Annotated in this window: 54 protein-coding genes, 1 tRNA gene and 5 pseudogenes (2 of these 60 cut by a window edge); 35 read left to right on the top strand and 25 right to left on the bottom strand. The window is 65.3% G+C overall.

Annotated features, from left to right (window positions below; genetic code table 11):
• From PIB19_RS19375 to PIB19_RS19405, 7 genes are all read left to right on the top strand, one after another.
• Nucleotides 1–146 carry the 3' end of a fimbrial biogenesis chaperone gene (locus PIB19_RS19375; protein ID WP_271238647.1) on the top strand. 571 nt of this gene lie to the left of the window's left edge, so only the last 146 of its 717 coding nucleotides appear in the window; the start codon falls outside the window, past its left edge; the stop codon is at nucleotides 144–146.
• 212 nt (nucleotides 147–358) lie between these two features.
• Complete coding sequence (locus PIB19_RS19380; protein ID WP_271238648.1) at nucleotides 359–943, top strand: hypothetical protein; 585 nt, start codon at nucleotides 359–361, stop codon at nucleotides 941–943.
• A gap of 63 nt (nucleotides 944–1,006) precedes the next feature.
• On the top strand, nucleotides 1,007–1,498 hold the full coding sequence (locus PIB19_RS19385; RefSeq protein WP_271238649.1) for a hypothetical protein: 492 nt from the start codon (nucleotides 1,007–1,009) through the stop codon (nucleotides 1,496–1,498).
• A gap of 20 nt (nucleotides 1,499–1,518) precedes the next feature.
• A complete protein-coding gene (locus tag PIB19_RS19390; RefSeq protein ID WP_271238650.1) occupies nucleotides 1,519–2,724 on the top strand; it encodes a TcfC E-set like domain-containing protein in 1,206 nt (401 codons plus the stop codon).
• Complete coding sequence (locus PIB19_RS19395) at nucleotides 2,721–3,521, top strand: hypothetical protein (RefSeq protein ID WP_271238651.1); 801 nt, start codon at nucleotides 2,721–2,723, stop codon at nucleotides 3,519–3,521. Before PIB19_RS19390 ends, PIB19_RS19395 begins: the two co-directional genes overlap by 4 nt.
• A complete protein-coding gene (locus tag PIB19_RS19400) occupies nucleotides 3,518–4,072 on the top strand; it encodes a CS1-pili formation C-terminal domain-containing protein (RefSeq protein WP_271238652.1) in 555 nt (184 codons plus the stop codon). The genes PIB19_RS19395 and PIB19_RS19400 overlap by 4 nt, the downstream gene beginning before the upstream one ends.
• A 521-nt stretch (nucleotides 4,073–4,593) precedes the next feature.
• A complete protein-coding gene (locus tag PIB19_RS19405) occupies nucleotides 4,594–5,385 on the top strand; it encodes a DUF2569 family protein (protein ID WP_271238653.1) in 792 nt (263 codons plus the stop codon).
• Here PIB19_RS19405 and PIB19_RS19410 read toward each other — a convergent pair.
• Genes PIB19_RS19410 through PIB19_RS19420 form a run of 3 tightly spaced genes read right to left on the bottom strand, consistent with a single transcriptional unit; the run spans nucleotide 5,306 to nucleotide 8,021 of the window.
• Entirely contained in the window at nucleotides 5,306–5,752 is a 447-nt protein-coding gene (locus PIB19_RS19410; RefSeq protein ID WP_271238654.1) for a hypothetical protein, read from the bottom strand. The genes PIB19_RS19405 and PIB19_RS19410 overlap by 80 nt on opposite strands.
• On the bottom strand, nucleotides 5,749–6,549 hold the full coding sequence (locus PIB19_RS19415; protein ID WP_271238655.1) for a hypothetical protein: 801 nt from the start codon (nucleotides 6,547–6,549) through the stop codon (nucleotides 5,749–5,751). Before PIB19_RS19415 ends, PIB19_RS19410 begins: the two co-directional genes overlap by 4 nt.
• Complete coding sequence (locus PIB19_RS19420) at nucleotides 6,546–8,021, bottom strand: hypothetical protein (protein WP_271238656.1); 1,476 nt, start codon at nucleotides 8,019–8,021, stop codon at nucleotides 6,546–6,548. The genes PIB19_RS19415 and PIB19_RS19420 overlap by 4 nt, the downstream gene beginning before the upstream one ends.
• 542 nt (nucleotides 8,022–8,563) lie before the next feature.
• On the opposite strand from PIB19_RS19420, the gene PIB19_RS19425 reads away from it, so the two are divergent.
• From PIB19_RS19425 to PIB19_RS19500, 17 genes and pseudogenes are all read left to right on the top strand, one after another.
• Nucleotides 8,564–8,749: a Flp family type IVb pilin gene (locus tag PIB19_RS19425; protein ID WP_271238657.1), complete on the top strand. Its 186-nt coding sequence runs from the start codon at nucleotides 8,564–8,566 to the stop codon at nucleotides 8,747–8,749.
• Between the two features lie 72 nt (nucleotides 8,750–8,821).
• Nucleotides 8,822–9,010 carry a Flp family type IVb pilin gene (locus PIB19_RS19430; protein WP_271238658.1) on the top strand — a complete coding sequence of 63 codons (189 nt, stop codon included), beginning with the start codon at nucleotides 8,822–8,824 and terminating at the stop codon, nucleotides 9,008–9,010.
• 71 nt (nucleotides 9,011–9,081) lie between these two features.
• Nucleotides 9,082–9,990 carry a Flp pilus assembly protein CpaB gene (gene cpaB, locus PIB19_RS19435; protein WP_271238659.1) on the top strand — a complete coding sequence of 303 codons (909 nt, stop codon included), beginning with the start codon at nucleotides 9,082–9,084 and terminating at the stop codon, nucleotides 9,988–9,990.
• Nucleotides 9,962–10,789, top strand: a complete 828-nt coding sequence (locus tag PIB19_RS23235; protein ID WP_336297194.1) for a pilus assembly protein N-terminal domain-containing protein — start codon at nucleotides 9,962–9,964, stop codon at nucleotides 10,787–10,789. The genes cpaB and PIB19_RS23235 overlap by 29 nt, the downstream gene beginning before the upstream one ends.
• A complete protein-coding gene (locus PIB19_RS23240; RefSeq protein WP_336297195.1) occupies nucleotides 10,786–11,481 on the top strand; it encodes a type II and III secretion system protein family protein in 696 nt (231 codons plus the stop codon). The genes PIB19_RS23235 and PIB19_RS23240 overlap by 4 nt, the downstream gene beginning before the upstream one ends.
• A 5-nt stretch (nucleotides 11,482–11,486) precedes the next feature.
• On the top strand, nucleotides 11,487–11,762 hold the full coding sequence (locus tag PIB19_RS19445) for a hypothetical protein (protein ID WP_271238660.1): 276 nt from the start codon (nucleotides 11,487–11,489) through the stop codon (nucleotides 11,760–11,762).
• A 1-nt stretch (nucleotide 11,763) separates the two neighbouring features.
• Nucleotides 11,764–13,320: a pilus assembly protein TadG-related protein gene (locus PIB19_RS19450; protein WP_271238661.1), complete on the top strand. Its 1,557-nt coding sequence runs from the start codon at nucleotides 11,764–11,766 to the stop codon at nucleotides 13,318–13,320.
• Between the two features lie 30 nt (nucleotides 13,321–13,350).
• Nucleotides 13,351–13,851 (top strand): TadE family protein, encoded by a 501-nt coding sequence (locus PIB19_RS19455; RefSeq protein ID WP_271238662.1) that lies wholly within the window; start codon nucleotides 13,351–13,353, stop codon nucleotides 13,849–13,851.
• Complete coding sequence (locus PIB19_RS19460; RefSeq protein WP_271238663.1) at nucleotides 13,848–14,471, top strand: TadE/TadG family type IV pilus assembly protein; 624 nt, start codon at nucleotides 13,848–13,850, stop codon at nucleotides 14,469–14,471. Before PIB19_RS19455 ends, PIB19_RS19460 begins: the two co-directional genes overlap by 4 nt.
• Nucleotides 14,472–14,494: 23 nt before the next feature.
• Nucleotides 14,495–15,685, top strand: a complete 1,191-nt coding sequence (locus tag PIB19_RS19465; RefSeq protein ID WP_271238664.1) for an AAA family ATPase — start codon at nucleotides 14,495–14,497, stop codon at nucleotides 15,683–15,685.
• Nucleotides 15,682–17,039: pseudogene (locus PIB19_RS19470) on the top strand (CpaF family protein). The gene PIB19_RS19465 and the pseudogene PIB19_RS19470 overlap by 4 nt, the downstream one beginning before the upstream one ends.
• A 5-nt stretch (nucleotides 17,040–17,044) precedes the next feature.
• Nucleotides 17,045–18,040 (top strand): type II secretion system F family protein, encoded by a 996-nt coding sequence (locus PIB19_RS19475; RefSeq protein WP_271238665.1) that lies wholly within the window; start codon nucleotides 17,045–17,047, stop codon nucleotides 18,038–18,040.
• A 4-nt stretch (nucleotides 18,041–18,044) separates the two neighbouring features.
• On the top strand, nucleotides 18,045–19,010 hold the full coding sequence (locus tag PIB19_RS19480; RefSeq protein ID WP_271238666.1) for a type II secretion system F family protein: 966 nt from the start codon (nucleotides 18,045–18,047) through the stop codon (nucleotides 19,008–19,010).
• On the top strand, nucleotides 19,010–19,708 hold the full coding sequence (locus PIB19_RS19485) for a tetratricopeptide repeat protein (protein WP_271238667.1): 699 nt from the start codon (nucleotides 19,010–19,012) through the stop codon (nucleotides 19,706–19,708). Before PIB19_RS19480 ends, PIB19_RS19485 begins: the two co-directional genes overlap by 1 nt.
• A complete protein-coding gene (locus PIB19_RS19490; RefSeq protein ID WP_271238668.1) occupies nucleotides 19,666–19,950 on the top strand; it encodes a LytR C-terminal domain-containing protein in 285 nt (94 codons plus the stop codon). The genes PIB19_RS19485 and PIB19_RS19490 overlap by 43 nt, the downstream gene beginning before the upstream one ends.
• Entirely contained in the window at nucleotides 19,947–20,765 is an 819-nt protein-coding gene (locus PIB19_RS19495; RefSeq protein ID WP_271238669.1) for a tetratricopeptide repeat protein, read from the top strand. Before PIB19_RS19490 ends, PIB19_RS19495 begins: the two co-directional genes overlap by 4 nt.
• Nucleotides 20,762–21,364, top strand: a complete 603-nt coding sequence (locus tag PIB19_RS19500) for an A24 family peptidase (protein WP_271238670.1) — start codon at nucleotides 20,762–20,764, stop codon at nucleotides 21,362–21,364. The genes PIB19_RS19495 and PIB19_RS19500 overlap by 4 nt, the downstream gene beginning before the upstream one ends.
• On the opposite strand, the gene PIB19_RS19505 is transcribed toward PIB19_RS19500, so the two are convergent.
• The 8 genes from PIB19_RS19505 to PIB19_RS19540 all read right to left on the bottom strand — a co-directional run bounded on the left by PIB19_RS19505 (nucleotide 21,298) and on the right by PIB19_RS19540 (nucleotide 26,379).
• Nucleotides 21,298–21,927: a response regulator gene (locus tag PIB19_RS19505; RefSeq protein WP_271238671.1), complete on the bottom strand. Its 630-nt coding sequence runs from the start codon at nucleotides 21,925–21,927 to the stop codon at nucleotides 21,298–21,300. The two genes, PIB19_RS19500 and PIB19_RS19505, sit on opposite strands and share 67 nt — an antisense overlap.
• Entirely contained in the window at nucleotides 21,905–22,966 is a 1,062-nt protein-coding gene (locus PIB19_RS19510) for a sensor histidine kinase (RefSeq protein ID WP_271238672.1), read from the bottom strand. Before PIB19_RS19510 ends, PIB19_RS19505 begins: the two co-directional genes overlap by 23 nt.
• Nucleotides 22,960–23,283, bottom strand: a complete 324-nt coding sequence (locus tag PIB19_RS19515; protein WP_271238673.1) for a hypothetical protein — start codon at nucleotides 23,281–23,283, stop codon at nucleotides 22,960–22,962. The genes PIB19_RS19510 and PIB19_RS19515 overlap by 7 nt, the downstream gene beginning before the upstream one ends.
• 82 nt (nucleotides 23,284–23,365) lie before the next feature.
• On the bottom strand, nucleotides 23,366–23,803 hold the full coding sequence (locus PIB19_RS19520) for a hypothetical protein (RefSeq protein ID WP_271238674.1): 438 nt from the start codon (nucleotides 23,801–23,803) through the stop codon (nucleotides 23,366–23,368).
• Nucleotides 23,804–23,927: 124 nt separating this feature from the next.
• Entirely contained in the window at nucleotides 23,928–24,509 is a 582-nt protein-coding gene (locus PIB19_RS19525) for a hypothetical protein (RefSeq protein WP_271238675.1), read from the bottom strand.
• 13 nt (nucleotides 24,510–24,522) lie between these two features.
• Nucleotides 24,523–25,086 (bottom strand): hypothetical protein, encoded by a 564-nt coding sequence (locus PIB19_RS19530; RefSeq protein WP_271238676.1) that lies wholly within the window; start codon nucleotides 25,084–25,086, stop codon nucleotides 24,523–24,525.
• A gap of 24 nt (nucleotides 25,087–25,110) precedes the next feature.
• Nucleotides 25,111–25,692 (bottom strand): hypothetical protein, encoded by a 582-nt coding sequence (locus PIB19_RS19535; protein WP_271238677.1) that lies wholly within the window; start codon nucleotides 25,690–25,692, stop codon nucleotides 25,111–25,113.
• Nucleotides 25,693–25,815: 123 nt separating this feature from the next.
• The gene (locus tag PIB19_RS19540; protein ID WP_271238678.1) at nucleotides 25,816–26,379 is read right to left on the bottom strand and encodes a hypothetical protein; all 564 of its coding nucleotides are present in this window, start codon (nucleotides 26,377–26,379) and stop codon (nucleotides 25,816–25,818) included.
• 673 nt (nucleotides 26,380–27,052) lie between these two features.
• Here PIB19_RS19540 and PIB19_RS19545 point away from each other — a divergent pair.
• Nucleotides 27,053–28,045 (top strand): glycosyltransferase family 87 protein, encoded by a 993-nt coding sequence (locus PIB19_RS19545; protein WP_271238679.1) that lies wholly within the window; start codon nucleotides 27,053–27,055, stop codon nucleotides 28,043–28,045.
• A gap of 315 nt (nucleotides 28,046–28,360) precedes the next feature.
• On the opposite strand, the gene PIB19_RS23245 is transcribed toward PIB19_RS19545, so the two are convergent.
• The 5 genes from PIB19_RS23245 to PIB19_RS19565 all read right to left on the bottom strand — a co-directional run bounded on the left by PIB19_RS23245 (nucleotide 28,361) and on the right by PIB19_RS19565 (nucleotide 35,956).
• Complete coding sequence (locus PIB19_RS23245; protein ID WP_336297197.1) at nucleotides 28,361–29,347, bottom strand: TonB-dependent receptor; 987 nt, start codon at nucleotides 29,345–29,347, stop codon at nucleotides 28,361–28,363.
• Nucleotides 29,293–30,579: a TonB-dependent receptor gene (locus PIB19_RS23250; protein WP_336297198.1), complete on the bottom strand. Its 1,287-nt coding sequence runs from the start codon at nucleotides 30,577–30,579 to the stop codon at nucleotides 29,293–29,295. The genes PIB19_RS23245 and PIB19_RS23250 overlap by 55 nt, the downstream gene beginning before the upstream one ends.
• Nucleotides 30,580–30,823: 244 nt before the next feature.
• Complete coding sequence (locus PIB19_RS23815; RefSeq protein ID WP_443018651.1) at nucleotides 30,824–31,078, bottom strand: hypothetical protein; 255 nt, start codon at nucleotides 31,076–31,078, stop codon at nucleotides 30,824–30,826.
• Between the two features lie 480 nt (nucleotides 31,079–31,558).
• Nucleotides 31,559–35,710: an RHS repeat-associated core domain-containing protein gene (locus PIB19_RS19560; RefSeq protein WP_271238681.1), complete on the bottom strand. Its 4,152-nt coding sequence runs from the start codon at nucleotides 35,708–35,710 to the stop codon at nucleotides 31,559–31,561.
• A gap of 63 nt (nucleotides 35,711–35,773) precedes the next feature.
• Entirely contained in the window at nucleotides 35,774–35,956 is a 183-nt protein-coding gene (locus PIB19_RS19565) for a hypothetical protein (protein WP_271238682.1), read from the bottom strand.
• Between the two features lie 352 nt (nucleotides 35,957–36,308).
• On the opposite strand from PIB19_RS19565, the gene PIB19_RS19570 reads away from it, so the two are divergent.
• Nucleotides 36,309–36,497: a hypothetical protein gene (locus tag PIB19_RS19570; RefSeq protein WP_271238683.1), complete on the top strand. Its 189-nt coding sequence runs from the start codon at nucleotides 36,309–36,311 to the stop codon at nucleotides 36,495–36,497.
• 396 nt (nucleotides 36,498–36,893) lie between these two features.
• Entirely contained in the window at nucleotides 36,894–37,337 is a 444-nt protein-coding gene (gene merB, locus PIB19_RS23820) for an organomercurial lyase (protein WP_443018757.1), read from the top strand.
• A gap of 247 nt (nucleotides 37,338–37,584) precedes the next feature.
• Here merB and PIB19_RS19575 read toward each other — a convergent pair.
• Nucleotides 37,585–37,660, bottom strand: a tRNA-Thr gene (locus PIB19_RS19575).
• A 201-nt stretch (nucleotides 37,661–37,861) separates the two neighbouring features.
• Here PIB19_RS19575 and PIB19_RS19580 point away from each other — a divergent pair.
• The 7 genes and pseudogenes from PIB19_RS19580 to PIB19_RS19610 all read left to right on the top strand — a co-directional run bounded on the left by PIB19_RS19580 (nucleotide 37,862) and on the right by PIB19_RS19610 (nucleotide 47,705).
• Nucleotides 37,862–39,116 (top strand): annotated as a pseudogene (locus PIB19_RS19580) (PAS domain-containing protein).
• Between the two features lie 84 nt (nucleotides 39,117–39,200).
• Nucleotides 39,201–43,823: pseudogene (locus PIB19_RS19585) on the top strand (NAD-glutamate dehydrogenase).
• 97 nt (nucleotides 43,824–43,920) lie between these two features.
• The gene (locus PIB19_RS19590; RefSeq protein ID WP_271238684.1) at nucleotides 43,921–44,565 is read left to right on the top strand and encodes a PepSY-associated TM helix domain-containing protein; all 645 of its coding nucleotides are present in this window, start codon (nucleotides 43,921–43,923) and stop codon (nucleotides 44,563–44,565) included.
• 11 nt (nucleotides 44,566–44,576) lie between these two features.
• Complete coding sequence (locus tag PIB19_RS19595) at nucleotides 44,577–45,101, top strand: DUF2271 domain-containing protein (RefSeq protein ID WP_271238685.1); 525 nt, start codon at nucleotides 44,577–44,579, stop codon at nucleotides 45,099–45,101.
• Nucleotides 45,102–45,113: 12 nt separating this feature from the next.
• Nucleotides 45,114–45,986 (top strand): annotated as a pseudogene (locus PIB19_RS19600) (DUF4198 domain-containing protein); the annotation flags it as partial.
• A gap of 97 nt (nucleotides 45,987–46,083) precedes the next feature.
• Nucleotides 46,084–46,959, top strand: a complete 876-nt coding sequence (locus tag PIB19_RS19605) for an FAD:protein FMN transferase (RefSeq protein ID WP_271238686.1) — start codon at nucleotides 46,084–46,086, stop codon at nucleotides 46,957–46,959.
• Nucleotides 46,960–47,223: 264 nt separating this feature from the next.
• Nucleotides 47,224–47,705, top strand: a pseudogene (locus PIB19_RS19610) (GNAT family N-acetyltransferase).
• Nucleotides 47,706–47,993: 288 nt separating this feature from the next.
• Here the strand turns inward: PIB19_RS19610 and PIB19_RS19615 are convergent.
• The 6 genes from PIB19_RS19615 to cobT all read right to left on the bottom strand — a co-directional run bounded on the left by PIB19_RS19615 (nucleotide 47,994) and on the right by cobT (nucleotide 54,143).
• Complete coding sequence (locus tag PIB19_RS19615) at nucleotides 47,994–48,677, bottom strand: Fe2+-dependent dioxygenase (RefSeq protein WP_271238687.1); 684 nt, start codon at nucleotides 48,675–48,677, stop codon at nucleotides 47,994–47,996.
• A complete protein-coding gene (locus PIB19_RS19620) occupies nucleotides 48,674–49,267 on the bottom strand; it encodes a tetratricopeptide repeat protein (protein ID WP_271238688.1) in 594 nt (197 codons plus the stop codon). The genes PIB19_RS19615 and PIB19_RS19620 overlap by 4 nt, the downstream gene beginning before the upstream one ends.
• A gap of 108 nt (nucleotides 49,268–49,375) precedes the next feature.
• On the bottom strand, nucleotides 49,376–50,788 hold the full coding sequence (locus PIB19_RS19625) for a TonB-dependent receptor (protein WP_271238689.1): 1,413 nt from the start codon (nucleotides 50,786–50,788) through the stop codon (nucleotides 49,376–49,378).
• Nucleotides 50,782–51,906 carry a TonB-dependent receptor gene (locus PIB19_RS19630; protein WP_271238690.1) on the bottom strand — a complete coding sequence of 375 codons (1,125 nt, stop codon included), beginning with the start codon at nucleotides 51,904–51,906 and terminating at the stop codon, nucleotides 50,782–50,784. The genes PIB19_RS19625 and PIB19_RS19630 overlap by 7 nt, the downstream gene beginning before the upstream one ends.
• 76 nt (nucleotides 51,907–51,982) lie before the next feature.
• Entirely contained in the window at nucleotides 51,983–52,210 is a 228-nt protein-coding gene (locus tag PIB19_RS19635) for a ribbon-helix-helix domain-containing protein (protein ID WP_271241036.1), read from the bottom strand.
• A 142-nt stretch (nucleotides 52,211–52,352) separates the two neighbouring features.
• Nucleotides 52,353–54,143 carry a cobaltochelatase subunit CobT gene (cobT, locus tag PIB19_RS19640; RefSeq protein ID WP_271238691.1) on the bottom strand — a complete coding sequence of 597 codons (1,791 nt, stop codon included), beginning with the start codon at nucleotides 54,141–54,143 and terminating at the stop codon, nucleotides 52,353–52,355.
• A 162-nt stretch (nucleotides 54,144–54,305) separates the two neighbouring features.
• Between cobT and PIB19_RS19645 the strand changes: the two genes are divergently transcribed.
• Nucleotides 54,306–55,100 carry a hypothetical protein gene (locus PIB19_RS19645; RefSeq protein ID WP_271238692.1) on the top strand — a complete coding sequence of 265 codons (795 nt, stop codon included), beginning with the start codon at nucleotides 54,306–54,308 and terminating at the stop codon, nucleotides 55,098–55,100.
• Here PIB19_RS19645 and cobS read toward each other — a convergent pair.
• Both cobS and PIB19_RS19655 read right to left on the bottom strand, forming a co-directional pair.
• Entirely contained in the window at nucleotides 55,097–56,104 is a 1,008-nt protein-coding gene (gene cobS, locus PIB19_RS19650) for a cobaltochelatase subunit CobS (RefSeq protein WP_271238693.1), read from the bottom strand. The two genes, PIB19_RS19645 and cobS, sit on opposite strands and share 4 nt — an antisense overlap.
• A gap of 82 nt (nucleotides 56,105–56,186) precedes the next feature.
• Nucleotides 56,187–56,294, bottom strand: partial view of a winged helix-turn-helix transcriptional regulator gene (locus tag PIB19_RS19655; RefSeq protein ID WP_271241037.1) — the 3' end only. Its footprint extends 615 nt past the window's final position; the window shows 108 of its 723 coding nt (coding positions 616–723); its start codon lies off the right edge, out of view — the gene reads right to left on this strand; the stop codon is at nucleotides 56,187–56,189.

Here is a 56,294-nt window from a genome sequence, read left to right on the forward strand (position 1 = left end):
GCGCGAGCTCAGATTGCGAGGATTTGGGTGCTCGCCGTGTCTACGCGGGTAACGAATGGATCATTCCGATGAAGGATCCATCTGCTCGCGTCTATTTCAAAGAGCGGCGTCTAGCTTCTTCGGAAGCTAGAGATGTGAGCTTCTAAAACAACTTTTGGCAGTCACGTTCTAATTACTTCCGAAATCTTTGGTTTCGGGATAGTAAATACGCGAGAGAATGTTAACCAATTTTGGTAAGAGCCGTAAGTTTAAGAGAAATTTATTAAACTTCCGTTGACTCTCATTAAATCTTTATTTACCTCCCGGCGCCGGGAAGGGGGCCATGGGGGTGCCTGTCCCTAATTGAAGGGATTTCTGAATGAAGAAGATTCTTACGCTGGCCGCTCTGGCGGCCACGATCGCGGTTTCGCCCGCATTCGCTCAGGACGGCGATCTCAGCCAGACTTCGAGCCAGGCGGAAGTCGACGTGACCGCCAACATCCCGCGCATGGTTCGCATTTCGGGTCTCGAGGACCTGACCCTGAACGTCACTGCCGCGGCTCTGTCGAACGCCGGCGGCGCCCAGAACCTCGGCCAGAAGTTCTGCGTCTACTCGAACGACACGCTGCAGGGCCTCTACAAGCTCGCAGTGCTCGGCCAGGCCGGCGCCGAGCTGAACACCGGCGAGGCGAAGTATTCGCTGAACGGTCCGGAGCAGCAGACGCTCTCGTTCGCGCTGTGGACCTCGGACAACGCCAACGACGTCTATGGCGGCGGCACGCGTGCGCCGGGCGTTGCCAAGAACGGCAAGACCACTGCGGGCAACCAGCCGCGCACCACGACCACCAACTGCAGCGGCAACGACAATGCGGCGATGAACATTCGCTTCACCAACGCGCGTCTCCTCGGAGCGGTTGCGGGTACCTATACCGGCACGCTGACCTTCGTCGTCTCGCCGCTGTAAGTGAAATCCTTGGCGGGGCCGCGCTCCCGCCAGGGCTGGCACGTCTGGGGAGGGGTGCGGCGCATGATCATGACCGTTCTGGCCATTATGGCCGCATTTGCGTCTGCACCCGGTGCGGACGCCCGACCTGATCCGACTCCGGCGACGCAAGCCGGAGACGCCGCGCCCGTCGCCCAGATCCGCATATTCGCGAGCGATGGCCGTCATGGCCGTCGCAACGATCTCGTGAACGGCAGCTCGGCCACATTGTGCGTCGCGAGCACGACCGGGCGCTACCGCCTGCACGTGCTCAGCAATTCGGGCGGCGTGATGCGCGGCAGCGATGTCCGCGCCGGGCTCGCCTTCCGCGTCCGGTTCCGCGACGCCAGCGGCAGCGAGCAGGTCAAGCAGATGGACGGCGGCGAGATCGTCTTCGAAGGGCGGTCGCCCAGCCAGGCCGATTGCCGCGGCGGCGTCAATGCCTTCCTCCTCGTCGACAGCCCCGAAAGCGATATTCTGAAGAACGTCGCCGGCGAGTATGCGGATCGGCTCACGCTGTCCGTCGAACCTCTTTGAGCAAAAGGCGGCTCGCGCAGATGCGCAATCTTCACCGGACCGCCTGCCGGGCCAGCAGCTGGGCGATCGCGATATCGCTCGCCACCTCGGCAACGGCGCAGGAAGCCGCGCCCGGATCTGTGCAGGAGGCACCTGTCCCGCAGTCCGGCACCGTATTGCGAACCGGCGTTCCTGCCGGGTTCGACGATATCGACACGTCGGTCCAGACACTGTTCGATCTGACCTTCCAGGATGCGCGTGTCGGATCCTTCTCGGCGACGCTGAAGGACGGGCTCTTTTCGTTCGATGATCCCGCTGCCGTCGCCGCGGCGCTCGGCGACGCCGTCGATCGCGCGGGGCTGATCGCCTTCCTGTCGAAGCCTTTGTCCGCCAACGAGCAATTCCGCTGTCGGCCGGGGCAGAACATCGCGGTTGGCTGCGGCATCCTGCCGGCCGGCACCGCGGGCGTGATCGTCAACCTGGATTCCTTCGGCGTCACGCTCTTCGTTCCGCGCGAACTGCTAAGCACCCGGATCGTGACGGCGCGCGAACTGGGCCCGCCGATGTCGGGGCCGTCGCTGATCCAGAATGTCCGCATGTCGGCAGCGTCGGTCGACGGCGATCTCAATTATGGCGGCACCTTCTCCACGCTGGCGAGCATCGGCCGCACGGCGCTGATCGGCCAGACCACGCTCACCGACGCGACCGGCCTGCGCAGCGAAGAACTCTACGTGCAGCACATCTGGGCCGAACGCCGCGCCGCGGCGGGCCTGATGCAGGATTATCGCGCGCTGACGCTGAACAGCTATCGCATGGTGGGCGCCGAGTTCGGTTCCTTCTTCGGTACGCGGATCGATCCCAGCAACGACAGCGCGACGCCGGTCGAAGTGCTGCTGCCCAAGCGCCTGCAGGTCGAAGTCTATCGCTACGGCGTGCTCGTCCAGAGCGCACAATATGATGCCGGGTTGCAGCTGATCGACACGCGCGCGCTTCCCGACGGCACCTACAGCATCCGCATCGTCGCGCGCGACGGCAATCAGGTGGTGATCGACGAGACGCGGACCTTCTCGCGCCTCAACACGTCGCTGCCCGCCGGCAAGATCGGGTTCCGCGTGCGCGCGGGCGAACGCGTGCGCGACGACATCTTCTCGACCGGGACCTTCGGCGAGAACGGGGATTCCTGCCGCGGACCACCGGGGAGGTCGTTGTTTCCGGCGCGCTTCAGCGGCGGCTCGGGCCATCGATGATCGGTGGCGTGACGGCTACCAGCTTCGGGTCGCAATTTTTCGGCGAAGGCTCGCTGGAGGTCAGCCAGGGGATCGTCAGCGGGCTGGTCGGCGTCGGGGGCGGGTCCGGAGGGGCCTATTCGGCGTTGGTCACCGGCACGGTCCAGTTTCCGCGCATCAGCATGTTCCTCTCGGCGCGGCGGATGCACGTCGATGACGACGCCATCGCGATCGACCGGCTGGATCGGTATCAGCCCTATTTCCGGACGCAGGACAATATCTTCGGGTCCGTGCAGATGCGCGCGTTGGGCGGCTCGGTGAACCTCAGCGGCAGCTATACCCGCTCGCCGAGGCTGCCCACGCGCCATACGCTCGGCCTCCAATATACGCGCTCGATGCAGATCGCCCGGCTCGGCACGGCGATGGTCACCGCGGGCGCCTCGAAGTCGGACATCGACACGCGGTTCGGCTTCTCGATCTCGCTCTTCCGCCGAGTCGACCGGAAGACGACCGCGAGCTTCACCGGCGGCGGACAATATGTCTCGGAGACGATGCCCGGGGAGGGCGTCGGGGCTTCTCGCCGGTCGCCGGGGCCTCGCTCTCGCGCGCCGAGCAGATGGGATCGACGGAAGTGCTCGGCGAAGTCGGCGTCTCCACCGACGCCGATTCCGATCAGGCGATCGCGCGCCTGCGGGCACTGTCGAACCTCGGCACGGCCGACGTCGCTGCGCAGTGGCGGTCGCGCGCCTTCGGCGACAGCGAGCTTTCCTATCAGTTCAACGGCGAGAGCGGCTTTGCCATCGGCGGCGGGGCAGTGAAGCTCGGTCTGCGCAACCCTGCGGAATCGATGGTGCTCGTCGATCTCGGCAAAGTGCGCGCCAGGCCGGTCGAACCCGAGCTCGACGATATTCCGCCGGCTACCGCTGCGGGTCCCGACACCGGCGTGGAAGCCGCGGGGATCGCCGCGACTTCCGAGGCGGCGCCGCCGCCGCGGGTCGCCGAGGGCGGATATCGCGTGACGATCGACGGCCGGGCCCAGAGCTATGTCGGCCCCGGCGCGCGCGTCGCGCTCGGCGTCCAGCCGCTCGGCGAATATGTGGTCGGGCTCAAGCCGGAGGGCGCGCCGCAGTTCGACCTCGATGCGACCCAGCGCTCGGTCACCGTCTATCCGGGCAATGTCGTGCGCGTGCGCTTCGAGGCGCAGAAGGTCATCAGCCTGTTCGGTCAGGTGCTCGATGCGGCAGGACGTCCGCTCCGCGCCGCGCGGGTCGAGGCGGGAGCAGACGTCGCATTGGCGGACGATCGCGGATATTTCACGATCACGGCACCGGTCGATTCTGACCCTGTCGATCCGCGCGCCCGGCGGTGAACTCTGTCTTCAGCGCCCGGTCGGGACGCTCGCCGACGTCAGCCAGCCCGCCTTGCTCTATCGCTTCGGCCAGATCCGCTGCCAGTCGGGCGTGAACGCGACGGAGCGCCGCGTGCCGACGGCGGTGTCTCGCCTTGCAGCCGCCGGCCAGCGACGCGACGGCAGCCCAATCCTCGCAACCGCCCGGTGCCGTCCCCGCAGCTGCGGCTCCCGATCGCGGGGCCACCGAAGCGAGTTCAGCGACCGGTGCGTCGACGGAGACGAGTTCGGTGATCATTCCGAAGCGGGAGATCCCGATGCTGCTTGCGGTGGCGCGCGCCGATCTCGACTATCTCGACATGGTGCTGGGACGCGCTGCTACGCGCTATCTTTGACGGCTGGACGAGCCCTTGTCGGTGGGTATCGGTAGTCCGAGTCGCAATATGAAACGTCCCCCGCACCGGCCAGGGGAACCTTTACGTGGCATCAACGCTTCCGACGGCATAATGCCGGCGATACGGGCGGTAGAGGAACACGCACGCATGGATCGCCTGAGCAGCCTGCCGATCAGCCGCCGCCTGGGTGCGCGCAGCCTCGCGCTGGTGGGCAAACTGGAAGTCGGTCTGCCGCGCCTGATGATCTTCTGGGTGGTTCTGGTGAGCTTCGCCGCGGGCTTGCGGCTGGCCTATGCCGCGACGCCGATCGCCACCCCGACCGACGCGATCCGGAATGCGCTGCCCTATCTGCTCGTGATCGTGACGCCGATCGCGACGATCTTCTTCGGCCTGCGCGCTTTCCCTTCGGGCGCGTTCGTCCCCCAGCCGACCGGACGGCTCGCCCAGTTCGGCCGCTGGCGGCGCATCGACGCAGTGACCGCACGAACGCTACCCCTGTTCGGCGCCGGCGGGTTCATGGCCTCTTTGCTGATCGGCATCCTGATCAACGTGCCCTTCCGCACGTTCGAGTTCCTCGCCGGCGTGCCGGCACTGGGCGGAATGGCGCCCGACTGGTTCCGCATGCTCTACGTGATGATGTTCGTCGACCTCGTCTTCCTGTCGGGCCTCTACGCCTTCGCGTTCGTCCTCGCCTTGCGCCATGTCCCGGTCTTTCCCCGCTTTCTCGCCGGCGTGTGGGTGATCGACGTCCTGATGCAGATCTGTATCGCACGCGCGATGGCGCAGGTCGCCGATCTGCCCGGCCCGGTCGGCGCGTCGCTGGCGGACATGCTCGAGGGCAATCTGAAGAAAGTGCTGATCAGCGTCGCGATCTGGCTGCCTTATCTGCTGCTGTCGCACCGCGTGAACCTGACCTATCGCTGGCGCGTGCCTGCCTGAGCCGGGTCCACGCGGAGCTGGAGCAGCAACAGCGCAATCGCCACGGTCGCCGGAACAGCAACAGCGCAATCGCCACGGTCGCCGGAACAGCGCTTGCCGCAACCACGTACAGGAAATCGAACATCGATCCGAAGATCGCGATCGTCGAGGCGAGTTCGCAGGCAAGGAAAACCTGCACCGAGCGGCGATCACGCGCGATGACTGCGATTGCGAACGACAACAGATCGGCGAGCAAGAGATAGCGTTCGTGCATCTTCGGCAGGAGATACGGGAACGTCATCGCCGAGAGCAAAGCGATGCGCATCGTCATCATCGGATCGAGGCGCCTGCGCGCGAAGACCGCGACATAGGCGACGACCGCGATCATAGCCGCAGTATAGCCCAGCGCGAATATCGCCATCGGTTCCCGCGCATGAAATGCCGCGACCACCGCCCAGGGCCGGGCGCGGTTCCGATCGTGTTGAAATAGGCACCTTGCCGTAGATAGATCGTCGCCAGATCGGCGGCGGGCCAGCCGGCGAGCCACGCCGGCAGCATCGCCAATGCGTAGATCGCCAGCGGCAGCGGCCATTCGATCAGGCGCGACCGATGCCGCAACAGCATGACGAGCACGAACGGCGCGAGGAAGATCGCCTGCAGCTTGAAGGCAAGGCCGAGGCCGAACCAGATGAGCATCGCACGGGGCCGCGCATCAGCCGCCGACACCGTCGCCATGACACAGGCGGCAACCCAATAGCCGTCACACTGGCCGTATATCGCAGCGTTGCCCAACACGCTCGGCAACAACACCGCCAGCAGCGCCGCCTCGTTGGCGAAGGGCCGCCGGCCGATCAGCCGGCGCACCGCGAAGGCGGCGGCGAGCACCGACAATAGCGCCAGCGACTTGACGATCGCTAGAGGATTGGTGGTCACCAGCGACGCCGCGGACAAGAGGTATAGATAGGGAGGCGTGTAGTTGCTGAACGGGACGGCGAAGGCCTTGATCCGGCCGGCCGACAGGATGTGATCGATCCACGGATACAGGAATGTGTGCAGGTCCGGCGCGACGATCGGCCAGCACAGGCCGTAGACCAGAAGCGTCGAGAGCCCGATCTGGAGCGCCGCGCGCGGATTGGCGCGCACCCATTCGCGCATCCCGATCGAACCCGGCGATGGCGTGTTCATCGGCGCGGAACGGTCGCGGGGCGGTCGCGGATGTGGATCACTGCCCATTTATCGGCATATAGCCGCCGCCAGCCCGGTTCCTTGTCGAGCACGGCGACCAGTGCGTTGTCGGGCGGCAGGATCGTCCAGCCGAACTTCCAGCGGGCATCGGCCTCACGCCAGCCACGAACATCGCCTTGGGTGATCTTGTAGTAACGGGCAGTGAAATCGTCGCCGTACATGTCCGAGCGGCCATCGATGAACGGTGCGATGCCATGGAAGATGAGCAGCCCGCCGAAGCTGTATTCGTTGAAGACCGGCTGGCGCCGCAGCTCGGGCGGGACATGCCGGAGCGCGGTGATCGGCACGCCGTAGCTATCGGCTCGCTCGAACGGCGCGATCATGCGCCAGGCCGCGGTTCCGGCGAACAGCAGCAGTCCGACGATCAGGATCGGCGCAAGCGCGCGCCGCGCGGTCCAGACCTGCGGGAGTATCGCCGGGCGGGGCCGCTCCGCGCCATCGGCCCATGCCCGGCCGAGCGGCTCGGCAAGCAGGATCACGGCAAGCGTGACCAGCACCATCTGGTTGCGGATATGATCCAGCGTCAGATGCAGCGCCACGAGCAGGATCAGCAATCGCAGGACCGGAACGCGCGTCGGGCGGAAGAACAGGAAGAACAGGCCCGAGAGCAACAGGACTTCGAGCGCCGACGCCCCGCCGAACCGCGCCGGCTGCCACTCGTCGATATAGGTGAGCAGGCTCAGGACGTTGACATAGAACGGGTATAGCAGGCCGCCGATCCCGCCCGGAGTCAGCAAGGCCGCGACCAGGCATGCCACGCCGAACAGCCCCCAGTCGCGGACCACCTTCATTCGGCTTCCGGCCGGTGCAGCGACGAGCGCCTCGAGGCCGAACCCGCCGGCGAGCGCCAGCCCGAACACGAAGCTGCCATGCGCATTGGCCCAGACGAGCATCAACAATGCGAGCGCGAGCGGAGGCGCGCGCTCGCGCTCGCGCGCACGAAGCAAGGCGACCAGCCAACCGGCGAGCATCGGCAGCGCGAGCAGATGCGGGCGGGCGAGCACGGACTGCGCGAGCCCGAGCGACAGATAGAGCAGCATCAGCGCCGCTCCGCCGGGCCGCTGCCAGCGAAGCAGGTGCAGCGCGAGGATCGCATAAAGTGCCGCGGCGGCAGCGCCGAACAGCAGGATCAGCCCGCTCCAGCCGCCCCAGCGCCAGGCTGCATACATCGCCACTTCGGACAGCCATTCATGCGCCACCCAGGGCTGGCCGCGCGCGGTGAACGAAAAGGGGTCGGCCTGCGGGACGACGCCGTGCGCGACGATCCACGCGCCAGTCGCGATGTGCCAGCCGGTATCCCCGTCGGCGAGCGCCGACGACAGCACGACGACGAGGGCGAAGGCGGCAAGGCTTGCCGCAAGTACGAAGGTGATTCCGGAAAGATCAGGCCCGGTGACCTGTGGCCGTTCCATTCCGGTTCCCCCAAGGTCCTCCTAAATGGAGCCCCTCCATCCACGAATCACTCTATCGCCCGAGTCGCTCCGGACAAAGCCGAATCTGGTTAATTGTGGAAAACGGACAGTAACTTGGGAGTTATCGGATAAAAAAGACCTAAGTATATGACCTGAGCGGTCCATGAATATGTATGTCAAAGGATATAACAATTATAACCCTTGTCTCGAATGGCACATTTTTTCAGCAATTCTGGATGGTTAACCGAATGTGTCTACTATGGACATAATACAGGCTATATAGTTGTTTTTACAGGATATATTTTATCATAGTTAATACGGATTAGCGTTAAACTACTGATAATAAACATTAAATAAACCCTTATTGACTTGGTTGTCGCTTGGGTTCCCTGTCGGACTGCAATCCAGGCGTATCGGGCCTTTCGGAGCTTTCGGATGCTCCGGCGCAGCTGGCGAAAAGACCAGCATCAATCGCTCCTGACGTCGCCTCGAGATGAGCAACAGGCCGGGGGCCTTCTTCCGGCGGGGTTTGGGGAATTGTGATGACGACGATCAAGAACCTTCTGATGGACACCAGCGGCGCCTCGGCGGCCGAATATGCACTTATCCTGGCGATCGTGGGCACCGGCATCGCCGTGGCCGCCTTCACGCTCGGCGGCTCGATCAGCAACGCCATGAACAAGGCGTCGAACTGCATCACCCGCACGCCGAGCGCCACGGCCTGCTGATCCCGACGGGGCGCCGTTTCGGCGTCCCGCCGTTCCGGCCGGGCGGGTTCCGGCACAGGAAAGGAAATCACCATGACGACGATCAAGAATCTTCTGATCGACACCAGCGGCGCCTCGGCAGCCGAATATGCGCTGATCCTGGCGATCGTGGGCACCGGCATCGCCGTGGCCGCCTTCACGCTCGGCGGCTCGATCAGCAACGCCATGACGAAGGCGTCGAACTGCATCAACGCCGCGCCGAGTGCCACGGGCTGCCCGTGATCTGACGGGGCCGCGCTCCGGCGCGGTCCCCGACGGCTAGTATTGCATTCGGCCAAGCGGGGGCGACGGTCATGCGTGGACAGGGACTTATCATTCTCGGCGTTGCGATCCTGGTGGGGCTCGCGGCGGTATTCCTCGCCAACAGCTATCTGGGGCGTGTCGAGGAACGACAGGCCACGACGCCGCGCGGCATGGCCAAGGTCGCCGTCGCGCGCGTGCCGCTCGAATTCGGCACGGTGATCACGCCCGACAAGATAACGCTGATCGACTTGCCGATGGACACCTTGCCCGTGGGTACCTTCTCGTCGGTCTCGCAGCTTCTGCCGATGAACCGCAACCGCGTCGCGCTGCGGCCGATGGCAGTCAACGAGCCGATCCTGCGCTCCAAGATTTCCGGCGAAGGCGGGCGCGCGGCAATTTCCGCGGTGCTCAAGCCGGACATGCGCGCCGCCGCGGTCCGGGTAGGCGACGTCGCCGGGGTCGGCGGATTCGTGCTGCCGGGAGACGTGGTCGACGTGCTCGTTACCCGTTCGCCGCCCAACGCCAATGGCGGCGGGCAGATCACCGACATCCTGCTGCAGAAAGTCCGCGTCATCGCGATCGATCAGGATGCCAGCGATTCCGCGGACAAGCCGGTGATCGGCAAGACCGCGACGCTCGAGGTTTTCCAGGTCGACGCACAGAAGCTCGCGCTCGCCCAGCAAGTCGGCCAGATCAGCCTGGTTCTCGCCAATCCTTCGGCGGTGACGAGTCCGACGGTCGAGACGGTGAGCGTCGAGGACCTGCGCGACGGCGCCTATGTCGGCGGCTATTCGGACAAGGCGCCGACCTACCAGCCGCCGATGCCCTATCTGGCCGCCGCTCCGCCACGCGTGGCGAGAAGCATTGTCCGGCCGCCATCTGCCGACAGCTCGACCGTTCTCATCGTCCGCGGGACCAAGGACAGCAGCTATGAGGTTCGTCATTATGGCGCGCACTAAGATAGCCTCGCGCCCGACGCTGGCGCGCGCACTCGCAGTCGCCGCCCTGCTGGCCGTGCCGGCCGCGGCGCAGGCACAGGGCCCGGTTTCGCTGCCGGGCTCCGATGTTCTCGCCGGCCAGCTCGATGTGCCGGTCAACAAGAGCCAGGTGCTGACCGCCGATCGGCCGTTCGCCAAGGCGCTGATCGGCAATGCCGACATCGCCGACGTGCTGCCGCTGACCAACCGGTCGCTCTACGTCCTCGGCAAGAAGATCGGCACGACCAGCCTGACTTTGTACGACCGCAACAACAATCTGATCTCGGTCGTCGACGTCGCGGTGGGTCCCGACGTGATAACGCTGCGGCGAACATTGCGCGATCTGATGCCCAACGAGACCATCGGCGCGCAGATCTCCGGCGATTCGGTCGTCCTCACCGGCGTCGTGTCGAGCGGCCCCGCGGTCGATCGCGCCAAGCAGATCGCGACCACCTATTCGGGCGAAAAGGTCGTCAATCTGCTGACGGTGGGCGCCTCGCAGCAGGTCATGCTCGAAGTGCGCTTCTCCGAAATGAACCGGACCGCCGCCAAGAATCTCGGCCTGAACACCGGCTTCACCAACGGCAACGGCCCGCGCACCTTCCAGGGCGGCTTCGGCAACACCGCGCCGACCACGACCTTGCTGACCAACAAGAACGGCTCGCCGACGATCGATCTCGCCGGCGTGCTGAGCAGCTTCGGCATCGTCGCCAAGGGCATCACGCTCGGCAATCTCAACATCTTCACCGCGCTCGATGCGCTCGAGCGCAAGGGGTGGTGACGACGCTTGCCGAACCGACTTTGGTGGCATTGTCGGGCGAGTCCGCATCGTTCCTGGCGGGCGGCGAATTTCCGGTGCCGGTCGCGCAGGGCGGCGGCGGAACCGGGAACGGCAACACCAGCATCACGGTCGAGTTCAAGCCCTTCGGCGTGAGCCTCGCCTTCACGCCCACCGTGCTCGACGACGGCGTGATCAATCTGGTGGTCGCGCCGGAAGTCAGCTCGATCGATCCCTCGGCATCGATCAACGTCAACGGCCTGACGATCCCGGGGCTGCAGACGCGCCGCGCCAAGACCACGCTCGAATTGCGCGACGGGCAATCCTTCGCGATCGCCGGGCTGCTGCGCAACGACTTCCAGAGCACCGTCCGGCAATTTCCGCTGCTCGGCTCGATTCCGATCATCGGCACGCTGTTCCGCTCGACCGGCTTCCAGAAGCAGGAGACCGAACTGGTCATCATCGTGACGCCGCGGCTGGTGCGCCCGGTCCCCGCGGGCCAGATGAAGCTGCCCACCGATCGCGTGCGGCCGCCCAGCGAGCTCGATCTGTTCCTGAACGGCAGGACGGACAGCGCGGTCGGCGCCAATCCGCTGGATCCGAAGGACGCGCCGAAGAACCCGTATCCGGCAGCGCCCGCTCCGGCGGTGCCGGAGGGCGGTTTCTCCGGTCCCAACGGCCATCAAGGGAGGTAGCGGACATGCGCGGCACCAAGATCCTCGTTCCGTTCGCACTGCTCGTGCTGGCTGGATGCACGCCGATCGACGCGACCTTCGGCGATGCGGTGAAGACCGACTATGCGCTGCAGGTCATCAACCCCGAGCCGAGGCCGGTCTCCGCCGAAACCGCGGTGATGGAAGGCGGCTCGGGCGATTTGGCGGGCGCCGCATCCGAACGCTATCGCAAGGGCACGGTCAGGCAGCCGCAGCCGGTCCAGACGACCACCAAATCGAGCGGCGGGGCGGGGCCGAACTGACATGGGCCAGGCTGGACGGCATCTCTGGCGTTCGGAAGAAGGCTCTGTCGCGCCATTGGTCGCCATCTCGCTGTTCGCGCTGATCGGTGCCGCGGGCATCGGCTTCGATTATGCCCGGATGGCGGGAATGGACAGCGAATTGCAAGGCGTCGCCGACCAGGCCGCGCTGGCCGCCGCGACCCAGCTCGACGGCAAGACGAACGCGATCGCCCGTGCCACGAGAGCCGCGCGCCAGCTGATCGCGAACGAGACCCGCTTCGCCAATGATGCCAAGACGGGCGCAGTCTCTGGAACCGATCTGACGCTGGTCTTCTACGACGGGTACGACCGCACCAACGATACCTATGGCACCGCCACGACGACCGACGCGGCGGCGGTGATCGTCAAGGTGACGACTGCCGGGCGCGAGACGTTCTTCGCGCTCACGCCGGTCGTCGCGGCGCTGCGTTCGGGCAGCATCACTGCATCGGCCACTGCCGGCCTGGGCCAGTCGATCTGCAAGGTCCCGCCGGTGATGATCTGCAATCCGGGCGAGCCGGTCAACAATGCCGACGAGAATCTTGCCTTCGCGCCGGTGGCGGGGCTCGGGCTGAAGCTGATCACCGGCAATGCCGATGCGCCCGGCAATTTCGGCTGGCTCGAGGCCGGGCTGGGCAATGGCGCGCCCGGCCTGTCCGCATTGCTCGGCAACGACACGCTGAAGGTCGATTGCCAGCCGGTCAGCGGCGTGACGACCAGCACGGGCATGAAGACCTCCGTCATGGATGCCTTCAACACGCGCTTCGACGTCTACAATAACGGCAATATCGGGTGCAGCGGACCCTGTTCGCCCTCCACCAATGTGCGCAAGGACATGGTGTGTAAGACTTCGGGTGCCAGCTGTGGCGGCAACAAATACGACATTCCCGCCAGTTTCTATCAGCCGCCTTATCCGCCCGTCGCGCTCGCCACCGACGGCAGCCAGGATCCGCCGATCATGGGCTATCCGGTGGATATCTGCCACGCGGTCGCCAAGAAGGATGCGGCCACCTGCGGGGTCATCGGCAACGGCACCTGGGATCGCGCCGCCTTTTTCCGAGTGAACTATGGCAGCGCCTTCGACTGGCAGACGGCGATGGCGAACGCCGGCTACACTGCGGCGACGGTCACCCGCTACCAGGTCTATCAATGGGAGCTCGCCCACCCCTCGGTCACTGTCGGCGGCGTGGCCAAGGGGATCAGCGTCGGCCAGCCGGTGGGCAACGACAAGGCGTTCGGCCAGCCGGCCAACGGCGTCGCGGGAATCAGCCCGGGTTCGGGGATCGACCGACGGCGATTGTCGGTCGCGGTCATCAACTGCAACGCCACCAACCTGCACGGCAAGACGACCAATGTGCCGGTGACGAAATGGCTCGACGTCTTCCTCGTCCAGCCGGTTGCTTCGCGCGGCAACGGCACCAACGCGCAAACCGACATGTCCGACATCTATGTCGAGGAAATCGGCGAGACCGGCTCGGGCACCGGCGGGGCCTCCACAGCGCAGGTCATCCAGCGCGCCGTGCCGTATCTGATCCGGTAGCGGCAGATGCGACACCCACGCCTCGCGCGAATGATCGCCTCCACCGCCGGTTCGGCCGCGGCGGAAATGGCGATGGTCGCGCCGATCTTCGTCGTGCTGATGTTCGGCGCGGTCGAACTGGGCAATTACTTCCTCAGCGAGCATGTCGTCGTGAAGGCAGTGCGCGACGGCGCCCGCTACGCATCGCGGCTGAACTTTTCCAACTATCCCTGCGCATCCGCGTCCACCGGCAATGTACCGGGCGGGTCGGTTGTCACCGACGTCGGCAACGTGGCGCGCAACCAATTGGTATCGGGCGGGTCGCCGCGTCTGGTCGGCTGGACCGACGCAACGACGATCACCGTCAGCTACGATTGCGTGACCACCAACGGCGGGGCCGATTATTCCGGGCTCTACAAGGGGATGACGCTGGCCCCGACGGTCAATGTCTCGGCCACCGTCCCCTATAATTCGCTGTTCAACAATCTCGGCTTCACCAGCACCAATTTGTCGCTGAGAGCGCGTTCGCAAGCTGCGGTGATGGGCCTGTGAGCGCGCTGGCGAAACTGCTCGGCGATCGCCGCGGATCGACCGCAGCCGAATTCGGCCTGGTCGCGCCGCTGCTGATCGCCTTCCTGATCGGCACGATCGACATGGGCCGGTTCCTCTGGGAATGTAACCGCGCGGAAAAAGCGACCCAGATGGGCGCCCGTTTCGCAGTCGCGACGAACATGATCCCGACCGGCCTTTCGAATTACAGCTTCGCGGTCAGCGGCAACCTTGTTCAGGGCGATCCGATCCCGGCGAGCGCCTTTGGCGGCGCAAGCTGCAAATCGACCGGCGAGACGGTAAGCTGCACCTGCGCTACCGGTCAGACCTGCCCGACACTGACACCCGTCGACACTGCCGCATTCACCAACATCGTGAACCGGATGCAGCTGTTCGATCCGGCAATCGCCGCGGCCAATGTCACGGTGGGATATGAATATTCCGGGCTTGGCTTTGCCGGGGATCCCAATGGAAGCGATGTCGCACCGTTGGTCACGGTAAAGCTGAACGGTGTCACCTTCACTCCGATGCTGTTCCGTTTCTTCGGCTCATCGAGCGTCACGCTGCCCAGTTTCAGCACGGCACTCACGCTGGAGGACGGAATCGGCAACGTTTCCGATTAGAGGTTAGTAACGTGGAAGTAGATTTGTCTGAACTCGCGTCTACCGGCTGGACCATCAAGCGCACCGACGCGATGGTCGAACTGATTCTGTCGCGCGAAGAGATCGTCGCGGCGGAGTTCGGCGAGAGCGTCGTCGCCGGCATGGCGTTCGACACCAGCGAACTCGATGCCGAAGCCGATATCCCCGCCGAGATCGTCAAGCGCGCGCGCGTCGTCATCGTCGAGGTTCGCACCGATCGGCCGGCATCGCTTCGCCGGCTGACGCGGCTGCACGGCGAGAACCGGGCGCTGGTGATCATCGCCGCGGTCCGGGATCCGTCGATCACTGCGATGCAGGCTTTGCTCCGCGCCGGAATCAACGACGTCGTCGCCTTGCCGCTGGCGCGGCGCGATCTGGAAGCCGCGCTCGAACGGATCCGCAGCGAGCTCGAACGCGGCACGAGCGAGGAGACCGCCAGGGGCAAGACGGTATCGATCATCAAAAGCGTGGGCGGTGTCGGCGCGACGGCGTTGCTGAGCCAGGTCGCGGCGCTCTATGCCCAGCGCGAGGGCGAGCGCGGACGATCGGTCTGCCTGCTGGACCTCGATCTGCAGGGCGGCAATGCGGCGACGCATCTGGGGGTCAATCCCGATCTGACGGTCAGCGACCTGCTCGACGCCGGCAAGCGGCTCGACCCCGCCGTCCTGACCTCGGTCGCCGCCACGCATTCCTCGGGCCTCAGCCTGTTCGGCGCGCCGAACGAACTGATGCCGACCGACGCCGTCGGCACCGATCAGGTGTGCGACATCGTCCATCTCGCGATGACGCAATATGGCACGGTCTTCCTCGATCTGCCGAGCGACTGGACCAACTGGTCGCTCTCGCTGGTCGCGCAATCCGACATCGTGTTCCTGGTCATCGAACTGTCGATCGCCAGCCTGCGTCAGGCGCAACGGCAGCTCTCGCTGCTGACCAAATTGGGAGTCACCCCCGACGCGGTTCAGGTCGTCGTCAATCGTGTCGAGAAGCAGATGTTCAAGCAGATCAACCTGCGCGACGCTTCCGAGACCCTGGGCAAGCCGATCGGGCTGAGCGTGACCAGCGATTTCGCGCTGATGAACACGGCGCTCAATCGCGGCACGATGATCCGCGACATCAAGTCGAAGAGCGCGATCGGGCGGGATCTGGGCAAGATGCTCGATGCCATCGACATGCTGCTCGAGCGCGGCGGATGAGCGTCTGGCAGATCAGGCGGGCAGGCGAGCTCGCGGCGGCCAAGGCTTCGGAGGCGCCTGCCGATCCGACATGCGAAGGGATCGACCGCAACACGGCGCTGAAAGTCGAACTCCACCAGCGCCTGCTCGACCTGATCAACCTCTCCGCACTCGACGGCATGACCCGCGAACAGGTCCAGGGCGAGATCGGAGAAATAGTCTACGAGCAATTGTCCCTGCAAAAGCACGCCCTGAACCTCGCCGAGCGGCAGCGGCTGGTCAGCGATATTCTCGACGAACTGCTGGGCCTGGGGCCGATCGAGCCGCTGCTCAAGGACGAGTCGATCACCGACATTCTCGTCAACGGCCATGATTCGGTCTTCGTGGAGCGGCGCGGACGGCTCGAACCCTCGCCGGTCCGCTTCAAGGACGAGCGGCATTTGCTGCGCATCATCCAGAAGATCGTCGCCGCGGTGGGCCGCCGGGTCGACGAGGCATCGCCTTATGTCGATGCCCGGCTTGCGGACGGATCCCGCGTCAATGCGATCATCCCGCCGCTCGCGGTCGACGGGTCGCTGCTCTCGATCCGCAAATTCGCGCGCACGCCGATCGACATGGCACGCCTGACCAGCCTCGGCAGTATTCCTGCGACGGTCGCGGAAGTGCTGCGGGCCGTGGTCGAGGCGCGGCGCAACATCCTGATCTCGGGGGAACCGGTTCGGGCAAGACGACGCTGCTCAACGCGATGTCGGCCTATATCGACGATGCCGAACGCATCGTGACGATCGAGGATTCGGCCGAACTCCAGCTGCAGCAGGCGCACATTGCGCGGCTCGAGACCCGCCCGCCCAATATCGAGGGGAATGGCGAGGTCACCCAGCGCGACCTGCTCAAGAATGCGCTGCGCATGCGCCCCGACCGCATCATCGTCGGCGAGGTCCGCGCCGGCGAGGCGTTCGACATGCTGCAGGCGATGAATACCGGCCATGACGGATCGATGACCACGGTCCACGCCAACACGCCGCGCGACGCATTGTCCCGGCTCGAGCAGATGATCGGGATGAGCGGCATCGACATCGCGCCGCGGTCCGCCCGCGCGCAGATCGCTTCCGCGATCAATGTCGTCATCCAGGTCGGCCGCCTCGCCGACGGCAAGCGGCGGTTGCTCAGCCTGTCCGAGCTCATCGGCATGGAGGGCGAGGTGGTCACCATGCAGGAGATCTTCCGTTTCCGGCTGACCGGCCGCGATGACGAAGGTGGCGTATTGGGCCGGTTCGAAGCGACTGGAATCAGGCCGCACTTCATGCGCGAGCTCGAGGATCGCGGGATCAGCCTGCCGGCCGATATCTTCAATCCCAACATGGTGCTCGACTGATGTCGATGACCTCGATCCGACTGATCGTCCTCGCGCTGATATTCGCTGCGGTGATCCTCGCGGTCGAGGGAACGGTGACCTGGGTCCGCGCCAATCGCGGCGGGGTGCGCGCGATCAACGAGCGCCTGCGCCTCATCGCGACGGGGCACCAGCGTCCCGAAGTTCTCGCGCGCCTCAGGCGCGATGCCTGGGGCGGCGGCATCTATCTGCCGGGGCCGCTCGCGGATACGGGGCGCAAGCTCGACAATCTGCTGCGCGGCGCCTCGTTCGGCATGTCGCCGGCGCGGCTGCTGTTCCTGATGGTGCTGGCGGTCGGCCTGCTCTTCGTCGCGACGGTCGTGTTCGCGCTCGCCGCCGGCCTGACCATCAGCTTCGGCACGATATTGATGGCGGCCTGCTTTGCCGGCGCGACCGGGCTGGGGCTGCCGCTGATGTTCATCGCGCGCCGCGCCGACCGCCGCCGCAAGCGGATGGCCGAGCAGTTCCCTGTGGCGCTCGATATCTTCGTTCGCGGCCTGCGCGCGGGCCATCCGGTCGCGGCCGCGCTCGACTTGCTCACGCACGAGATGAGCGACCCGATCGGCAGCGAGTTCGGCATCGTGACCGACGAGGTCGCCTATGGCGCGGACCTGCGCGACGCGCTGCACAACATGGCCAATCGCTGCGATCTGGACGATCTCAGGATGTTCGTCGTCTCGCTGTCGGTGCAGAGCGAGACCGGCGGCAACCTCGCCGAAATCCTCGAGAACCTCTCCAAGGTGATCCGCGACCGCGCGAGCATGGTCCTGATGGTCCGCGCTTTGAGCTCGGAAGGGCGGATGACCGCGACCATATTGACCGCATTGCCCGTGATGGCGTTCGTCGCCCTGTTCCTGCTCAATCCGCCATTCTACCTGCAGGTGGCCAACGATCCGGCATTCTCGGTCGGGTTCGGATGCCTGATCGCGCTCTATACGGTGGGATTCGTCATCATCCGCCGCCTCGTGAACCTGAAGGTCTAGGACGATGTGGGAAGCCGCTCTCAATCAATTTCCGCGCTTCGTCATTCTCGGCGGGCTGTTCGCGGTCGTCGTCCTGCTGGTGATCGGCGTCTCGACCGTCGCCACGAGCCGCGCCGCGATCCGCCGCCGGCTGGCGGAGACCGCGACCGCGCGGGGGCCGGGCGCAGCGGCTTCGTTGCGCGGACCCTCCGGGCCCGATGCCTGGTCGAGCCTGGTCGATGCGATCGAGAAGCGCGGAATCTCGCTGCTCGACACCAACAATGCCGGGCTGGTCGCGAAGCTCGCCGCCGCCGGTTACACCTCGCCTCAGGCGCCGCGCGTCTTCACGCTCATTCGCGTCGGCACGACCTTGTGCCTGCCGCTGCTGCTGGTCGCCGCGACCCTGATCAACGGCGCGCCGCCGTCGCTGTTCAAGCTCTATATGTTCGGATCGCTGCTCGCGGTGCTGGGTCTTTATCTGCCCAATCTATGGGTATCGGCGCGCGCCTCGCGCCGTCAGGACCAGATCACCCGCGGCTTTCCGGACGCGCTCGACCTGATGCTCGTCTGCGTCGAGGCCGGGCTCGGCATGGAGGCGGCTTTCGATCGGGTGGGTCGCGAGATGGCGACCACGCATCCGCTGGTCGCCGGCCTGCTGGCGAACACGGTTCTCGAGCTCCGCGCCGGCCGCGGGCGCGAGGATGCGCTGCGCCGGATGGGCGAGCGGGCAGGGGTGGATCAGATCAAATCCTTCGCCACATTGCTCATCCAGTCGAACAAATTGGGATCGAGCATCGGCCAGACACTGCGGATCTACGCGACCGAGATGCGGGAACGGCGCAAGATGCTCGCCCAGGAAAAGGCGCACCGGCTGCCGGTCCTGCTCTCGATTCCGCTGGTCGCCTGCATGCTGCCGGTGATGATCGGCGTGCTCATGCTGCCCGCTGCGATCCGCGTCGTGCGCCAGCTCATGCCGATGATGTCGGGCTGATGCGTCGGGGGACCGCTTCGCGCCTGGCGCTGTGCGGCATCCTGTTGGCCGCCAATGGCTGCATGGGTTCCGACGGCAGGCTCGCTCTGCCTGAGGGCACGCGATTCACGGGGAAGCCGGAGGTGTCGCTGGCGGCGGCGCAGCGCTTCGTGGCGAACGGCAATTACGGGCTCGGGATCGAAACCTACCGCCGCTATCTCTCCGCCAATCCGGAGGATGCGAGAGCGGTCGAGGGGCTCGCGATCGCCTATGACCGCCTGCAGCGCTTCGACCTCAGCGACCGCTATTTCCAGCAGGCGCTGGCGCTGGCGCCGCGCGACCCGGAAATCTACATGGCTTACGGCCGGTCGCTGCGCGCGCAGGGGAAGGATTTCGACGCCGATCTGCTCGATGTCGACATGCGCGCGATGCTTGCGCAGGATGCGCCGAATGCCGGAATTGCGGCGGCAACGCCCGCGATAGCGGCTCCCGTGATTGCCGCGAGCCAGGCGATCGTCCCGGTCGCTCCGGCCGGGCGGCAGCGCCAAGGACCCGGCTCGATCGCTCCTCGGCGGGCGAAGTCAGGCTGGTTTTGCCGCCTGAGGGCAATGCGGCCTCCTATGGCATTGCCGCGCGCACGCCTGTGCGTGCAACGCCGCCGGTGCCGCTCGCTTCGTTGCCGACACGGATCGTCAACGCCGCCGGGCGGCAGGGGATAGCGCGCAGGATTCAGGCCTTTCTGGGCAGCCGCGGCTGGTCGCGCCTCGACACCGGCGACAATGCGGTGCGGCTCGACGAAAGCAGGATCGTGTTTCCCGTCGGATCAGTCGACGCGGCACGCCGCCTTGCCCGGGCGCTGCCGTTCCGCACGCGGCTCTATCCGTCGTCGCGGGCCAATCGCGTGCAGTTGCTCGTCGGCGCCAATGCGGTGGGTTTCGATGCAAGGTTGAAGCGGAAATGATCGCGCTGCTGCGCCTGATCCTGCTCGGCGCCGTGGCGATTTCCACTGCCGCCCAGGCCAGCCCGGCCGACGATATGCCGCTGGTCGCGGCGGCGATCCGATCGGGCCGGTTGGTGCAGGCCGAGCTGATGCTTGCCCGGATGACGCCGTCACAGGCCGGCGAAGCGACGACCGAACTGGAGATATTGCACGGCCAGCTGGCACTTGCGCAGGGTCGCGATCAGGATGCCCGGCGCGATTTCGGCGCGCTCGCGCTGCGCGTGCCCGACGATTGTCGCGTGCTGCTGGGGCTCGGCATGGCCGAATCCGACCTGGGCGACGCCGATCGTGCGATCACGCATCTCGAAGGCGCGACCCGGACCTGCGCGGCGGACTGGAAAGCCTGGTCCGCGCTCGGCTTCGCTTATGATGCCAAGGCGCGCTGGGGCGACAGCGACGCCGCTTATGCCCGTGCAATGGCGAGCGGGGGCGAGCAGCCTGCATTGCTCAACAACGTCGCTGCGTCGCGCATCAGGCAGCGCCGTTTCGCCGAGGCGGAGCCGATCCTGGCGCGCGCGCGTGCCGGGGCTCCCGATGACCTGCGCATCGCGAACAATCTCGATATCGCCGCCGGCGCGCTCGGGCGGATGCCGGTACGCGGCTTGAGAGACAGCACGTCGCGCTGGGCCGAGCGGCTCAACAATGCGGGGTACGCCGCCATGCTCGCCGGGCGCGGCGACGATGCACGCAAATGGCTGACCATGGCCGTTGCCGCCGACCCGGTCTTTCAGACGATCGCGGCCGCCAACCTCGCGCGGCTGGACGCCCGGAAATGATCTCGCTCGGCGCCTTCGTGACGAGCGCGCTCTGCCTTCTGCTGTTGCTGGCGGCAGTGGTGGACATCTGGAAACTGAGAATCCCGAACCTGTTCCCGATCGCGATCCTCCTGCTGTTTCCGCTCTGGGTCTATCACGCGGGCTGGACCCCCACATTGTGGCAGAACGCCGTCCTGCTGCTCGCGACTTTCCTCGGCGGCGCATTGATCTTTTCGCGGGGCTGGCTGGGCGGCGGCGACGTCAAGCTGCTCGCGGCGACCGCCTTGTGGTTCGATTTCAAGGGCGCCGCCGCATTGTTCCTGTTCGTCGCGGTCGGCGGCGCGCTGCTGAGCATCGTGTTCATACTCCTGCGCCGGATCGTCCCCGCCCGCCTGACGCGCGAAGGCAACATTCCCAGCCTGAAGGCGCGCGGGCCCATCCCCTACGGCGTGGCAATCGCGGGCGGCGCGCTGCTGGCCGTCCTGAGCGGCCAGATCAGCCCGCAACCCATTCCCTGGTATTTGCGGCCGTTGCGGATCGGCGCGACGACAATTCAGAGCGATTCCGCGGCGAGCATCATGATCAGCTGGGCCCGCGACTGGATCCCCAGCGTCGAATAGATACGGTGCAAATGCAGCTTGACCGTTCCCTCGGTCAGGCCGCAGCGCTGGCCGATCTCCCGGTTGCGCAGCCCTTCGCCGACCAGCCGCACGATCTCCTCCTGCCGCCGCGTGAGATTGTATTTCGGCAGGACCGGCATGGTGTGCGCGGTCAGGCTGCGCCGGAGCGCGCTCTCGAGGATCGTCGGATCGATCCAGGTATCGCCGCGAGTCACTGCCTCGATGCAGGTCAGCAGGTTTTCCGGATCGCTGTGCTTCAGGACGATCCCGTTCACGCCGAGGTTGACCGCTTCCATCGTCTCGACCGGCTTCAGGCCGACCGTCAGGAAGATGACCGGCAGGCGGTTTCCGCCGGCGCGCATCGTCCGCAGCACGTGCAGCCCGCCGCCTTCGGACATGCAGACGTCGATGATCAGGATGTCGATCGTGCCCTGCTCGACGATCCGCAACGCCGCGCTCGGCGTTCGGGCCGTCGATTCGACGAAATGATCATTGGTCTCGAGGAACTGGTTCAGCCCCTCGAGAAAGATCGGGTGGTCGTCAACGATCAGCAGTCGGGACATCGACCATCGCCTCCAGTGGAATTCGGATGGACAAGAGAACGCCGCGCTCCATCGGGTCGGCGTACGCGCGGCCGTTGAGCGCGTTCAATCGACGGGTCAGCGACTGGGATTTCACGCCCTCGATACCCGACGCGCCGGTTTCCGATGCCAATACGGTGGCACCGTCGCTCTTCAGCGTGACGAACAAGGCATCGTCGCGCAGTGCAGCCACGACATTCACGCTCGACGATTTGGCGTGCTGAACGGCGTTGGACACTGCCTCGCGGACGAGGAACTCGACTTCGACGGCGACATCCGGAGACACCCAGAGCGAAGCGGGATCCGTCGTGAGCGTGCAGGTGATGGCCCATTGCCGCGACAGCAATTCCGCGCGCTGCGCCAGGTGGCTGGCGAGATCGATCTTTTCGCCGATCGGCAAATTGGCGTCGGTGACGAGCTCGCGCAGGCATGCCTGTTCGGCGGCGATGATCGATTGCAGCGATTCGAGCCGTTTGGTCCTCGCCGCGACGGGCAGGTCCTTGTCCTTGATGAGCGACGCCACCTGCATGCGAAGCCCGCCGAGCGTCTGCAGCACGCTGTCGTGCATGTCGCGGCTCAGGTCGAGCCGGGCATTGGCAAAGGCCCGTTCGCGCCACGCCTCGAACATCAGATAGCGATCGAGCGTCGCGCTCACCGCGCGCGAGGCGGCGACGATTTGGCTGAGCATCAGTTCCGAAATCCGGGGAAAATCCAGCAAATAGATATATCCGGTGAGCGCCCCGGTCCGGATCGGCAAAGCGGCGACGTTCCCGCCTGCCGCGGCCTCGGGCGCCGGCAGGAACCCCGCCGGGATCGTGCGCACCGCCGGGCCCAACCGGAGCTTCGCATCGACCAGCGCGCTTCCGCTTTCCGAATCCCGGATGAACCCTTCGCCGCTTCCGTCGGGTGCGAGCATCCGCTCGAGCAGGGCCGGATCGAGCTCGACGTTCGACAATTCACCATCGCTGAACCGGTAGCATTCGGGAATCCGGTCCACTTCGCGCTGCCAGCAGATCAGCATCTCGGATGTGCCGAACCGTTCGGACAGTTTCGTCGCGATGCCTGCGATGGGGAGCGTTCGTGCCCGAATGCTGGTGTCGAGCAATTCCTCGTTCCAACGGTCGCCGACCGGTGCGGATAGTTGCACACCGCGTCGAAGCGGACGTCCACCGAAGCCGCGCTGACCGCGAGAGTCGCCGGATCGACCATCCGGTCGATCTGCAGCGTGTTGCCGGAGAGACCGCGGAAATTGATCTGGTTGCCCGACCGCAGCCTGGGCTCGGCCACCGCACACACCGGAGGCGTGTTGCCGGTCACCGGCAGGGTCTTGGTCGCCACGGTCGACTGGGCAGATGTTGGGGGTGCACAGGGGAGACCGCAGACGACCAAGACCAATCCAAGGAGCGGCAGATGTTTCATGTCAGGAGGCCACTGCGAGAGTGACGGTGACATTGCCCTGATAGTTGGTGTCCGCGACGAGGCGTTGCGTCGCACCGCCCGCCGTCGAGAACCCGCCGATCGAGACCGTGATGTCCCCCGAAAATGCCGTGAGCCGCGACTGCACCGCTGCCGGATTGGTCGTCGCGCTCGTCGAGAAGCTCGCCGCCGTCGTCGTCCAGCCTGCCGCGGTCGCGGTATAGTTGACCGAACGCGAGAAGCCGGTGGGCGGCGTGGTGGTGAAGGTCTGCGCCGCCAGCGGCGTCGCATTGACCGTGATCGTGCTGCGCGAACTGCAGAACGATCCCGCCAGCACCTTGGGCGGCGCCGCCAGATCGGTGCGCAGCAGGCCGGTATTGACGTCGATGAGCACACCGAGCGCGAAGGTCGAGCCGGTACCGGAGACGATCCCCCGACGCACATCGAAGGCACGTTGCCGGTGACGATGAAATTCTTGGTGTCGGTCGCGCTCTGCGCCGATGCCGTGCCTGCCCAGGACAGAGCGGCGAGCGCCGTCAGTCCGAACAGTCGATGATACATGCTCATCACAAGCCTCCGCCTGAAGGTGCCGGGCCGAGCGTCACGATGACGAGGCCGCTATAGGAACCGGCGGTCAGCAATGCGTCCGACGGTGCAGTGAAATTGGAGAGGTTGACGGTCAGGTCGGCGATCTTCGGCGCGCCCTGCGTCGCCCCGACGCTCGATGCGCTCGGCGTTCCGCCGCCCGCTGTGGCGCCGGTAGTCGTGGTTGCCGCGCCCGGAGCCCAGTTGGTGACCGCCGCCGTGTAGTTCACCGCGCGGGCGAACCCGGTCGGAGCCGGCGTCGCGTCACTGTTGACCAGGGCAGTCGCGGTCACGGTGATCGCGGAACCGGCAAAGTTGCAGAACGAGCCGGCAAGCGTGACTGTGCGCGGCGTGATCGCGGCGATCCTGCCGACGCGCGTGCCCGACGTCGTCGCCAGCTGGCCGAGATCGACCGGTGCCGGCGTCGGCGTCCCCAGCATGCACAGCTGGGAGACGTTGCCTGCGACCGCGACGTCACCCGTCGCGGTGTCGGTCACCGTCTGGCCGTGCGCGATACCCGGCAGGGCGGCCGCGGCGAGCAATGGAAGGATAAGGCGCTTCACGGTCCCGGTTTCCTCAATTCAAGAGCGGCAGGCTGACGTTGGGCGTCAGCGTGACCAGGACCTGGCCCGAATAGCTGCCGGCAACGAGGATGCCGCCGGTCGGCGACGAGGAGCCCGCCAAAGTCACCACGACGTTGCCGGTGAACAGGCCGACCGGAACGGCCGTGCCGGCCCCGGCTGACAGGGACGTGTCGGTGGCGGTTGCGCTGTTGGCGAGAGCGCTCGCCGAATAATTGACTACGCTGTCGAAGCCCGTGGGGGCCGCGCCGACAAAGGTCGTGTCGACCAACGGCTGCGCCTCGACGCTCATCGATGCGGCAGTGCCGTTGCACCAGCCGACCAGCGTGCGGGCCTGGCCGTCGAGCTTGCTGGTATCCAGTTTGCCCGCGGTCGATCCCGATCCCTGCAGCGCCAGTTCGCCGGCATTGATGACGGCGGATGGCGTCGTGAACTGGCAACGGTCAGCGACCGAACCGTTCACCGTGACAGTGCCCGTTGCCGACGTCGACTGAGCGGCGGCGGGCAGGGCGGCAGTAGCGGCGACGACCGCGGCGACTGCAAGGATCGAGTTCTTCATGTCATTATGCTCCGATGAAGCCGATCACGCGCCGGGCGCGATGACGATCGAGATGTTTCCGGTGTACGAGCCCGCGACGAGCAGGTCGGTCGGCAGGGCCGTGCCGAACGTGTCCGCCGTGATGGTCACGTTCGCGCTGCCGTTATTGGCCAGGCGGCCACCGGCGGGTGTCGCTGCGGTCGGCAGGTTGCGGCTGTCGTTGCTCACCGTGGCCGTACCGGCCGGCGTGAGCGCGACGGCGACATTGGCGTTATAGTCGATCCGGGCCGCATAACCGGCCGGAGCGAGGCCCGCGGTGGTCAGCTGGGTCGAATCGACTGCAATGGTCGGGTTCGACGTGTTGCAGACGACGCGGAATGCGAGCGTGGCGGGCCCCGACGCGTTGAAGCGCGTGGCGAGGTCGGTCGCCATCGTGCCGTCTGCCTGGGCCAGTTCGCCGAGCGCCACCGTGCTGGTGAAGGTGCTGCCCGAACCGGGCAGGACGGCGCACTTGTTGGCGACGCTGCCGGTGATGTTGACGGTGCCCGTCACCGTCTGTGCCGATGCCGGCACGGCGATGGTGAGCATGGTGCCGGCGCCGAGCGCCGCGATCAGATACTTGTTCATTGTCTTGCCTTTTCCCATTCAGATTGAATCCGACGGTGCGCCCGGCCGATGACCCGGCACCCTCCCCTTCGACAATCGAACGGCCGCCCCGAGGCTGGGTGAGCCGCTCTGTGCGCGGCGCCGTCATGACGCCGCGCTCACCGTCACCGTTAAGGTGTCGGAATAGATGCCCCCGATCAGCGCGCTCGAGCCGTTGTAGGCGGGCGCGCTGACGCGGAGATACGTGCCGGGCTGATTGACCGACGTGGAATTGAGCAGAAGGCCTTGCGACATGCTCACGGGCCCGCGGAATGCGCAGGGTGCCGCCGCGGCTGCCGCCAGTGTCGCTACGGTGCAAGTGCCCGTCGCCGTGCTCGACGATCCGACCAGGTTGAGCGACACGTCATAGGGTGCCAGCACGGCATAGCCGGGCGAGACCGATCCGCCGGTCTGCAGGCCGCCATTGGCCGAGACCACCGCAACCCGCGAAGGGCCGGTGCAATCGAGCTGGAAGCTGAAATCGTGGCTGAAGCCGGTGACGTCGAAGTCGGGCTGATTGTAACTGCCCGAGGGTGCCGATCCCGTCGCGAAGCCGCAACGGCCGCCGACCGAAGCGGTCACCTGCACCGGCAGCTGGCGGTTGCCGCCCACGACACCGGGCTGGCCAGCGGCATATACCGTCTGTGCGGCGGCAGCATGCGGCAGCATGGCAACGCCAATCGCGAGCAGACATATGCCTATTGAACACCGGCCAATCACAGTTCCCGCCCCTCCCAAGGCAAATGAACGATTGGCTAATGATCAATTCATCCCGCTAAAACGCAAGAAGATTTTTTAAAGCTTTAATTAACCATTTGATGAGTCTAAAGAAAAACCTATATGGGCTAAGGATATATAAATATATCTTTGGATATAATGAGTCAGAAATACGTCGGTATTACTTGTGTATGAATGAGACAAATATTTTACTTCGCAGTATTGTACCTAAGTTTTTCGGAAAATAACCTCGCATCTTGAGCCGCAATGTCGAGGATGTTATCAGATATACTACTGTGTTCGGAGAGGTCAGCGTTGAACGATCGGCCACCGACAAGATGAATCGGCCTAAAACGCCGAACAGAAAAATGACGCCGGATTAGAATAAAGTCCCGATTCCTGGCACGTATGTGTCCTTCATCCAGTTCTCGAACCCAGCCGCGCCGAACGACTCGGAGTTCTGCCACTCGCTCTTGCCCGGGATTATCGCAGGAGGTCCCCCAACGCGCCGGGAGTGACGGGGCGCCGGAATGTCATTCCCGACATCTATGGAGCATGACGGTCACCGCCAGGGCAGGGGGCTGCTGCCGTTGCACTCGGGACGACGATACGGAATGAGGACTCTATGAAGCTCGACGACGTCGATGATCAAGGCACTGGCCCGAAACCAGCGAGGGGGCCGTTGTTCAGCGATGCGCGAGTGCGACCGGTCGCCTGGGGATGGTGCCTGGCCTGGCCCATCCTGCTCGCCATGCACCTCGCCGGGCAGCTCCGCGCCGGCTGGACCGACAATGTCGATCGCCCGTTTGGAGAGGATTTCATCAACTTCTGGTCCGCGGCGCGCCTGGCGATGACAGGCGCCTCAGGATCGATCTACGATATCGAGGCTTTCCACGCGTTCGAAGTCCGCGTGGTTGGCAACGCCATAGACCTCTATCACTATAGCTATCCTCCAACCCTGGCATTGCTGACCTTTCCGTTCGCGCTGCTGCCGTATCCCGTGGCCTGGGGAGCGTGGCAGCTGCTCGGCTGGCTTGCCTTCGCCCTGGCACTGCGGCGGTTCGCGCCAGGCGGCTGGCTGCTCGTTGCGTTTGCCTGGCCGGCGGTGTTCATCAACGCGATGGGCGGGCAGGCGGGTGCCTGGATCGCGGCGATCCTCGGCTGGGCGTTGATCCTGCTGCCCCGCCGGCCGTTGGTCGCCGGGCTACTCCTCGCGTTGCTGACCGTGAAACCGCAACTTTTCTGGCTGGTGCCGATCGCGTTGCTTGCCGGAAAGCAATGGCGCGCCCTGATCGGCCTGGCCGTCGGCGGGGCGCTGTTGCTCGCGCTCGCCACTTTGTGTTTCGGCGTCGAGATCTGGCCGGCCTATGCGCAGCAGGCCGCGATGCTGAAGCGCGTGATCCTCGAGGACGGCGCTGGCGTCTGGCACCGCATGATCTCGATCTTCGTGCTGGTGCGGCATCTGGGCGCTCCTCCCGCTGGCCTATTCGGCGCAAGCGCTGGTGAGCCTGGCGGTCGCGGCAATGGTCTTTTGGGCCTGGCACCGCGACACTCCGGCAAAGGTGCCGCTACTGGTCACCGGCATGGTTGTCGGTTCGCTCTATGTCAGCGACTATGATTGCGTCATGCTCGCCTTTCCGGCCGTATGGTTGTGGTCGCAAGCCACCGGGCCCCGCATATGGATTGTGCTCGCAGCGCTTCTCCCGCTGATCGCCGCGGTGCTGGCGGTATCCACCGGCGCGGCGATAGGCGCTCTGTTGCTGTGGCCGCTTATGCTGGCGCTCTGGCGGGCTAATTCGTTTCCTGCGTCGGGAGAATCAAATACGTGAGGCCGTAGCCCTGCATCTTTGACGCGAGCTATGACCTGACTTGCCTCGATGCGGCCGCGGCTCGCCCGCTTCCCGTCTCGGCAGCCGATGAAACAGGCAGGTCGTCAGCGCATCCGCGTCCTGAGCGACAGGCCGAAAATCCGCGGCTCGTTGACGAAGCCGGTATTGTTGTTGAAGTCGATGCCGCCTTTGACATTCTCCTCGTCGGTGATGTTTCGGACGAAGGCGGCGAGCTCGAAGCTGCCGTCGCGCCTGGCGTAGCCGATGCGAAGTCCACCTTCGAACTGGCCGTCGCTGTAGAATTCGCGCGACTGGTAGAGGAAGAAGTTGGTGTAGCCTTGATAGGCCCAGTCGGTGAAGGCGAAGATCTCGCCGCCGTCGCTGACGGGAATCGCATAGCGCGCGGTGGCGTCCACGATCCATTCCGGCGCTTGCGGGAACGGATTGCCGTCGACCAGCGCGCGTTGCGTGCCAGCGATCGTAACCAGCGGATCCGTGACGGTGCACTGCGCGCAGATGCCGACTGCAAGGTCGGGATCGTCGATCCTGGTATTGTTGTAGCTCACGCCGGCGGTGAAAGTGAGCGACGATGTCGGGCGGAATTCGGAATCGAGCTCGAATCCCCAGGCCTTGCCCTTGTCGGCATTGAGCAGCTGGACGAGGTTGCCGCTGCCGCCGACTGCAGTGAACTGCGGATCGTCGACCGTATAGGTGAAGGCGGTGGCATTGATGCGCACGCGGCGATCGAACAGCTCGCTCTTGAAGCCGGCCTCCCAGGACAGGATCTTCTCCGATGTCGCGACCGAGGGCGGATTGAAGAAGGCGACGTCGCGGCCCTGGATCGATGGGGCGCGGAAGCCGCTGGCGACGCGGCCGTAGATGCTGAACGTCGGCGTGAAATCGTACATCGCGCTGACGTCCCAGCTGACGCGCGCGTCCGAGACCGAGCGATCGTCGGCAGATGATCCGCCAATTACCTCGAATTGCTTGTCGTCCTCGGTATAGCGCAGTCCGCCGGTGAGCTTGAATGCGTCCGTCAGCTTGTAGCTCGCCTGGCCGAACACCGCCCAGCTCTGATTCTGGTGACGCACGGTGGTAGGCGGGGGAAGCTGAAGCCTTCGGTCAGCACGGTGAAGTCGCTATCGAAATAATAGGCACCGACCTGCCACCCGAACGGGCCGCCGCCAGTGCTGGCAAGCCGAACCTCCTGCGTCCATTGGTTGAGATCGAGCGAGTCCTGCGTATCGGACTGGAAGGGAATGAAACCCGGACCGTCCGTGGCGGTGCCGCCGTCGACATCGGCACGGCTGCTGCCTTGCGTGGTTTCATAGGCAGTGATCGAAGTGAGCACGGCACTCCCGAAATCATAATCGAGCTTCAGCGAGCTGCCCCAGCCCCGATACTGGGCGCGATTGTCGCCGCCTGCGTCCAGATACACCGTATCGCGCTTGAAATTGCCGTTGAGGTCATTGTTGCCGGGGCCGAGAATATTCGCGCGGAACACCGCCGCGGCGCCTTCGCCGTCGAAGCGGCGATAGTGGATATTGGCGAGCGCACTGAACGCTTCGGTCGGCGTGAACAGCAGCTGCCCGCGCGCGGCGACTTCGTCATACTGGCCATAGGCGTTTTTCTGGCCGGTGAAGCCGTTGTCGATCCAATTGTCGCGATGCTGGAAGAGCACCGAGACGCGCGCCGCGAGCCTGCCCGGAACGATCGGCCCGCCGGCGCCCGCATCGGCGCTGACCGTGCCGTAGGTTCCCGCCGAAACCGAGGCCTGCGCGCTGAACGTGTCGGACGGCTTGACCGTGTCGAACTTGATGATGCCCGCCGGCGTGTTGCGGCCGAACAGAGTGCCCTGCGGTCCGCGGAGCACCTCGACGCGTTCGATGTCGAACACCGGCGTGCTCTTCAGCGCGACATTCTCGAGCACGACATCGTCCATGATGACGGAGACGGGCTGCGAGGCGGCGAGATCGAAATCGGTGTTGCCGAGGCCGCGGATATAGAAGCGTGGCGCGACGCGGCCGTTCGAACTCTCCGCATAGAGTCCGGGCACGCGGGTCGCGAGCGCAGTGATGTCGTTGCCCGAATCGAAGATCGTCTGAAGCTGCTCGCCGTCCATCGTCGCGACCGATACCGGCACGTCCTGGATGTTCTCGGCGCGCCGCTGCGCGGTCACGACGATCTCCGGAATCGCGCTTTCCTGTTCGCTCTCGGTATCCTGCGCCTGGGCAGCGCCCGCTGCGGCCATGAGAGGAAGCGCTGCGGCCACGGTGACGAGCCAGCGGGTGCGGGAGCGAATGGTCGCGCGGTCTTGGTGCATCGGAACCCCTTGTCTGCCGCGGGCACACCCCAGTTGGCTGCGCTGCAATGCAGCGAATCCCGCTCGTCAAGAAACTGACACAGAAACGACGCTTTCGCGATAGGATTCGGGAACGGTGCGGCAACTCGAACGAATTTTTGCTGCGGCGCAAAGCGATTGCGGCCAGCCGCCTCGGCGGATTTTGAATGGCCGCATGGCCTGCAGTGTCGATAACATCGATTCAGGGCAGTCCCTGGGAGCAGATCTACCTTACGGCTGCCGCCCCGGCGGCATCGCGCGCCAGATGCGCGTCGTCCATCGGGGTAGCTCGCAAACCGCCACAGCCACAGCCGCTCCAGCGGTGGGCGAAGTTGATCCGGCGCGAATATCGACGATGCGCCTCGGCCGGCGCGCGCCGCAGGCCATCCGCATCCGCCGGAACCAGGATCAGGTGAACGTGATTGGGCATCAGGCACCAGGCCAGGCAATGCACGTCGCGCTGGCGGCAGGCTGCAGACACCAGTTCGATATATGCGGAATAATCCTCGTCCTCGAAGAATACCGGCTGCCGCCGGTTGCCCGCTGGGTCACGTGATGCGCAACCTGGGGAACCACAATGCGCGCCAGCCTTGCCATCTCCGCAATCTATCGGATCGCGCGCGTTTGGCAATTAGGTATAGTGTCGCCGGAATTTTCCGGAATTTTAGGTATAGTGTCCCCGGAATTTTATGTCTTCGCAATTCCTAGTGCCCCCGGAATCTTGGAATTCCCGATTACGGAGCAACGGCATCCGCACAGCTCGCCTTGTACGCAACTCTATAAAAACGAATACTGTAAAATATGTTTGCGCAGAGACCAGATGATATCATATATCCAAATACCATCGATAAAGAGTTTTCAGGAAAACTATAAGATACAAAACTTATGGCGCAATACAATAGTGGGATAACAGAGATCAAAGCCGTAAAATACAATAATTTATCCAACTTAGTTTCCATGGTTATTTCCCGGTGCATATGTTGTTTACAAGTTTATCAAATTTCTTCTGGAGATAAAGCCCTGCCACTCCGCCAGCTACCATCCCAACGATGCCGCCGATGCGGCCAGCCCTAGCTCCAGCAATCGCAGTTGAGCCGACTCTAGAGCCTATAACCTCACCGCTGTTCATCGCACGGAAAGCTGTAATTCCGGTCGCTCTTCCGATAGCGTTGCCAATAGCGCTTCCTGCAAGACCGGTAGCAAGTTGCACAGGGTCGGAGCCCACGTTGTTGAGCGCAAACACGCATACACGGTCGGGTTTCGGCGGCTCTACCTTTTTCGGCGGCTCTGCCTTTTTCGGCGCGTTAACCTCGAGCTCACAGCTCTTGTCGCCTTCTTTGCAATCGAAACCAACATCTCCGGTTCCTGGTTGCTCCAACACGTCCCCAGGGACAATGAAACCTCGTCCTCCTAGAGATTCAGTGAGCGGATCAAACACGTTTGTCCAACCACACCTCTCATACCCCTCAATTCCTAGACAGTTATAAACCATCTTCAATCCTGTCGGATCGACGAAATTGACCGGATCCCCGCCAACGTAGTTATACAGATTCGTTCCGTCGCCGTACCCGATCGGATCGGTTTGCATGAATCGCCCCAGCGTGGGCGAATACATCCGCGCCTTGTAGTAATACATCCCAAGCTCGGGCAGCCATGCCTGGCCGGTGTACTGGAAGCGGCCGATGTTGGTCGATGCCGGGATGCCGTACTCGTCATAAACGTTACCTGCGATAACGGTGCCCGAGGCATTGCTCACGGCAACCACCGAGCCACGCTCGTCGGCGTGCAGCCAGCGCCGGTCGCTCGTGCCTGCCCCTTCGTACCAGACGACGGGCTCATCTACGCCGGGACCCGGCACATAGCGTCGCAAAAAGGTCAGTGGCGTGGCAGGTAACGCGCGCATCTCGGCGATCATCTGACCGCCCGACCATGCAAAGCGCAAATCTCCGGTCGGCGTAGTTCCGTATTGAAGCAGCTGGCCTCCGGCTGGTTCATACACCATGGTCGCGTCCGGCGCCGACCACATCCGGTTCTCGGCGGTATAGCCGTAGCTCGAGCTGCCGGAACTGGTCAGGTTGCCGCGCCCGTCATAGCCGAGACTGGTCGCCCCCGCCGTGGTCATCTGGTTGAGGCCGTTCACGCCGTAGCTGCGGTCGACATTGTAGTGGCCGCCCCATGAATATGCGTCATTCGAACGGGTAGCCGAAGCGATCTGGCCGGCCGGATTGTAGCTGAAGGAATGGGTAAAGTCATGGGCGCTGCCCGCCATGTCCTGGCTGAACGAGGCAAGGCGCGACACTGCGTCGTAGCTGTAGTTCGTGGTCGTGCCGTTGCCACGCGTGACGCTCGCCCTTCGCCCGAGATCATCATAGAGGTAGATCGCCAGCACACCGGCGCCGGAGCTCGCCCCGTTTTCCCGGATGGCCGTCATCTCGCCGGTGACGTTGTACTCATAATTGACGTAGAAGCCGTCGTACCAAGTCAGCCGGGTCTGCCGCCCGGCCAGATCGTAGGCGTGGTACGTCGCGGCGTTATATTTCTGCTCGGTTAGCAGCCGACCAAGCGCGTCGTAGCTGAAGGCATTGGTAGCCCAACCGTTGCCGATCGCGCTGGTCAGGCGTCCCAGCAAATCATAGCCATAGCCCACGCTCCAGTCGAGATACGCACTCCCGGGCGTGTTCTTGACCGCCATCCGATTGAGATTGTCATAGCCATAGGTGATCGTCTGGCCGTCGCGCAGGCGACGGCTGGTGACATTGCTCGCGGCGTCGTAGCCGAGCTGCTCATAGTCGGTGGTCGAGCTCGTGGCCGCGGCGACCGTGGTTATCGGGTAACGCGTGATCGAGGGCCGATCGAAGCCGTCATATTCGTAAGTGGTCTTGTTGCCCTCGGCGTCGGTGACGCTCGCGAGTTTGCCGTTGCCGGTATAGCTGTTGATCACCTCATCCGACTGGTCGGCGGTTCCATAAGCCGTCTGCACCTTGGTGAGCTGGCGGGCGCTGTCGTAATTGTTGCGCGTGATGCGGTCCGGTCCGGCCGCTCCTGATGTCGTCAAAGTGCATGCATCAGGCAGCGAGCCCCAGGTCGCGCTGTTCATCCGGACAGCAGTGCAATCGTAAAGTCCGGCCGGATCATAGGCATACTGCACCACCTGATACGTCGAGCCGCCCGCACTCAAGGTCTGTTTTACCGCGCGGTCGGCAGCATCATAGTCGGTACCCACCTGCTGCAGGCTCGAAAAACCAGCCCAGTCACCGTCGCTCTGGCTGTTGACGTTGCCCGTTTCGGCAAGCGTCGGCCGCCCCTTCACATCATAGGTGATGCGCTGTGCGCGAGGCTTGAGCGATCCGCCCCCGTCGGGGTCGGGGCTGGTGACGCCCACCAGTTGCCGCGCGGCATCGTAGCGATAGCGCGTGGTATCGCCGCTTCCCACAAGCGGGCCATCGACCGTCATAGCGTTGCCGACGTCGTCGTAGACCACGCTCGTCGTGGCGGTCAGCGACCCGTTTCCGGCGCCTTTGCTGACGACGTTCGGCAGACCATTGGTGTCATAGCCGATGCTGGTCTTTACCTCGTCGGCCGTCCCGGCGCACGAAGCCGTGGTCTGGCAAGTCGAGACGCCGCTGACCTGCTGAACGCCGTTGATTGCCGAATAGCTGTAAGTGGTCGTCGGCCGGATTCCGCCGCTGGCTGCCGCGGGCAATGCGACGCTCACCAGCTCACCGGTGGTCGTGTTGTAGCTATAGTCGGTCTGATTGGTCTTCGGGTCCCGGGTCCAGTTCGGCTGGTTGCACTTGGCCGCATAGGTGCAGGACGCGTCGTAATCGGAGGCCGAGACGATGTCGGCAAGCCCGGAGCCGGATTTCGCGACGTCGCGCCGCTCGGTGACGTTGCCGCGGGCGTCATAGGTGATTTGGGTGTAGTTTCCCTCGTGATAGGTGATGCGAGTCACGCGCCCGTTCGAATCATATTGCCAGGAGGTCGTGTGGTTGAGGGGATCCTGCACCGACTTCATGCGCTGCGAAGCGATGTCGAAGACATAGTTGGTCGCGCCGGCAGTCGGCGGGGTGACCGTGACGAACCGCTCGCCGCCCGAATCATACGATGAATACGCGGTCGTACCGATCGGGGAGGTGACCGCCGACACTCTGCCGCCGGTATAGGCGATCGTCACGTCCTCGGCGCTGCTTCCGGGCCGCTTGATGCCGACCACGGCGCCATTGCTCGAACGAAAACCCGTGGTCGGGTTGATCTCGTCGGTGATGTTGTAGGTCGTGCCGTTCCATCCGAAGCTCTGCGTGCGCACACTCGCGCCGGACACACCTGTGTTGGTCATCGAAACGCCGGTGATGTCACCCCAGGCCGACCAATAGCTGCTGTCTGGAACTTCGTCCGGATCCCAACTCAGTCCATCCCAGTTCCCGTAGACAAAGATCAGGCGATATTTCGAGTTGTTGGTGACGTTGGCGATCCGATACGCCGTTCTTGTCTGTGTGCAGACATTGCCTGCGCCGCCCGGCTTGTTTGCCGCACAATAGGACACGGAGTCGTACGTGTAGGTAGTCACCTCGCCGTCGGGCCGCGTGATATCGGTCACGATGCCGGTCGAGCTTCCGTAAGGATAGGCCCCGACATAGGTCTTGGTGAAGTGCGCGACGCTGCCGTCGGCCATGGCGTAGGTGTACACATTGCCGCTCAGCGACAGGCTGGTCCCGTTGCCTTCGGTGCCGGCGTACGTGGTGCCCGAGACCGTGAAGCGGTCGGTCTTGCCGGCATAATAGATGTAGACTGTGGAGCCGCTCACGGTGAGCGAGGCCATGAGGTTATCGCCCCAGCCGGTGTTGCCGCGGTTGAGCTTGTAATAAGAGAGACCCTGCGCGCCGCCCTGTCCGGCCGAAAGCGCTGGCCCGTCGGTGTTCATCGTACCCAGGAAAAGATCAACGCCATTTGAGTCGATCGATTGCCGCACCGGCGCGGCGGCGGCGACCTGCGCCCTGGCCGCCGGTATCAGGCACAGGCCACCGATCGCGGGCACGGAGAGGATCGAGCAGGCAAGCAATCTGGCAATGGCGCGGCGCGCGCCCGGGCGCACGGCCCCGACGTTGTTCAGCATCTGTATCCCCTGTCGGAAGAGTGGAAGTGCCCCGGTGCCGCTGCGATGGCGGCGCGCCCGGCTCTACGGCGGCGGCGGGTTGGGCGAGCCGGTGACCTTGAGGTTGCGGCGGTTGTTCGCCTTGTCGTGCGTGTATTCGTACTTCACGCCGTTGTTCACTGCGCCCGATCGCTCGGCCTTGATGAGCCGGCCCTTGGCGTCATAGGTGTATGTGATCGTCTCGGAGGCGCCTGCTTGTGCGGTCACGAAGCCGCAGGACGCCAAAACAAAGCCCAGGCGCAAGACACGCATACCGACCCCCTCGATTAACCGCAAAGCCCGTAATCGCAATAATGGGAATGTTCGCCTGCGCCCCGGGGCGAATCGCTTTTGTTTCGATTATGATGAGAGCGCAACTTGGCATCGCGCGCAACGCCTAAGTCTGGTTCATGCGCGGTTAGTATCGAAGCTGGGCTTGCCCCACCGGAAGGCCCGGCGCACGATCGTCTTGTGCTGGACTATGCCTTCTCCGCGGCTCTTTCGCGGCTCCCGATGGCAAGCTGGGCCTACGGCACCTCTTTGGACGACCCGGCCAGGTCGACATCCGTCGGGGCTCACGGTGGTCCTGGGATGTTTCATCCTGTTCGGCTCCTCCAGCATCGTGGCCGGACTGCGGAACCTGATCCGTGAAGGTGGCGCGCGCCTCCCGGCGCCGGTCGCGCAGGCGGAGGTCTCGCCACTGGCAACGCCGCCGCAACGGCCTGCCGGTTACGACCCTTATGCCGGTGCTGCCGTGCCCACGCGGTAACTGGTTCGCTGATGTTGCGTACCGGAAGCAACGCGGGCATTTCGTCAGTAATGGAGGTTGTATCTGCCTTCTTCGTCCTGCCCTGGATGCCGGCGCGCTGCACTGCTATCGCCATCGCGCCGTGAGCTCGGGGTGATGGGACTCGCTACAGGACGAGGAGGACGGGATGGCAGCTTTGAGCTCGCAGGATCAGGATCTTCGGGGTGCTCTTACGAGATTGATCGCTCGGGAAGGGCACGCGCCGTCCATTGCGGATTTGGCCAAGGAGTGCCTGCTCACGCCAAGCGAGGCTCAAGCCGGCCTGCGGCGACTTGCCGACGCCCACGCATTGCTGCTTCATCCGGATTCAGATGAACCTTGGGCTGTGCATCCGTTCGCCTTGGCGCCTGGAAGCTGTTGGGTCGAAGCCGGGGGCAGGGGTATTGGGCGAACTGCCTATATTGCGCATTCGGAATTGCCGCAGCGCTCAAATGCGACGCGACCATCACCACCCGATATGGAGGAGAGGCCGATACGGTGCGCTACCGTGTCGAGCACAATTCGGTTGAACCCTGCTCTGACCTCTTCCACCTTTCAACGCCGCCTCGGAAATGGTGGGACAACGTCATATTCGCGTGCTCTTCTTTCCAGCCGTTTCGAAACAGGCGGGAGATAGAGGATTGGGTCGACCGGCACCGGCTCCCCCAAGGTGCCGTAATGACAATCCCCCAACTTTGGGCCTTCGCTCAGGAATGGTACGGAGAGTATCTGGCAACGCCGTGGCGGAAGCGAACGCCCGATGAAGCCTCCGACTTGTTTCGCCGGCATAACCTCACTGGCGCATTCTGGGCATTCGACTAGCTCTCGGGTAACAATCATCGGATCTTTCCCCAGCAAGGTGCCTTCACGCATCGCTACCGCTGCAAGCCGTCCCGCGGGATACCTGTCGGTCTGGCTTATGGAGGCACCTTGAACAGGTATCGAACCATACCCTTTCCCGAAGGGTTTTGCGTAGGTTGAGCTGGAAATCCTGCCCAACGTGCCCCAAGCGGCCACCCAGCCGAACGCACGTTCGCCGGCAAGGTTCGGAGTTTCCTACTGAAAGTGGTGGTGCCGCTTACAGGACTCGAACCTGTGACCCCCGCATTACGAATGCGATGCTCTACCAGCTGAGCTAAAGCGGCCCGTCCGAAGCGTGTCGCCCCGGAAGAGAGCGCGCGCTTACCAGCATGATTCGTAGCTGACAAGCGTTGCGATTTGCTTGCCGCGCCGCAGCCCGGCACTGCAACAATACGTACCCGGCGGGCTTTACGCGTCGTTTACCATGGAGGGTGCACAAGCTCTGGCTCAAGGATCGGGCGGGTTGCCCGCAACGGAGCACGCGCATGGACATGGCTCGCGGTATCAATGAGCCCTTTGACTCGACTCCCGAGGTGTCGAACGACGATGCCGTTTCGGATCGGCCGATGGAAATCGGCGCCGACGAGCGCCGCATGCACGTGCGTGCGTACAATTATTGGGTCTCGCTGCTCCATGGCCGCGCTTATCCCTCGATCGAGAATCTCGATCCCGAGAATATCGCCGATTTCGGCCCGCACAGCGTGCTGCTCGATTTCACGCGCGGCGTCTCGGATCCCTCGATTCGCTTCCTCGGCGAGTCGCTGCGCGAGGAATGCGGTTTCACGCCGTCGATCCAGACCGTCGGCGAAGTGCCGAGCCGCTCGCTGCTCTCGCGCCTGACCGACCATTATCTCCAGATCATCGCCAATCGCGCACCGATCGGCTTCGAGGCCGAATTCGTCGGCCAGCGCGGGCACAACACGCTGTATCGCGGCATCCTGATGCCCTTCTCGTCGGACGGCGAGACGATCGACTTCATCTATGGCGTGATCAACTGGAAGGAACTGGTCGACGCCGAGACCCAGGCGCGTCTCAATGCGGAGATCGAGGAATCGCGCCGTGCCGTTCCGCAGACTCCGGTTGCCGCCGCGGTCTGGGCCGACGGGCCAAGCGCCGGCTTCGATGCGGTGGGGGAGGCTGTCGAGGCGCTCGCCCATGATTCGAGCCTCGCCGACCAATTGATGCTGGCGCGCGAGATCTGCGGCCGCGGCGCGCGCATCCGACACGCGCAGCCGTTCGGCGCTCTACCGTGCACTCAGCCGCGCCTATGATTTCGCGCTCGCCGCCGAGGCGGAGCCCGAGGGTTACCAGCTATTGCTCCGCGACGCCGGCCTCAACATGCAGGCGCGCGCGCCGATGACGCCGCCGGTCAAGCTCGTCTTCGGTGTGGATTACGACAAGACCCGCCTCACCGAATTCGCTGCGGTGCTCAGCTATGCCCGCCGCCAGGATGTGCCGCAGAATGGGCTCGACGCCTTCCTCGAGGTCGCTCCGGGCGGAATCAAGGGCGTGGTGAAGGCCGAGCGTGATCATCGCCGCCCGGCACCGGCGCGCGATGTCTTCGCGCAGGCGGCCGAGGAGATGCGCAGCCGTCCGCCGCTCGGCCATGTCGCGATGCCGACGCACGGCGAGTTCGTCGTGCTGCTCGCGCGGGCGGGCCATGACGGCCTCGATATCGTCGCCAGCTTCGAAGACGACACGGCGCTCACCGAACGCGCGATCCGCAAGGCCGCCGCCTGAGTTTTTCGATAAACTAGTCGCAACCGTTACTTTCTTGCGCGCCGAGCCTTGAGGTCGGGCGCCGGGCAGAGCATAGCGGCGCCCATGAAAAGCATGATGACGTCGCTCACGCAGGCGTTCGAGGCGCAGCTGCTCGAAGGAGCGCTGCCGGGAGAGCTGGAAGGCCTTGACGAGGGCGAGCGCGCCGAAGCGGCCGGCTTCGTCGCCGAAGCCGCGGCGGTGCGCCCCCGGGCAGCCCGCAGATCCGGCTGGAGACCTATCTCGACGAGGAACGCCGCAGCATGCGGCTCGCGGTCGTCAACGACGACATGCCCTTCCTCGTCGATTCGATCTCGGGCGCGATCGCCGCGCACGACATCGCGATCTTCCGCCTCATCCATCCCGTGATCGCCGTCGAGCGCGACGGCGACGGCAAGCTCGTCTCGATCGGTCCGGCGGCGGCCGCCGCCCGCCGCGAATCGATGATCTATATCGAGATGGAGCGCAGCGACGCGCGCACGCGCCGCAGCCTCGTTTCCGAGATCGAAAGCACGCTCGCGCAGGTTCGCAGCGCAGTCGAGGACTGGCGCGCGCTCCAGGCCGCGATCGTCGCCGATGCCGATGCGTTGCCGACCGCCGAGGGCACGGCGCTGCTCCGCTGGTTCAACGACGGGGCGATGACTCTGCTCGCGCACGAGAAGTGGCGCACCGACGGCAAGGTCTCCGATCAGCTCGGTCTCGCACGCTACAAGCTCGACACGCCGATCCTCGCCGAGGCATCGCGCGAGGCCGCGGTCGAGCATTTCCGCAAGGGCGGCGAATCGCCCTTGCTGCTCAAGTCGAATTCGATCTCGACCGTGCATCGCCGCGTGCCGCTCGACATCGTCGTCGTGCCGATCCTCACCGGCGCGGAAGTGACCGGCCTGTCGATCCATGCCGGGCTGTGGACCAGCGCCGCCTTGTTCGCCGATCCGCAGGACGTGCCGTTGCTGCGCACGCGCCTCGCCGGGCTGGAGAAGAAATTCGGCTTCGATCCCAAAGGGCATACCGGCAAGGCGATGTCGCACGCGCTGACTGCGCTGCCGCATGACCTGACCACGGCGTTCGACGCGGCCTCGCTCGAAAATCTCGTGCTCACTGCGATGTCGGTCGCCGATCGGCCGCGTTCGAAGCTGGTGCTGGTCCGCAGCCTGCTCGGGCGGCACCTCTTCGCTTTCGTCTGGCTGCCGCGCGACGAAGTCTCGACCGGCCGCCGCGAGGCGATCGGCGACATGCTCGCCGATGCCGCCAGCGCGAAGCTGATCAACTGGTCGATCGCGCTCGAGGACGGTGTCGTCGCCTTGCTGCGCTACACGCTCGATCTGCGCGGCGGCGGCGTCATGCCCGATGCCGGCGAGCTCGACACGCGACTGGCGCGGATGCTGCGCGGCTGGGTGCCCGCGGTCGAGGCGGCCCTGGTCGAACAGGCCGGCGGCGCGTCGACGCGCCTCGCATTGCGTTTCGCCAATGCCTTCCCCGCGGTCTATCGCGCGACCAGCACGCCCGAGGAAGCCGCGCGCGACATCCTCCGCATCGCCACGCTCGACGGCGCCGGCGATCGCTCGGTCCGGATCACCCCGCATCCGACCCGGAAGGGCCAGTACCGGATCAAGCTCTACGCCCAGGGCGGCGCGCTCGCATTGTCCGACGCGGTCCCGGCATTCGAGAATTTCGGCTTCCGGGTGATCGAGGAAGTGCCGACCCAGCTCGCCAACGGCTGCTTCCTCCACGATTTCGAAGTCGCGCTGACCGGCACCGCCCCGGCGCTCGCCGACGATCCGACTCTCGTCGAGGATGCCATCGCCGCGGTGCTCGAAGGCCGCGCCGAGAACGACATCTTCAACCGGCTGATCGTCGAGGGCGGCATGCGGCCGACTTCGGTGGTGCTGTTCCGCGCCTGGTTCCGCTATCTCCGCCAGACCGGCATGAACTACGGCATGGGCACGGTGGTCGACGCGCTGCGCCGCGCGCCCAAGGTCGCCGCCGCGCTGATCGAGCGGTTCGAGGCCGCGCACGATCCCGCCCGCGCCGGCAAGGACGAAAGCGCCCTCAAGGCCGCAGCCAAGGCGATCGACGCCGGGCTCGATCAGGTCTCGGCGATCGACGACGATCGCATCCTGCGCACCTTGCGCGGCGTCGTCCTCGCCACGCTCCGTACCAACGCCTTCGCGCCCGCCGCGGCCGAAGCGCTCGCCTTCAAGATGGATTCGGCCAAGGTCCCCGGGCTTCCGGCGCCGCTCCCTGGCGCGAGATCTGGATATACAGCCCGCGCGTCGAGGGCATCCACCTGCGCGCCGGCCCGATCGCGCGCGGCGGGCTGCGCTGGTCCGATCGCCGCGACGACTTCCGCACCGAGATCCTCGGGCTGATGAAGGCGCAGCGCGTCAAGAACGCCGTGATCGTGCCGACCGGCGCCAAGGGCGGCTTCTATCCCAAGCTGCTGCCGTCGCCCGCAGTCGATCGCGACGCCTGGTTCGCCGAGGGCACCGAGAGCTACCGCGTCTTCATCCGCGCGCTTCTGTCGGTCACCGACAATATCGTCGCGGGCAAGGTCGTCCATCCCGATCAGGTCGCGATCCTCGACGGCGAGGATCCCTATTTCGTCGTCGCCGCCGACAAGGGCACCGCCACCTTCTCCGACGTCGCCAACGCACTCGCGGTCGAGCGCAACTTCTGGCTGGGCGACGCCTTCGCCTCGGGCGGGTCGCACGGCTATGACCACAAGGCGATGGGCATCACCGCCAAGGGCGCGTGGATATCGGTCCGCCGGCACTTCCTCGAAATGGGCGTCGACGTGCAGTCCGAACCCATCCGCGTCGCGGGCTGCGGCGACATGTCGGGCGACGTGTTCGGCAACGGCATGCTGCTGTCCAAAGCGCTGAAGCTGGTCGCGGCGTTCGACCATCGCCACATCTTCCTCGATCCCGATCCCGATCCGGCGAAGAGCTGGGACGAGCGCGCCCGCATGTTCGCGCTGCCGCGGTCGAGCTGGGCGGACTATAATCCGGACCTGATCTCGAAGGGCGGCGGCGTGTTCCCGCGCACCGAGAAATCGATCCCGCTCAGCGCCGAAGTGCAGGCGATGCTCGGCCTCGATGTTCCCGAGATCGATCCCAACAGCCTGGTCTCGGCGATCCTCAAGGCCCAGGTCGACCTGCTCTGGTTCGGCGGCATCGGCACCTATGTGAAGGCCGCGAGCGAGAACCATGTCGAAGTCGGCGATCCCGCCAATGACCGGCTCCGCGTCAATGCCGAGCAGGTCCGCGCCAGGGCGATCGGCGAGGGCGCCAATCTCGGCGTCACCCAGGCCGCGCGCATCGCCTTTGCCAGCCATGGCGGCCGGATCAACACCGACTTCATCGACAATTCGGCGGGCGTCGATTGCTCGGACAACGAGGTCAACATCAAGATCGCGCTCAACCGCGAAGTGATCGAGGGCCGGCTCGCTTTCGAGGACCGCAACACTTTGCTCGTCGAGATGACCGACGACGTCGCGCATCTCGTGCTCGAGGATAATCGTCTCCAGACGCTCGCACTCTCCTTCATGGAGAATGACGGCGCGGTGTCGCTGCCCAGCTATGTCCGGGTGATCGAGATCCTCGAAAGCACCGGCCGGCTGGATCGCGCAGTCGAGGGGCTTTCGTCGAACGAGGAGCTGCTCCGCCGCGCGCAGGAGGGCAGGGGCTCACCCGGCCCGAATTGTCAGTGCTGCTCGCTTCGACCAAGCTCGCGCTGCAGGACGCGATCGAGCACGGCCAGCTGGGTGCTGACCCCGAACTCGATGACGATCTGCGCGCGGCTTTCCCGCACGCGATGCAGCAACGCTTCGCCACGGCGATCGACGAGCATCGCCTGCGGGGCGAGATCGTCGCGACCAAGCTCGCCAACCGCATGGTCAATCGCCTCGGCGTGCTCCATCCGTTCGAGCTCGCCGAGGAGGAAGGCGCCTCGATGGCCGATATCGCGGCGATGTTCGTCGTCGCCGAGCGGTTGTTCTGCTTGCCCGCGGTCTGGGAAGCGGTCGAGAATGCGCAGATCGGCGAAGGCGCGCGCCTCGCCTTGCTCGACGAGATGGCAGTTGCGGTGCGCGGCCAGGTCGCCGATCTGCTCCGCGTCTGCCGGCCCGGCGCGGGCCCGGCCGAAGTGATCGCCCGGCTCAAGCCCGGCATCGACGCGCTCGACAAGCAGGCCAAGGCGCTGCTGCTCGACGAAGTGAAGAGCCAGAGCGGGCGCATCTCGGCCAAGCTCGAAGCGGCCGGCGCGCCGCCCGAGCTCGTCGCCAAGGTCGTCCGGCTGTTCGAGATGGACGGCGCGGTCGGCCTCGCCGAACTCGGCGTGCGCAAAGGGATCGACGAGACCGTGCTCACCCGCGCCTTCACCCATCTGGGGCAGGCGCTCGGGCTCGACTGGGCCCAGTCGACCGCGGCGCGGATCACCACCGGCGATCCGTGGGAGCGGCTGCTCATCGCGGGCCTCGCGCGCGACTTCCAGCAGCTCCGCCTCGAATTCCTCAGCCGCTCGGGCGGGAAGGACCCGCAGGCGGCCGTGGAAACCTGGCTCGAGGCGAACCGCGCCCGGGTCGATCAGTTCGCGAACCTCGTCCGCCGCGCGCGGCAGGTGGCGGTGCCCAACGCCGCAATGCTCGCGCAGATCGCGGGCCAGGCGCGCGTGCTGCTGGGGCGGGAATAGGAATTTACGGCAGTAGATTCCGCCACCCTCATGATTGCAATTGCGAATCGTTCGCGTTATCGGCGGAGCTCCTGATCGCTCGAGTCATCCCCACCTCATGCATGGTACCGCCGCCACTCCGGCCAAAGTGAAGCGCAGCCGGAAGAGCTTCTGGCTGAAGCAGCTCCATACCTGGCATTGGATGAGCTCGGCGGTGAGCCTGGTCGGGCTGCTGCTGTTCGCGATCACCGGCTTCACGCTCAATCACGCCGCCGATATCGAAGCCACGCCCCAATCGGTCGAGCGCGCAGCGCAATTGCCGCCGCCGCTGCGCGCTTTGGTGAAGCCCGACGACGCGCCCGACAGCAAGAAGCCGCTGCCCGCGGCGGTCGCCAAGTTCGTCGGCGAAAAGCTGGAAATGCCCACGACCGGCGACGCCGAATGGTCGATCGATACCGTGTATCTCGCCAAGCCGCGCCCCGGCGGCGACGGCTGGATCTCGATCGATCGCGAGACCGGTGCCGTCACCAGCGAAGTCAGCTCGCGCGGCTGGATCGCCTATCTCAACGATCTCCACAAGGGCCGCAACGCCGGCACCGTGTGGAAATGGTTCATCGATGTCTTCGTGTTCGCGTGCATCGTCTTCACGCTCACCGGGCTCGTGCTGCTGTGGATGCATTCGCGGCACCGCAGGAGCACCTGGCCGATCGTCGCGGCGGGGCTCGCCATCCCGGCTTTGCTCGCCATCTTCTTCATCCACTAAAGGGTTTCGCCATGCAGATCCGCCTGACCGGTCTCACTGCAACCGCCTTCGGCGCGGGCGCGCTCGTCGCCGGCCCGGCCGCGGCGCAGACGCTCGACCTGACGGTCACCATCCCCAAGCTCAGCGTCGCCGAATATCACCGCCCCTATGTCGCGATGTGGCTGGAGAAGGAGGGTGTCGCCCCGCGCACCATCCAGATCTGGTACGATGTCGACAAGAAAGGCGGCGAAGGCACCAAATGGCTGCGCGACGTCCGCCAATGGTGGCGCGCCTCGGGCCGGTCGACGTCTTTCCCGGCCGACGGCGTCAGCGGCGCCACCCGCGCGCCGGGACCGCAGAAGCTCCGTCTCGTCGGCGGCCGCGGCGGCATGCCGACGCTCAGCCCGGGCAATTACACCCTCATCGTAGAGGCGGCGCGCGAAGTCGGCGGGCGGGAGGTCGTCCGCCTGCCTTTCGCCTGGAACGGCACTTCGGCCACCGCCGCTGGCAAAGGCTCGACTGAGCTCGGTGGCGTGTCGCTCACGCTCAAGCGCTAAAGGGGGAACATCATGAACCTACGCATGCCACTCATCGCGATCGGCGCCGTCGCCGCGCTCGCCGCACCGGCGGCGCTCGCGCACCGCATGTGGATGATCGCCTCGTCCACCACCGTCTCGGGCGCCGATAACTGGGTAACCGTCGACGCCGCGGTGTCGAACGATCTGTTCTTCTTCGATCACCAGCCGATCCGCGTGGTACCGACGGTCCTCCAGCCCGATGGTACCGAAGGCGCGGTCGAGAACCATGCCGTCGGCAAGTTCCGCGCGACCTTCGACGTGCACCTGACGCAGCAGGGCACCTATCGCATCGGCGTGGTCAATCAGGGCGTGTTCGGCAGCTACAAGCTGAACGGCGAGAACAAGATGATCCCGCGCGGCACGACCGCGGACAAGCTCGCTTCGGTGATCCCGGCGGGCGCGACCGACGTCCAGACCACCGAGAGTCTCTCGCGCAACGAGATCTATGTGACGCAGGGTGCGCCGACCACCACGGTGTTCAAGCCCAGCGGCAAGGGCATCGAGCTCGTCCCCGTCACCCATCCGAACGATCTCGTCGCAGGGGAGGCCGCGACCTTCCAGTTCCTGCTCGACGGCAAGCCCGCGCCCGATCTGTTCGTGACCGTGATCCCCGGCGGCATCCGCTATCGCGATGCGCTCAAGCAGCAGGATCTCAAGACCGGCGCCGACGGCAAGGTCTCGATCAACTGGCCCGATCCCGGCCTCTATTGGGTCAACGTCACCCCCACTCGCCCGCGCGAGGAAGGCCAGGGCGGGCCGGGTGCAGGCGCTCCCGGCGCCGGTGGTCCGCAGGGCGCAGGCCGTCCGGCCGGCCCGCCGCAGCGCCGCGTGAGCTATGTCACCACGGTCGAGGTGCTCGCCCCTGACCGCAGCCCGGATCGCGATACCGGCGGGCCTCTCGCCGGGGGCGTTCCATCGCCGCCGCGCGGGCGCCCCGCTCGTCTGGTTGGGCGGCGAGACGATGGGCACGAGCTGGTCGGTCCGCGCTGTCGATCCGCCGGCGGAACTGCGCGCCGAGATCCATGGCGTCCTTGCGCGCATCGTCGCCGAGATGAGCCATTGGGAGCCGGGTTCGAACCTCAGCCGCTTCAATCGCGCCGAACCTGGCCGCTGGCAGCCGCTCCCGCCCGGCTTTGCCCAGGTCCTCGCTGCCGGCCTCGCGATCGCCGATGCGAGCGGCGGCGCCTTCGATCCCGCAATGGGCGCGCTCGCCGATCTCTGGGGCTTCGGCCCCACAGGCCCGCAACCTTTCCCTGCTGACGCGGCAGTTGCTTGGGCGCTTGCCCGCTCGGGCCATCGCCATATCGAGCAGGACGGTGCCCGTGCCCGCCGCACCGCGCCCGTCGCGCTCGATTTCTCGGGCATCGCCAAGGGCTATGCCGTCGACGCGGTCGCCGAGCGCCTGCGCGGGCTCGGCCTTTCCGACTTCCTCGTCGAGATAGGGGGCGAGCTGCGCGGCGAAGGCATCAAGCCCGATGGCCAGCCCTGGTGGGTCGATTGCGAAGCGGTTCCCGGCGTGGCCGCCGCGCCGCTGCGCGTGGCGCTCCACGGCCTGTCGATCGCCACTTCGGGCGATTATCGCCGCGGCTTCGACGCGAACGGCCGCCGCTACGCCCACACGATCGATCCGCGCTCCGGCAGGTCGCTCGAAAACCATGTCGCCTCGGTCAGCGTGCTCCACGCGAGTTGCCTGCACGCCGATGCCTGGGCGACTGCGCTCGGCGTGCTCGGGCCCGCCGGCATGGCATTGGCCGAGCGCGAGGGTCTCGCCGTCCGCTTGCTGGTCCGCGGCGTCGGCGAATATCTGTCGCCGATGCTGAAGGCGATGCTCGATTAGGGCGTATCGATATTCAACAGCTGACTCCTCCCTGCTTGCAGAGCACAGGGTAAACAGCGCGGGGCGCTGTTTACCCTGTGCTGGGCTGGGGTGGGTGCGCGCGTCTGCGCGCCTAAAAGAATCTCTGACTTCGCAGCAAAATAGCACCGGCTGGGGCATCGAGCCCCAGTCGGTGCCACCACTCTAACCCCTCCCTGGAAGGGAGGGGGAACAGTTGAATGTAGCCCGGTTGCGACCATGGCCGGCCGCGGCTAGCCCGCGCGCATGCAGATCCGCAAAGCCACGCCCGAAGATGCCCCTGCCATCGCGGCGATCCTCCTCCCGATCATTCGCGAAGGCGCGACCTACGCGCTCGATCCCGCGATGACCGAAGCCGAGGCGCTGGCCTGGTGGATGGCGCCCGAAAAGGAGACATTCGTCGCCGAGGAAGCCGGCGAAATCCTCGGCACTTATTATCTGCGCACCAACCAGCCGGGGGCGGGGCGCATGTCTGCAATTGCGGCTATATGGTCGGCGCCGCGGCGACGGGGCGCGGTGTCGCCCGCCGGATGGCCGAGCATTCGCTCGATCACGCCCGGGCGCGCGGCTATCGTGCAATGCAGTTCAATTTCGTGGTCAGTACCAACGAGCGCGCCGTGCGGCTCTGGCAATCGCTCGGCTTCGCGATCGTCGGCCGCCTTCCCGGCGCCTTCCGCCATCCTGCCCATGGCTTCGTCGATGCGCTGGTGATGTACCAGCCGCTCTGAGCGGTTGCAGGCGTCGGCCCACATCCTGAGCAGATTGGTCGCTGGCTCGGCGTCAGTAAACGCGTTTATGGGGTCACGACCTGGAACAAAGCTTGAACATCACCCGGTGACGCACCATGTCGCATCGGCGAACATCGCGCTCTTTGACATCGCCGGATCACGCTCTTTGGCGAATTGATTTGCCTGACACGTGTCAAGCGGGCTTCTGGGCAATATCAAGATAAATCAATATATTACGCCGCTGGCACTGTTTTGCGAAACCCGCGGCAGTGTGACCTTAGTGTGACCTTAGGCGTCGGCCCACATCCTGAGCAGGTTGTGATACACCCCCGTCAGCTCGATTACCGACCGGTCGCCGCCGCCGAGCTGGGCGGTGAGCCGCTGGACCGACTGGTCGAGGTCGAACAAGGTCCGTCGCGCCCCGTCGTCGCGGATCATCGACTGGAGCCAGAAGAAGCTCGCCACCCGCACGCCGCGCGTCACCGGCGTCACATGGTGCAGGCTAGACGAGGGATAGAGCATTGCGTGCCCGGCGGGCAGCTTGACCCGCTGCACCCCGAAATGATCCTCGACCATCAGCTCGCCGCCGTCATAGGCGTCCGGGTCCTCGAGGAAGACCGTCATGGAGAGGTCGCTGCGGATGCGGAACTCGGTGCCGCGCTGGATGCGGATCGCATTGTCGACATGCGTGCCGAAGGTCTGGCCTTCGCCATAGCGGTTGAACAAGGGCGGAAAGACCTTGAGCGGCAGCGCCGCCGCGAAGAACAAGGGCGACTTGCCGAGCGCCTCGAGGACGATCGCCCCGGCTTCCTTCGCCGCGGGGCTGGCTTCGGGGAGCTGCTCGTTGTTCTTGGCGAGTGCCGACTGGTGCCCTGAGGTCACGTTGCCGTCGATCCATTCACCGGCATCGATGATCGTCCGGACCCGCGCCACGGCGGTGGCATCGAGCAATTCGGGTATCGCGATCATCATGGCAGCGCGCTTTCGAGTTCGGGCCAGGGAGACCCGCGCAGCCAGGCACGCGCCTTTGTGATGAACGCCGCGGTTGCGGTCTCGCCGCACCGCGCAAGCCAGCCGCGCGCTGCCTCGAGTTCGTCGCTTTCGGCAAGCATCCGCGCGTGGTTGAACTGGCCGCGGAAATCGCCGCCCTCGGCTGCCTTAGCGTAGTATTCCGCAGCCTTGGTCCTGTCTCGCGGCACCACCCAGCCGTCCTCATGAAAGCTGCCGACATAATTGAGCGCCTTGGCATTGCCCATCGCGGACGCCTTCTCGAACCACGCCAGTGCAGCCGGCCTGTCCTCAGCCACGCCTTCGCCCAGCGTGAGCGCGGTCGCGTAATTGTACATGCCCCAGTCGAGCCCTCGCTCGGCGGCAATGCGGAAGCATTCGGCGGCGCGTGCCTTGTCCACTTGCGTGCCCCAGCCGAGATCGTAGCAGCGCCCGACCATGTTGAGCGCCATCAGATGGCCCTGCGCCGCCGCCTTGTTGAACCAGCCGAAGCCGGCGCGGGCATCGCCGGCGTCGAGCAGCATTTGGCCATGGACGGCCTGCGCTTCGGCCACGCCCGCCTCGGCGCCTTCCCGGATCAGCGCCGCCCGCGCCTCCGGCGAACCGGAGAGGCGGGCGGCGATCTCCTGGGGGAGATGGAGTCGAGCGTTTCGTTCAACGCGTCAGAACTTGAACCCGAGCGTCGCGAAGGCCGAGCGGCCGGGCGCGATCGTCGCGTAGTGCGAGGTATAGGCCTGGGTGAAATAGGTCTCGTCGGTGACGTTGTTCACGTTGACGCTCAATTCGATCTGGTCGGTCACTTTATAGCCCAGCCGTGCGTCGAAGCGCCAATATTCGGGGATCGTGCGCGATATGACCTTGGTCGCGGGGACGACGGTCACCACGCCGGCCGCGTTCTGCGTTGCGCTGCGATTGTCCTGATACCCGCCGAACACGCGGCTGGTGTAGAAGGCGCCGCCGCCGATGCTGAGGCGGCTGGTCGGCTTGAGATCGGCCCACAAGGTGAAGCTGTCCCTCGCCGTCTGCGGTGCCTGCCGCCCCGTGTTCACCGACGGCACGAGGACGGTCTTCGCAGCCTGGGGTCCCACCGCTGCCGCGGTGAGTGCAGTGAAGCCGCCTTCGACGATCTTCGGATCGAGGTGCGTGTAGCCCCCGAACACCGTCAGCCAGCGCGTGACGTTGCCGTTGAAGTTGAACTCGACACCGCGGATGCGGCGCTTGCCGATGAATTCGATATTGTTGTTGGGCCCGGTGACGCGGGCATTGTCGGTATCGGTCTGGAAGGCGGCGAGCGTCAGCGACAGCTGCTCGTCGAACAGGTTCGCCTTGGCGCCGACTTCATAGGATTTGGTCTTCTCGACCTTGATGCTGTCGAGCAAGGCGAGTGCCTGCGGCGTATTGGTGGTGCCGAGGCCGTTGCCTTCCTGACCCTCGGCGATCAGGCTGTTCGGCGGCGTCGCGGAGGTCGCATAGCTGGCATAGAGGCTGGTGTTCCCGGTCGGCTTGAAGACGAGGCCCGCCTGCCAGTTGAACAGATCGTCGGTGCGGCTGAGCCGGAAGGTGCTGGTCCCGGCCGCGGCCAGGCCCGGCGTCACTGTCGATTCGAAGCGGTCGAAGCGCACGCCGAGGTTGAGCACCAGCGCCGGGATCAATGTGATCGAGTCGAACGCATAGGCCGCGAGCGTCTTCGCATCGTTCTGGGTCTCCTCGATCGGCAGCGAGCGCACGATCGCTGCCGGTGTGGTGGACGTGTCGCTCGCATAGTTGATCCAGCGATCGTCGGGGTTCGGATTGAACAGGCTCGTGCAGTAACCGCGCGCGATCGTGTCGGTGTTGCACCGCGGCGTCGTCTGCGAGCCCGTCGACAGGACCTCGACCCCGCTGGCATTGAGATAGCCGCGCGTGACGAAGGTGCCGCGGCGCGCCTTCTCCCAGCTCAGTTCGGTGCCGAGCGCGAAGCTGTGCTTGATCGAACCGGTCTGGAAGGTGCCGTAGAGGTCGGTCTGGTTGGTCAGTGCCTCGGTATAACCATAGCGCGTGTTGCCGCGGCGCCAGACATAGCCGCCGGTCAGCACGTCGCCGCGCGCGGCGGCGGGGCCGGTGAGGGGTTGGTGGCGGCGGTGCCGAAGACATTGCCTTGGCTGTCGTCGGGCAGCAGGAAGATATAGGCCTGATCGTTGCGGCTGTAGCGCGCGTTGTTGCGCAGCGTGACCGTGCCGAAATCATGCTCGACGCGCAGTGTCGCCTGGTGCGTCGTCGCATCGCGGAAATCGCGCGACTTGAGGCCGTAATAGGTGCTGCGGTCGACATGGCCGGTGACCCCGCCGATCGTGGTGACGTCGCCGATCGCGGGTTCCGAATAGATCTCGCCGGTGCCGGGCGCGTTCGCCAGCGTGTAGAGATACGGGATGCCGCTGTCGGGCAACTCGTGGCTCTCGAGATAATAATAAGCCAGCGTCATCCGCGTGTCGGTGCCGAGGCCCAAGGTCAGCGAAGGCGCGACACCCCAGCGGCGCGACCAGATCGCATCGCGCCCCGCGACATCCTGATCGTGCCACATCGCCGCGATGCGCACGCCGATCAGATCGGTGAGCCGCTGGTTCACGTCGAGCGTGGCGCGCTTGTAGTCGTCGGTCCCGACGCTGGCGGTGGCCCTGACGAAATTCTCGGTGGTCGGCAATTTGGTGATGATGTTGATCGATCCGCCTGCGCTGCCACGGCCGCCCAGCGTGGAATCCGAACCCCGCACGATCTGGACCTGCTCGATCGCAAAGACCTCGCGAGTCTGCGCCGCGATGTCGCGCACCCCGTCGACGAAGGTGCTGCCCTGGCTGTCGAAGCCGCGAATGAAGGGGCGGTCGCCGATCGGATTGCCGCCCTCGGCCGCGCCGAACGTGATGCCGGGGACGGTGCGCAAGGCATCGGCGAGCGTCGTCGAGCCGGTCTGCTCGATCACTTCCTTGGGCAGCACCACGACCGAGCGCGGCGTGTTGACCAGCTTCTCGGTGGCCTTGGGGCTGTTGCGCTGTTCGCGCTCGCCGGTAACGACGATCTGACTGCGATCCTGCTCGTCGTCACCGGCTGCCGGGCCATCCGGACCATCGGGACCGGCATGAGCCGGCGCGCTGGCGATGAAGCCGACGCAGGCGAGCGCAAGGAATGCCGGCGATGCGGCAGGCGTGGAACGCGTCACGAGAATCCCCTTTGGTGTCGTTACGCGGTCAGCTATTGCGAGGCGTTCGCAGAGTCAATGATATTGCGACTGGTTCTCAACTTTGTCGCAAATTGTCGCTGCGGGCGTTGGCGAAAAGCCAGGTCCGGAGGGCGCTCGCCAGATTGGGAGGGTTGTCGGTCTGGATTCGGGCATGGTCGATCGCCGCGATCAACGCGTTGAGGGGCAGCGTGCGTGCCACCGCCGCCGCTTCCAGCGCTTCCCAGAAGATCGGTTCGAGACTGATCGAGGTCTGATGCCCGGCGATGGTGACCGAGCGCTTCATCGGCCCACGAAACCCGCCGGCGGGCGGATCGACGTTCACCCTTCCGTAGTCATCCCGGCGAAAGCCGGGACCCAGAGCCCGAGGCGACGTCCTGCTTTGCCCTGGGGCCCGGCCTGCGCCGGGGTGACGGAAGCAAGAGAAGTCATTCGGTGTCGAACAAGGCCGCGAGCTGCTCCACCATCGTGCCGGCGAGCTGCTCGGCATCCATGATCGTCACGGCGCGCTGGTAATAGCGCGTCACGTCATGGCCGATGCCGATCGCCACCAATTCGACCGGCGAACGCGATTCGATCCAGCCGATCACCTGGCGGAGGTGACGCTCGAGATAGGAGCCCGAATTCACCGAGAGCGTGGAATCGTCGACCGGCGCGCCGTCCGATATCACCATCAGGATCTTGCGCTCCTCGGGCCGCCCGACCATCCGCTGGTGCGCCCAGAGCAGGGCCTCGCCGTCGATATTCTCCTTGAGCAGCCCCTCGCGCATCATCAGCCCGAGCGACTTCTTGGCGCGGCGCCACGGCTCGTCGGCCTGCTTGTAGACGATATGGCGCACGTCGTTGAGCCGGCCCGGCTGAGTCGGACGCCCCTCGGCCAGCCATTTCTCGCGTGCCTGCCCGCCCTTCCAGGCGCGCGTGGTGAAGCCGAGGATCTCGGTCTTTACCCCGACGCGCTCGAGCGTGCGCGCCATGATGTCGGCGCTGATCGCCGCGATCGAGATCGGACGGCCGCGCATCGATCCCGAATTGTCGATCAGCAGGGTGACCACGGTGTCGCGGAATTCGGTGTCGCGCTCGATCTTGTACGACAGCGACTGCATCGGATTGACGATGACGCGGGCGAGCCGCGCTGCATCGAGCAGCCCCTCGTCCTGATCGAAATCCCAGCTGCGCGATTGCTGCGCCATCAGCCGGCGCTGGAGCCGGTTGGCGAGCTTGGTGACCGCGCCCTGCAAATGGACGAGCTGCTGGTCGAGATAGGAGCGCAGCCGATCGAGCTCCTCGGCATCGCACAGCTCGGTCGCCGCGATCACTTCGTCGAATTGGGTGGTGTAGGGACGATACTCGAATTGCGGCGGCATATCGCTCCACGGGCGATTGGGGCGCGTGGGCATCATGCCCTCCTCGCCATCGTCGCCGGGCTCGCCGTCGGCATCGTCCATCGCTTCGGACTGGCTGTCCTCGCCCTGTTCGCTTTCGTCGGACTCGCGCTGCTCGCCGCGCGCCTCTACTTCGCCTTCGCCCTGCTGCGCCTCGCTGTCGCCGTCCTCGTCGCCCGGCTCATTCTGATCGTCGGTGCCTTCGTCCTCTCCGCCGCCGTCATCGGCCTCGTCCGGGATCATCTCGCCTTCGACGAGGTCGAGGTCTCGGAGCAATTTGGTGGCGAGGCTGGCGAAGGCCTGCTGGTCGTCGATCGTCAGTGCGAGCGCGTCGAGATCCTCCGCCGCCCGCTCCTCGATCCAGTCGCGGATCAGTGCCATGCCCATCGCGGCGCCGGCCGGCGCCTCGCGTCCCGTCAGCCGCTCGCGGACCATCAGCCCCAGCGCGGTGGACAGCGGCACCTCCTCGCGGTTGCGCGCGCGCGCGATCGGATCGGACCGCAGCCGTACGCCCAGCGAATGCTCCAGATTGTCGGCGATGCCCGCATAGCCGCGCGAGCCGAGCGCCTCGATCCGCGCGGTTTCGATCGCATCGAACACTGCCCGCGCCACCGGCTCGCCGGGCGCGGCGCGCTGGTGCAGACCCACGTCGTGATGCCTCAGCCGCAGCGCGAAGCCGTCCGCAAAGCCGCGCGCCTCGGCGACCTGCTCGGCAGGCAGCGTGCGCGACGGCATCGGCACCTTGATGCTGCGTCCGTCCTGTCGCGGCGCCTCGGAAGTGAAGGCGAGCTCGGCCTCGGCCTCGCCCGACAGCGCACGCGCAGTGCCGCCCAGCACGTTGCGAAGCTGCTCAAGGGGGAATCGGCTGCCACAAAGGTCATGTGGCGGGATGGGGCCGCGAAATCAATCGCGCAGGTTTCCCAAGTGAGCGCGAGCATGGTTTAGCGAAATGCTAATCAACCTTCAGCATATTGCAGCGATCGGCTTTGGGGACGGCGGATGCGGGCACGCGGCAAGTTCGTACTGGCAGTGATGGGTGCAGTGGCGCTGTTCGTCGCCCTGGCCGAGCCTGCCGAGGCGCGGCGGCGCTTTCGTTTCGGCAGCTTCGGCGGCTTTGGCGGAAGCAGCGGCTATGCCGAGAAGATCGACAAGGTCTATGACCTGCCCGACACCGGCACCTATTTTCACGACGGCAAATATTACGATCTCGGCGCCTTTTATCAGGTCCGTGACGGTGCCGAGATCTATCCCGCCGAGCCGAGCTTCGTGCTCTACAATGGCGATCGCTATGTGAAATTGGGCGGTGCCGAGCTCACGATGCTCACCGTCGAGCTCGGGATGGATCCCACGGCGACCTATCGCGCCAACTACTCTTCGAAAATCGCGGTGCGGCCGAAAGGCGCCAACGAGATCGAACGGCTTCCCGGCGAAACGAACGAACAGCTCCGTGCACGCGTGCGCGGCATGGCACATGCGCAGGGCAAGGGCAGCGACCCGGCGCCCGGCACCGCTGCGAAGGTCGGCGCCGGCTGGACCTTCGCTTTCTTTCTGCCGGTACTGCTGATCGGCGGGATATTCGTGTTCGGGCTGCGGAAGTTTCTGCGCCGACGCGTCGCCAATGTGCTCGCCGTGGAACCTGAAACGGGCGCCGCCGACGTCTATACCGCCACCTTCGACCAGCGCATCGCGGCGCGGCTGCGCGAACTCAATGGCGGGCAGGGCGAAGCGACGGGCCAGCCGGCCGCCGCACCGGCGATGCCGGCGCCGCGGACCTTCGGCCGCAAGCTGGCCTAGGCCGACTTGCCGACCACGCTCTCGGGCAGATCCTTGCCGAACACCCGCTGATAATATTCGGCGACCTGCGCGCGCTCGGCCTCGTCGCATTTGTTGAGGAACGAGAGGCGAAAGGCGAAGCCGACATCGCCGAAGATCAGTGCGTTCTGTGCCCAGGTGATCACCGTACGCGGGCTCATCACCGTCGAGATGTCGCCGTTGATGAAGCCCTTCCGGGTCAGATCGGCGACGCGGACCATGTTCTCGACGACTTCCTTGCCGCCCGGCTTGTCATACTCGCCCGATTTGGCGAGCACGATCTGTGCCTCGACCGCGGCGGGGAGGTAGTTGAGCGTCACCACCACGTTCCAGCGGTCCATCTGGCCCTGGTTGATCTGCTGGGTGCCGTGATAGAGCCCGCTGGTATCGCCCAAGCCCACCGTATTGGCAGTGGCGAACAGGCGGAACCATGGGTTCGGGCGGATCACGCGATTCTGGTCGAGCAGGGTCAGCTTGCCCTCGGTCTCGAGCACGCGCTGGATCACGAACATCACGTCCGGGCGCCCCGCGTCATATTCGTCGAACACCAGAGCGGTCGGAGTCTGGATCGCCCAGGGGAGCAGGCCCTCGCGGAATTCGGTGACCTGCTGGCCGTCCTTGAGCACGATCGCGTCACGGCCGATCAGGTCGATGCGGCTGATATGCGCGTCGAGATTGATGCGGATGCACGGCCAGTTGAGCCGCGCGGCGACCTGCTCGATATGCGTCGACTTGCCGGTGCCGTGATAGCCCTGGATCATCACGCGGCGATTGTGCGCGAAGCCGGCGAGCACGGCGAGCGTGGTGTCGGGATCGAACACATAGGCGGGATCGAGATCGGGGACGCGCTCGTCCGCCTCGCTGAAGGCGGGGCATTCCATGTCCGAATCGATGCCGAACAGGTCGCGCACCTTCACCATCTTGTCGGGCGAATCGAGGATCGTCGTCTCGCGACTATCGGGCTGGGTGTTGGGGATGTCGGCCATCATCGCTTCCTGCAAGAACGCCTCGCGAGCTAGTGGGCTGTTTGCCGCACCGCAACGTCAAAGCGCAGGGGGCCTCCGCCTATCAGTCGTTTGAGAAAACGGGAAGGGCAAACAGGTCGACGAAGCGTTGTCCGAGCACAATATCGCCGGTTACGGTCACCCGGCCCTCGCGCATCGACTCGATCAGCGG

The organism is Sphingomonas sp. 7/4-4 (assembly GCF_027941955.1).
GTDB lineage: Bacteria > Pseudomonadota > Alphaproteobacteria > Sphingomonadales > Sphingomonadaceae > Sphingomonas.

What these genes read in the sequence shown, in the direction of transcription:
- PIB19_RS19380 (WP_271238648.1), top strand. Translation starts at nt 359, where the DNA reads ATGAAGAAGATTCTTACGCTGGCCGCTCTGGCGGCCACGATCGCGGTT.
- PIB19_RS19385 (WP_271238649.1), top strand. Translation starts at nt 1,007, where the DNA reads ATGATCATGACCGTTCTGGCCATTATGGCCGCATTTGCGTCTGCACCC.
- PIB19_RS19390 (WP_271238650.1), top strand. Translation starts at nt 1,519, where the DNA reads ATGCGCAATCTTCACCGGACCGCCTGCCGGGCCAGCAGCTGGGCGATC.
- PIB19_RS19395 (WP_271238651.1), top strand. Translation starts at nt 2,721, where the DNA reads ATGATCGGTGGCGTGACGGCTACCAGCTTCGGGTCGCAATTTTTCGGC.
- PIB19_RS19405 (WP_271238653.1), top strand. Translation starts at nt 4,594, where the DNA reads ATGGATCGCCTGAGCAGCCTGCCGATCAGCCGCCGCCTGGGTGCGCGC.
- PIB19_RS19410 (WP_271238654.1), bottom strand. Translation starts at nt 5,752, where the DNA reads ATGATCGCGGTCGTCGCCTATGTCGCGGTCTTCGCGCGCAGGCGCCTC.
- PIB19_RS19415 (WP_271238655.1), bottom strand. Translation starts at nt 6,549, where the DNA reads ATGAACACGCCATCGCCGGGTTCGATCGGGATGCGCGAATGGGTGCGC.
- PIB19_RS19420 (WP_271238656.1), bottom strand. Translation starts at nt 8,021, where the DNA reads ATGGAACGGCCACAGGTCACCGGGCCTGATCTTTCCGGAATCACCTTC.
- PIB19_RS19425 (WP_271238657.1), top strand. Translation starts at nt 8,564, where the DNA reads ATGACGACGATCAAGAACCTTCTGATGGACACCAGCGGCGCCTCGGCG.
- PIB19_RS19430 (WP_271238658.1), top strand. Translation starts at nt 8,822, where the DNA reads ATGACGACGATCAAGAATCTTCTGATCGACACCAGCGGCGCCTCGGCA.
- cpaB (WP_271238659.1), top strand. Translation starts at nt 9,082, where the DNA reads ATGCGTGGACAGGGACTTATCATTCTCGGCGTTGCGATCCTGGTGGGG.
- PIB19_RS23235 (WP_336297194.1), top strand. Translation starts at nt 9,962, where the DNA reads ATGAGGTTCGTCATTATGGCGCGCACTAAGATAGCCTCGCGCCCGACG.
- PIB19_RS19445 (WP_271238660.1), top strand. Translation starts at nt 11,487, where the DNA reads ATGCGCGGCACCAAGATCCTCGTTCCGTTCGCACTGCTCGTGCTGGCT.
- PIB19_RS19450 (WP_271238661.1), top strand. Translation starts at nt 11,764, where the DNA reads ATGGGCCAGGCTGGACGGCATCTCTGGCGTTCGGAAGAAGGCTCTGTC.
- PIB19_RS19455 (WP_271238662.1), top strand. Translation starts at nt 13,351, where the DNA reads ATGATCGCCTCCACCGCCGGTTCGGCCGCGGCGGAAATGGCGATGGTC.
- PIB19_RS19475 (WP_271238665.1), top strand. Translation starts at nt 17,045, where the DNA reads ATGACCTCGATCCGACTGATCGTCCTCGCGCTGATATTCGCTGCGGTG.
- PIB19_RS19480 (WP_271238666.1), top strand. Translation starts at nt 18,045, where the DNA reads ATGTGGGAAGCCGCTCTCAATCAATTTCCGCGCTTCGTCATTCTCGGC.
- PIB19_RS19485 (WP_271238667.1), top strand. Translation starts at nt 19,010, where the DNA reads ATGCGTCGGGGGACCGCTTCGCGCCTGGCGCTGTGCGGCATCCTGTTG.
- PIB19_RS19495 (WP_271238669.1), top strand. Translation starts at nt 19,947, where the DNA reads ATGATCGCGCTGCTGCGCCTGATCCTGCTCGGCGCCGTGGCGATTTCC.
- PIB19_RS19500 (WP_271238670.1), top strand. Translation starts at nt 20,762, where the DNA reads ATGATCTCGCTCGGCGCCTTCGTGACGAGCGCGCTCTGCCTTCTGCTG.
- PIB19_RS19505 (WP_271238671.1), bottom strand. Translation starts at nt 21,927, where the DNA reads ATGTCCCGACTGCTGATCGTTGACGACCACCCGATCTTTCTCGAGGGG.
- PIB19_RS19510 (WP_271238672.1), bottom strand. Translation starts at nt 22,966, where the DNA reads ATGCTGATCTGCTGGCAGCGCGAAGTGGACCGGATTCCCGAATGCTAC.
- PIB19_RS19530 (WP_271238676.1), bottom strand. Translation starts at nt 25,086, where the DNA reads ATGAAGAACTCGATCCTTGCAGTCGCCGCGGTCGTCGCCGCTACTGCC.
- PIB19_RS19535 (WP_271238677.1), bottom strand. Translation starts at nt 25,692, where the DNA reads ATGAACAAGTATCTGATCGCGGCGCTCGGCGCCGGCACCATGCTCACC.
- PIB19_RS19540 (WP_271238678.1), bottom strand. Translation starts at nt 26,379, where the DNA reads ATGCTGCCGCATGCTGCCGCCGCACAGACGGTATATGCCGCTGGCCAG.
- PIB19_RS19545 (WP_271238679.1), top strand. Translation starts at nt 27,053, where the DNA reads ATGAAGCTCGACGACGTCGATGATCAAGGCACTGGCCCGAAACCAGCG.
- PIB19_RS23250 (WP_336297198.1), bottom strand. Translation starts at nt 30,579, where the DNA reads ATGCACCAAGACCGCGCGACCATTCGCTCCCGCACCCGCTGGCTCGTC.
- PIB19_RS19560 (WP_271238681.1), bottom strand. Translation starts at nt 35,710, where the DNA reads ATGCTGAACAACGTCGGGGCCGTGCGCCCGGGCGCGCGCCGCGCCATT.
- PIB19_RS19590 (WP_271238684.1), top strand. Translation starts at nt 43,921, where the DNA reads ATGCATGGTACCGCCGCCACTCCGGCCAAAGTGAAGCGCAGCCGGAAG.
- PIB19_RS19595 (WP_271238685.1), top strand. Translation starts at nt 44,577, where the DNA reads ATGCAGATCCGCCTGACCGGTCTCACTGCAACCGCCTTCGGCGCGGGC.
- PIB19_RS19605 (WP_271238686.1), top strand. Translation starts at nt 46,084, where the DNA reads ATGGGCACGAGCTGGTCGGTCCGCGCTGTCGATCCGCCGGCGGAACTG.
- PIB19_RS19615 (WP_271238687.1), bottom strand. Translation starts at nt 48,677, where the DNA reads ATGATGATCGCGATACCCGAATTGCTCGATGCCACCGCCGTGGCGCGG.
- PIB19_RS19635 (WP_271241036.1), bottom strand. Translation starts at nt 52,210, where the DNA reads ATGAAGCGCTCGGTCACCATCGCCGGGCATCAGACCTCGATCAGTCTC.
- PIB19_RS19645 (WP_271238692.1), top strand. Translation starts at nt 54,306, where the DNA reads ATGCGGGCACGCGGCAAGTTCGTACTGGCAGTGATGGGTGCAGTGGCG.
- cobS (WP_271238693.1), bottom strand. Translation starts at nt 56,104, where the DNA reads ATGGCCGACATCCCCAACACCCAGCCCGATAGTCGCGAGACGACGATC.